Source organism: Rhizobium sp. Leaf311 (assembly GCF_001423445.1).
Classification (GTDB): domain Bacteria; phylum Pseudomonadota; class Alphaproteobacteria; order Rhizobiales; family Rhizobiaceae; genus Agrobacterium.
Genome location: NZ_LMNZ01000024.1, coordinates 5,221 through 46,269 on the forward strand (window position 1 = coordinate 5,221; position 41,049 = coordinate 46,269).

The window sequence follows — 41,049 nt, forward strand, 5'->3', positions numbered from 1 at the left end:
CTCTGCTAGACTCGAAATCCGGTGTAGAATGGGCATCCGGCCGCACCCAGCTTAAAACGCGCTTCGTCAACCATCTGCGGCGGCGTGCCGGACACTAGGGATTCGGGGGAGGGGAAGGGCGAGAAGCACTGCCCGAGGCAGAAACTGCAGAAAAAACCGCGCTCGCTCGAGAGGGAAGGGCCGCTCATCGTGGCATTGATAGCCGCAACGATCCCGCCGGCCCTCACCGAGATCTGCCTGAAAGGCCGGCAAGCCGGGCGTTTCCGCTCGTCCAAGACGACCGAAAGTCGGATTTGTGGCTGCAAATCAACTGCCATCGATAAGGTGTAGTTACAAAATTCAATGTTGTTTTGCATTAGAGAAAAGAAATATTGTCAAGCTTTCGCATCTTTTCATCCCACAACCCCTGCGCAAAGGCAGTTATTGAATGTTGCTCGCGAACCTTCTCATCTAGACGTCCAACTGATATCCCGAGATTACCAAACAAAACGATCCCGACTGAGATCAAGGCTGAGCCATTCATAATTTCAAGCTTCCTTAAGACATCTATACCGCGCTCCTCAAATATTCTGATGCCTCTGAACGAGACATTTGGAACATCATAAAATGCTTCAATTTCACTTAGAGACCCTTCCCTGTACCTTAATATTGGCTTTTGTACCGCACGAAATTCCGAAAAAGCACCACTACGGATGCCCTTCCTTGTATTATCTGGCGGTCCTAAAATGGCACTCGTTTCATGTGGCTGCATACCAAAACGCAACGGTCCCATTCCTACAAAAGATTCAATTTCCCATTCCATATCTATGTCCTCATTTGCCGGGCAACCAGCCGTTTGCTACCAGGCACTTATAATACTTGAGAAGCTCTCTGACACCTTCATTGTATTTTCTTAGATCTCCGTTCTCAGCTGCTAGTCGCCGAACGTCCCGTATATCCATCGCCAATGCATCCCTGTACCTTCCCTCACTGATTAATTCTTGCTGAAGTTCCCTCCACTCCTGTGCTTCGAAACTCGAGCCGGTGGACATAGCTTTTCGGTGATCAATTTTGTCCATCTGCATGGACGGACTTGGAAGTTCGCCTAAGGGCGAGACTGACTTTGGAGGCATATGGTTCGACTCCATGTCAAGAGCACCAACGCCCTTCGTTCCGCCGTAAGAGCCTCCACGATAGGGTCCTGTCCCCGACGCATCCCCCTTCGCCAAGTGCAGGCATGGATTCCGAACGCCTCTGCGTGTGCTCCTTGTACCCCCGTCTCCATTTTCTGTCGCTTTGGCGGCCTCTTCCTCAGCCTTCTTTGCCTCTCTAGCTTTCCGTGCGGCTTCCTCTGCCTCTTTGGCGCGACGTTCTGCTTTCGTGACATCTTCAAGCGCTTCTATTGCTTCGCCAGCAGTTTTTGCTTTTCTGAACGGGTTTATTACACCAACGGCAACGGCGGCTAAGTGGCCTCCCGCCTGTGGCACGCCCCCTTTATCGTAGGCGTCGGTTACACCGGTCCACAAACCCTTAAGCGCATCTCCGGTCCACGTAGCAACATTTTCCGCAGACTGCCCGGGGTTATTCCAAACATAGTCTGCGGTATTGGCAACTCCTTGACCAACGTTTTTTCCAAAGGACGTGACATCGTCGACTGATGGTCTGGAATCCCAGGCCGACTGTAAATCAGAGCCGATCCGCGATGGGTCATTCCAATATTCTTCGCCTTTTTTAAGGGCTCCGCCTGCTAGCTGGGCTTCGTCAGAGTTATTATAGAACCCGTCCCAGGCCCTCCCAAAACCGCCACGGTTCTGCTCATCATTTCCATCTGGTGGAGAATGAACTTCCGTAGACTTCACATGAACATATTCACCGGGGCAATTGCCATTATTGAGCGTGCATTTGTCAGCATGACGCTGCACCGGGATACCATTAGCGCGCACTATCGCGGACGACGAAACCGGCTCGACAACATCCTCGACAGTACCGGACTTTACACCTTTGCCCACTCCCGGTTCATCGCCATAGCAACGGAAAAATTTTGAATCTTGCCGTTTGATGACAAGACCATTCGATCGAACGTTAGGCGAGTAATTGGTTTTGTCGTCGGCCTTTCCCCAAGCCATATACGGAATTGGCTTTTCTGGAGAGCGGCAAACGTCTGGTGATGTGGCGATAGCAAACGTTTCACCATCATCAGGCACAAGTTCAGGTGGATGTGGATCAGCTGTTGTCGGTGGTGGCTGCGTTGACTTTAACTCTTCCTCCTCACGAAGCTTCTTTTCCAATTCAGCGTCATTGAATTCATGGACGGAATCGTAATCCAAAGGGTCTTTGAACTGATAGAAATAGTTGCCGCCGCGATTCCATATGACCGGCTGGTCCGCAACAAGACCGTTGCGTTCAATAGCTCCGGTGCTAAAGGCCTGCTGCGTTACATTTTGATGGGTTCGTGAATTTGCACTGACCGTGATTTCAACCATCAGACCGTTTCCACTCGATCTACAAACGATAAGCGAGGTAGACCTCTTCTGGCTGGCCAAGGAAAGGCCGTTCGCCACGTAAGGAACACTCGCCCTACGCTTGGTCTCATATCGAAATGAACACCATCGAGCACCATTTGAGCGACTTGAACACCGTTGCCTTGATCAATGTCGACTTTCAGAGCTACTTTAGGCAGAGAGCCTTTGAGGTTTTCAAATTGGGGCAAGAGCCTGTTGAGCTCAAAAGGCTCGTCGCCCGATAACCATGGATCAGAAATTTGATCTCGTGGGGCGGCCTGCCAGAAGGCAAAGTCAAAATCGGGTGGTAGAAGAGGGTGGCGGTTCTGAAGCCATTCATCATCGTATGTCCCCGCAAGCTCCGCACGTTCTTTCCAAAACGGAGAGATCGGAGCTATGCCGGCGGGTTTCGGTCTGTCGGTGACGGTACGGATTGGCTGGGCTTCATGTTCGATTTGCGGTGCAGGCCATTCATGCCGTTCTCTGAAGAGTGCTTCATCCACAAGGCCGACACCAATAGGATTTTCTTCGATGGCTTCGTCTTCCAGGTACCCCCCAAACGCCAGCCGCCAGTCTAGGGGCACATAGGACACTGGTTCGCCTACGGTCAGCTCCCAACCTTCTAAAGCATCTTCTTGTTGGCGATCTATCAGCCCCCGCCAAGTTTTACGCATTTTTGCACGCCAAAGGCGGGGGCCGTGAACACGCAGGCGTTTTTCGACGGGGCCAACCCGCAGGCCGCAGGTCCATGATGATGAGGGCTCGCCGTTCGGGGGGAAGGTAGCACCTACGAAGGTAACGTCGGTGCCGGGTTTGAAGGGTGCAAGGTCTGTACAAGCCATCTGCGGGGTCTGGTGAGGATCACCATCGTAAACATCGGACATGACAAGAGGTTGTTGCTTGTCTGCCAGTTGCAGAGGGCCGCCGTTGGTGAGTTTGAATGTCCCTCTCGCGACGACGACACCCATGAGGTCGCCGACCATATTGTATTGCCGGAACGCAAGTGCAGGGAACGGTGTACGATTGTCCACAGACATGACACGTCAACCCTTCGCCGATGAATCCGCAGACGTAGGACCGGCCTCGGAGAAACCGCCGCCCGGCTTGTTCAGATCAACCACGACGCCATTGATCTGCGTGGGACCTGAAGCAGTGAAGTTGAAATTCGTACCAAGGATGATGACCGTCCCATCTTTGCGCATGATAAATTTCGATGCACCGCATTCGATGACAAACTCTTCTCCAACTATCGTTTTTTTGAATTTTCCAATGTTCTCAAGCGAGGTTTGCCCAACGTTGGAAACCTTGCTGACGCCGATCTGCTCAGTTTGTGCGACCCCCACAGACGTCGATTGAAACGACCCGATGATCGTGTTCATGATGCCAGAAAGAGGGAAGAGACTGGAAGCATCGGTTCCAACACCCGTACCGGAATAAGCAAGCGCCGTGCCTGCATCGGAACGCGGGCTGGGGCCTGAGACCACACCCTCGCGTGACGACATGCCGCCAGCGCCGAGGAAGCCAAGTGCCGATGACGCGAGTGACGTGGCGAAGGCTGCCACGCCTGGACCTCCTCCACCAGCAATCTGGGCGGCTTGACTGAGAAACCCTGCCGTCTGACCAGATAGCGCCTGAACGCCTGCCATGGCCATCATGGCCATCGGGCCTGTCCCGCCGACCACGGTGTTTACCGATCCACCAATCTCATGCTTCTGGTTGCCTGAGACTTCGACGGCACGGTTGCCACCGACAGAGGCCACCTCATGGCGATCGATGCGCTTGGTACGGTCGTTCAGGACGCGAGTGGTCTGGTCCTTCTGGGCGTGGAAGAACTGGTTCTCCTTGCCCGCTTCGTCCTCGAAGGTAATTTCGTTGAAGCCGTCGCCCTTGTGCGTATTGGAACGCAGAACCATGCGGGTCTTGTTGGCAGGGAGATCGTAGGGGACCGAATTTTTCGGGTTGTTGACGACACCTGTCACCAAAGGTCGGTCAGGATCGCCGTCCACAAAGGCAACCATCACCTCCATGCCGATGCGTGGAATGACCTGCGCACCCCACGTACCGCCGCCCCATGCCTGACTAACTCGCACCCAGCATGTATCCGTCCCATCTTTCTTCGCCTTGCGGTCCCATGGAAACCACAGCTTGATGCGACCGTATTGATCCGGATGGATTTCTTCGCCCTCAGGACCGGCAACAATGGCCACCTGCGTGCCCTCGATTTTCGGGCGCTTGGTCGTGCGATGCGGAGTGAGGGGTACGCGGGCGGGAATGGCCTCGAATTGGTTGCGGTATTCTGGCTCGTTGCTGTTGGTCTCATAGGAGCGGTCCACAATGGTGTGGCTCGCCTTGATGATCACATGCTCTTCGTATTCATGTTCGGGATGTGCGACCTCGTAGGGCGTAAAGCGACGACCGGCTTCGAGAATACGAGAGGTCGATCCGCCAAAGACGCGGTCGTGGTCGGCCTCGATCGATTGCGCCCGCAGCTTCTGGGCGCGCTCGGCCTCTTCTACTGTCTTGATGCGGGCGGGATATTCGTAAAGCTCGCGCTTGGTCGCATCCGGCATCTGCACCAGTGACGGTGTCATATTGCCTGGCACCATGCCCGGTGTTTCGAAATTCCAGTCGGCACCAGCGCGCTGGCCCGGCACATAGGAAAAGCGACGGGCCCAGTCGTTAATGTGGTTTCGATCCGACGAGCCCTGTGCCAATCTCACTCTGCTTTCACCCTGTGCAGAAGGTGATGGTCCAAGCCAGCCATTGGCAGTATCGGCCACATGCAGCTTGTGGGAACCATCCTCGTGGCTGAACCAGTAGAACAACCCATCTTCCTCTAAACGTCTGAGAAGATAGGATAAATCGGTCTCGTTGTATTGGACACTGTAGCTTTGTGCAGGCGGAGCTTTGATCACGCCTGACGTATCCGGTGCTGGGATGCCGTGTTCGGAAAACAGCGTTTCAACGATATCCACCGAGGTCTTGTCCATCCAGATACGGCAATCGGAACGACGCGATAGCAACCACATTTGCGGGCGGATGATCATGGCGTAGGAACGCAAGCCTCGAGTGATCGGCGACCCCTCAAGAAGGTCTGTCACCAGGCCATTAAAGGGGCGGCGAATGCCGCTTCCACCATCACCCTGTTGCACTTCGATCGACACATCCAGCAATCGACCGATCAGTTCTTCCGCCTTCACCGCTTCCTTCTTGGCGCGGACACTCAACTGTATCTCGAAAAGGTGTGATACGCCCTCGGTGATGACCATCCGTTCCGGCAGCAATTGGTCCTCGCCGAGCGGCGACTTGACCTTGAGAACACGGCTGGCCTGGATGAAATCGGCGGACGATGGCTGGTCGGTCATGGGGAACCCCGGTGATCGGATCGATTAAATATCAATCAGCTGTCAAAATCTGCATGGAATGCAATCAATCATTGTGGCAAAAGCAAGGAGCCACGGCCATATTTGCAACCGGGAGCCTATAATGTTCGCGTGGCATCCCAAACTCGCCGTAATCTGCCGACTAATCTGCGGGAGAGGTTGAGGTCAGGGACACGGTGATGGCGCTGGTGGATATGGGCAGTGGGGCAGGGAGTAGCCGCAGGAAGGCACACAGCCCGCAGACGAAGCACGATGCAGATAACTATGGACTGAAACGCGAGGATGCCAATGAGCGTCGCGGTGCTGGCTGGTGGGTCAGCCTGAGACGACGCGGCCACAGAATTGTGCGCCTGTTCAAGGACAGTGTTTACGGCTGCGATGAAGCTGCCTACGAGGCGGCCCGTGCCTATCGCGATTCCATCATCGAAGCCATACCGCCCGCCACCAATCACGAGCAGGCCGTTCTCCTGCGCAAGAACAACCAGAGTGGCATTTCCGGGGTACGCCGGATCGAGACCCGCGAGGGCGACGCCTGGCAGGCCACACTCATGACCAATGACGGCCAGAAGCGCGAGAACTTTACCGTGTCGAAGTTCGGTGAGCTGGCAGCCAAATCCATGGCTATCGCCCAGCGGCGCAAGTGGCTTGCGGCTCTGCCCGTGACGCATCTTGCCTACGCCCAACATGCGGCGGAAGTGGCGCACGAGCATTTTGCTGACGATCTCATCCCAGTCAGCGACGTGATGCCCGAAACCCATCTCACAGCTGACGAAATTGAAGCCCGCATCCAGGCGATCAACGATCAATTCGATAAAGCCCGTCCAAAGCGGTTACGGGTCCGCGTTAAATATTACCACGGTAGCAGGCTCTCGGTGTTCGTTTCCGATGCAGGCAAGCCTGCCAAACGGAAGCTCGTGCAGATCAACACAAGAAGGCTGGAAAAGCGCGACGTTCTAACCGAGGCGAAAGCAAAGGTCGAAGCTGCTGTTGCGGAGTTCTACGATCACGACACCGCGAAGTGGTTTATGGACGCGCATGGCAATGCGTTGCTAGCTGAAGACGGGTTTCATGTCCGGGAAGGATTCAACGTGCTCGTGATGGTCGAAGCGGCAAAAGATCTACGGTCTACCTGATCGCACCGGTCGAGTGAGGAATCGATGGCTTGAGCTTTTCCTCACGGAATTCTCGCCGCACGTCCACTCCGTCGTGCAGCGTTAGTGCAGCAACTCGACGCCTGATGCACCGAGCGATGGCGCTCCAAGCTTAGTTTGTCCTATCCTCATGTGTACTAGCATGCGTCACCTGAGAAACTTCCGAGTTTTGCCCGAAATGTTAGCCTGACTACGGGGCCTGCAAAAGGGAGGCGACGCATCACCCGCCCTCAGGTTTGCTGGTAGACGGTGACGACACGCTCGAACGCCCGGTCTTGAAGATCCTTGTCACGGATCAGGAAATAGACCGTACCCTCACCACTGTCCTGCATCCAGCCGGGCACATCGATCTGCAGCAGAAGCAGCCAGTCATCTGCCTTTTCCAATACCGTGTCCCTGTGCTTCGCCCAGTCGTCATGGGAGACAGACTGCGCGTTGTAGTCGCTGACAACGACTGCGTCGTAACGGGGATCGTCCTGCTCAGGCACCGGCACGCCGAGGAGCAGACTCTCCTGCTCAGCACCATGGGAAACGTCGTCATAGGCCTGGCTAAATGCCTGGGTGCCGCCGATCACCGCCCGATCAGCGGAATAGGTCGTGGCCAGCTGGCCGGACGCCTGGAATTCGAGGCAGGAAAAGGAGGGCAGTTGCAGCGCAACCTTCAGCGCCATCGGTCGGACCGGACCGCCATAGGGTGTGCCCGGGAAAGGCGCACCGGCCGGGCGAGCGTCCTTCTGTATGCCGTATTGCCGGTTGCTGTCGTCGATCATCGTGCGATAAGCAGAAGCGGCGGTGACAAGACTATCCGGCATGGCGGCATGCGCAAGCTCCTCGGCCGGGCTGCGGTCCCAGATCACCTTGGCCGACTGTACCCCCGTGTCGAAGGGGCCCGCGATCAAATCGTAAAAGAACAACAGTCGGCCAGCGTCGGGCAGGGGCTTTGCCACATCTCCCAGACCCGCCGCCTCCGTCAGATTGACCTGCGCGATGAAGGCATAGGGCAGGCCCGCGGCAAGATGCTGGCGCAAATCTGCGTCCAAAGGCTCGCCTGCGCGTTGAGCAATCTCATCGATATTGTTAGGAACCGGTCGTTGCGGCCACTCGATCACCTTGGGCAGATCCGGCGTACCGCCGATCCGGCTGCCACCGAGCTTGTCGTCACTTTTCGCTGAAAACACCATAGCCGGTCGCAGCGCGCCTGCCACTATCTCGACCATATTGGCGGCAAAGCTCTCCTCGATGACTTGATGGGCTTGCGCCAGCGTATCGAACATCTCTTACCCCCTCTTGTTCTTACCCCGTTCAACAAACGTGCTCTAGCGCGTTAAAATTATGCTTGGAAAAAAGAAACTGTCTACAGCGACGCTTTCATGCAGCCAAATCCTGTTGTTCGGTCTGATTCCAATCGGTTCGTTGAAGGAAAAAGTCTTTCTTTCTGAAATGCCTGACCAGATTTCAACCATGGTACACCTTGAACCAACCGGCCGCCATGGGAGCAAGTATCGCTGATACGAGATATTTTTCGACCGTTGATCCTGAAAATAGAAGAACCGCAAATATGCTGTATGAGGTTGTCGGCACGCCCGTGCAGAGGCATTTATCCCCCACGGTAGCAACCGAGACACCGTTCACCTCTCCATCACTATGTGTTCGTCTACGGTCCTGTCAGCAAAGCTTTTGTGAAGTGCCTGCATGGGGAAACAGGCATAGCTGCTGCTGTTCGAAAAAGGAAAGGCGGCGAGGACCGAACTCAACCTGGGGGAAAAGATGCTGAAGTTTCGGGCTCAAAACGGAGTGAATTCTCCCTGCTGATACTTTGATGCAAAGCCGCGATGGCAGGTGCCGCATCGTCGCTTAACGTGTCATTTCGCCCCCAGCCGGAACTGACCTCAAAAAGCGCCTCGAATTTGGAATAGATCGAAGTCAGAATCTGTCGACTACGCTCCCACCCGCTCCAACGGCCACTTTACGTTTCCCACCAAGCTTCCATTTAGCATTTTTCTCAAAACTGCCCTCATCCACGGAGGCCTCAATGAAACAGACCGGGTTGTCCTGCCCCACGTAATCATACCCCGCCTCCGGCAGAGGCAGCAATTGCGAGCGGTCCGTTCCTGAAAGATGCGTCATAGCAAAGTATAACATCAACCGCTATCTTCAGGAATCGACGAGGAGTTTTCATACCGGAGAACTGCATGGGACATTTTAAGCTTGTTTATCAGAGCTATCCGCTCGACCTTAAAGTCCAGGAACCGCGCATCACCTTACGAGCCACAAGTGGATCTTGGCCTGGTCAGAAACTGGAGGAGGACTACGTCGGCCTGAATTTAGAAGTGAAATCTCCGAAATTCTTCTTCGATCCCAACAATGAACCCGAGGATGACGTCTCGCAGTGGTTGAACCCGGGTTTGGATACACAGTGGCTAAAAATTCCGCTGAAGCGCTTTGAGAATCGTGATTATCGCAGTCTCCAAGAAATTGGGGTAGACTTCCAAGGCGAAGGAACTCCAAACGCTTTGACTGGGGAGGATTGGTGGGAAGCCCCCGGCCTTATCTCCACTTACAGCGACGAGTTCTTCGCTCGTGCGGAAATCTCCATGCGTCACCATGGTGGCGGCACGTTTTTGGTTCAGCTTTCAGGCACCACCCAGTTCAACACGGCCTTTGACATAGCCTTCAGTGCTCCCCTGACTGTCAAGCTGGTCGGCTATCGCAACTCGTCGACCACAGATGATCTTTTAGGCTGGTTCGACCGCTTTCTCAGAAAAGACGACTTCACTTTCACGCGGCTGCAACGAGGTGAAGATCTCTATCTCGATGGTGCGGTCAAGTAACAGCCGCGCCAATCGTGCTGAGCGCTTCGAGTTCGAGGATGATCGGCGCAGATCCACAGACCATATGACGGTCGAATCGGGATTATTAGGCCGCATGAAGTTTCGGACGCTCTGCCCAATTAAAGCGACACTTGTCTTCCTGACGTTTGCAACGTCGCAGGATAGAGAAATTTTTCGCCAGCCGCGATGTCCGGTGTTGGCGCAAAATTGATTGGCCATCACTGGGGTGTAATGGGTTTGTTCTCAAAGCGAATTCTAAAGTTGCGTCGTTGGAAATCTTCTCTGAAACAGACGAAAATCAGTTCGAGATCTTCCAAGGCGTCTTTCCGTCCCAGAAGACTTAACGAAGCTACGATGACGCCGTTGTAGCCGCGAGTGATACGAAACGCTGCATTGCGCATCGCGATGGCATCAGGATCTCCACGATCCTCTCGACGGTCATAGACAACCCAAAACCGGGCTGCTTGCCATGTCACTTCGAGCATTTCTCTCACTTTTGCGAGAAACTCTTCAGCACTCATCGAGGGTCCCCATGACAAAGGCGTCTCGCTATCATCGTCCGCAACACTGAAATAGCCGTCGTATTCGCGGCCGGTGTTCAGCGCTGCCTCGATCTTTGCAAATGCCTGATCTTCAGTGATCGTGGTTTTGAACAAGATTGTCATGTGCTAAGTTCCGAGCCTCTCCATCACAGCATTCTTGCAGCGCGACCGCTGCGCCGCGTGGCATTGTTATAGTAGCTGGAAGCTTGCTGAACCGAGCGATGGCGTGATTGCTCCATCGCTTCGGGGAGGGGAATGCCACGGTTCGCTGCCTCTGTCAGATATCCAGATCGCAGGCCGTGTGCGGAAAACTCCCCCGGCTCCAGCCCGGCCATAACCACACGCTGTTTCAGGATCGCGTTGATGGCGCTGGGCTCCAGAGCGTGTTTCGACAGATTTCCCCAGCGATCGATCTTGCGGAAAATGCTTCCGCTATCGATGCGCGCGGCCGTCATCCATGCATTCAATGCATCGACTGGTCGACCCGTTAGATAAACAACGTCATCGTTTTCACTTCCGGACGTTTTTGTCCGGTCGAGATGGATCGAAAGCGAGGGGAGGGGAGGGGCGTTGTCGACAGCAATCGGGCCCTCGACGGTCAATTGGTCTTTGCGCAGTCCAGCGATTTCGCTGCGCCGACGACCACCGGAGGCAAACGCCACCATCAAAATTGCCCGGTCACGGACGTCACGCAGGCTATCGGTGCTACAGGTCGCAAGGAGCTTTGCGAGGACGTCACCGGTCACGGCCTTGGCGCTTTTGCGTTTTCGTGGACGCGGCGTGGCTCTGACCGCCAGCCGGATCGCCTGCTTGAGGGCAGGGGAAGAGAATACCCCTTGATGGCCGCGCCATTTCGTCAGTGTCGACCACGAGGCAAGCCTGCGCCTTACCGTGTCGGGCGCGTGGGGACCAATCGATTTGAGAAACCCCTGGTCCCGCAAGAGCCGGTCAACGTTCTGTGGCATGCCATGACCCATATCACTGATACGCTTTTCGGGATTCCACAGATGATGGGCGACGAATTTGAGCAGGAGAGCTTCAGGTGCCGGCCAGGGGAGGGAGGCGCCGGTTGCTGCAATGGACCAGGCCTGCAGATAGGCAAGGTCTGATGTCAACGCGCGCAGCGTATTGGGCCCCATGCCCTCGTTGACCAGATGTCGAAGCGTTTCGATATCTTGATCGGTCAAAAGCTCCGCAAGTTCGTCCCGGCGTTCGAGCGGCAAGACCGCTGCAATCGTGTCGAGCTCACGCAAGCGGCGATCAAGACCACTCATATCGGCAATCCATGCTCATCATAAAAGTCGTCGTGGTTGGATGTGGCCCCGACTGGAACGTTCTTGCGACCTTCAGCTGCAAGAGCCAGGAACCTGTCCATCGCCTTTTCTTTTTCATCGATCGGGGCCAAGGAGGCAGTCGGCGTCCCGTCTCTACAGATCACGATCTCATCTCCAAGGCGCGCCCGCTCAATCAGATCCTCAAGCCGTTCAGCCGCCTCTGCTATCCCGACAAACACTTTCATCAATGCCTCACCAGATCCGTTCGTGAAGCACGGTGTCGAACACGACATCGGTTGAGATCAGCACGCAATGTTCCAGTCTCGTCTGTGCTGCAAGAATGCGATCCCAGGGATCGCGATGGTCCCAGTCAAAGCTTGCTGCCAGTTCGGCGTGCATATCGGTTATGGCAAGAGTTTGCAGGCCACTGCCTGTCACGGCTGCTCGCAACTCCTGTGGCTTCAGGTCGAGCTTCTTCAGCCGCATCTTGTTATCCAGCTCATAGAACGAAACGGCACTGACCAGAACGACATTCGTCTTGTCCTCGATCAGTGCGCGTGCCCGTGCAGAAAGCCTTTTGCTACCGATTGCCCACCAATAGATCGCATGACTATCGAGCAGAACCTTCATTGCCCGGTCTCGCCAGGCTTGCCCTGCCAGACACCGGCCTCGTCGTTCCAGTCGCCCGCATCGATCGCAGCCTGCTCGGCCTCAACAGTATCGAACAGGTCGTCGGGAAGGCCACGATGGCGCAAAAGGCCAAAAGGACGTTTATTGCCATCGATAGCGGGTCCAATCCGGGCATAGACCTCGTTGCCGCGCATAATGACAATTTCCTCGCCCTGATTGGCGCGATCGAGGACTTCCGCAAAATTCTTGCGAGCCTCACTGATTTTGTAGCTGGTCTGGGGCATTGTGAGCTCCGAGTTCATGATGGGAGCGACTATATCATGGGATATCAAAGCGTACAATCAGAACGTACGCATAAGACTTGATAAGAGGTACTTATCGATGGTTATAAACCCAACCGAAAATCGTACCATGTGAGGAACTGTAATATACATCTAGAGTTCCTATAGGAAATCATTTACCATAATTTCAATGGCTTACGATCTCACAAAAATCGGCATGAGAGCCCTGATGGAACCGGCATTCCGCGCCGGTATCGCCCTTACCCGTCTCGACGAGCGCATTGCACGCTCGCCGGTCGGCGCCGGCTTCCTCGAGCGACAAAATTTCGCCGATGCCTGCGCCTCGCTGTGGATCGACGGCGAACTTGTCCATCTCGAAGACCTCGTCCTCCACGACGCCTTTCGCGACACCCGCACACCCACCCACGAACTCACCATCGCCCGCGACGTGTTGCGCACCCGCCGACGCATCGCCGCCCAACTTCCCGGCTGGGCACTGTCGGCCGACGGCATTCGAACGCTTCGGCAGACGGAGCCAGTGACGTCGATCGGCGCCGATGAAGCAGAGGCGGGCGGTGCCACCCGGCGGGCGGTCGCGATCGATCCGGTAGGGGAGGGGGAAGAGGCAGACGGCGGCGAAAACCTTCCCGGCGTCGACTATGTTGCCATTGATGCGGTGCTTGCTAGATCGGAGGCGGCGATCGCGAACGCCACACGGCTCGACCGCGGCGGCGGGGCCGAAAAAGATCCGCTCGTCTATGATCTCGACTGGGACGAAGACGCGCGGCTCGACGAATGGCGCGGCGTGCTAAGGCAGGCAGAAAACCTGCCTGCGGTGCTGCAGGCGATCATCGCCCTCGATGCCTGGAACGAACTTTCGGTCCTTCAGCACGCGCCCTGGCTCGGTCGGCTGCTGGCCGCGTCGATATTGCGCCAGGCCGGCGTTACCACCGGTGCCCATCTCGCCGCCGTCAATACCGGCCTCAGAAGCATCCCGGTGGATCGGCGCCGACATCGCGATCGCGAGACCCGGCTGCTCGCCGTTGCCCATGGTCTAATCGCGGCCGCCGAGATCGGCATGAAAGAACATGACCGGCTGATGCTGGCTCGGCAGATGATGGAACGTAAACTGGCGGGGAGACGAACGTCTTCGAAACTGCCGGAGCTGGTTGAGTTAGCGATGGCGAAGCCATTGGTGTCGGCCGGTATGGTGGCGAAGACGCTCGAGGTCACGCCGCAAGCGGCGCGGCGGATCGTTTTGGAACTCGGGCTGAGAGAGATGACGGGGAGGGGGAGGTTTCGGGCGTGGGGCGTTCTTTAGCTTCGGATGAAGGAGGATTGAAAATCCGCGTGTCGGTGGTTAAAATCCGCCTCAGGGCACCATTTTTCTTCAGTAAGATCAAGGTGTTGCAGCAATAATGCCTTTTGCTATTTCAATGCCGAACGCGCTTGTGTGCCATTCTGGGTGTCAAGTGCTTGGGTACGGTTACTGGTGGTACAGAGAGTATCGCTTGGCAGCTTCTCTTGGTGAGCGGCTAACATCCTTCCACCTTGCAGTTTGTAAGATCGGCCGATGAGCTGAGAGTTATCGGGTTAGGTCGATAACAACGACATTGATTCTAGCCTTCAACTCGGTCGGCATATTGTCTAGAACCTTCTGTAGAAGCTCGTTTGCAGACTTAACGTCATGTTTTTTTACTCCTGCAACGTCTGTATCCGTTCCAAACCAGTAAACCAGATAGATACCCTGTCGGGAAGCGCTTGGATGAATTGAATAGCGTGCGTCCAATTGCTCTGCTGCCGCAGTGTAGAGTTCTCTGTGCCATTGCCCTTTCGCTTCGATTACCAGCAAAGCGTTTTGCCCGGCAATATTGGAAAGAATGCCGATATCCGTGCGATTGCTATCGCGTTGATGCAGCTCAATGGTCACGTTCAAGCCCAACGTTTCGCAGCGCTGCTTGAGGCGGTCAGCAATGATTTTTGTCGTGCCGTTTTCGTCCTTTCGGATGAAAGTGCTGTCGCTCTGTTTGTCGTAGAACAGATTCACCGGATCAGTTTCTGAACCATTCAACCAGCCTTGAATTTCCTCAAATATTTCGATCAGTAACGCTCTCATATCCTCAACAGAAGCAATTTTCTGATTGTCGAGCATTTGCGTAATGTCTTCCGGCGTGGGAGGTTCGAAACCCTCCAACGCTTGCTTTTTCAGCGCACTTGCCTTGGTTGCCTTCAGGGAGATTGTGAAATCGGCAAAGCGTGTATCAGCAAGAAGGTTTTTGAGCACAGGGATTGCCTTGATCGGTTTATCACGACCGATAGCCCACACAATGTCCGTTAGGAATCGATAGGCAGTTTGCTCTGGAGGATCGCCGGTGCCCCAGTGGTTTGGAAGGTGAACCTTGGGCCAAAGATCAATGAAAGTAGTCAAAATGACCCCGATTTTTTTTGCGGATAGTTCCTTCCAACAAGAATGCTCATCGCCATTTAAGCGGCTTGCTACGCTTTCCAACGCGAGAAGTCTTTCTTTACTCTCTGATAGCCAAGTGAGGGTGGCTTCGTCAGGCGTTTCGCAGATAAAGAATTTTCGAAGCCGCCAGAAGTCATGGGCGACTGTCCAGCGTTCGGCCTGCTTATCGTCACTGCTTGCGTTATCTAGGTCAGCGAGACGTTCGTCGATATACCCGTCGAGCCACCTGTTATCACAGCTGATAGATACGAAGTCGAATAGACTTCTCATATTGTTCAGATGCATACGCGGATAGCTCTGCATCCAAGCTAAGCATAACTTCTCGCGTAGAGGCTCGAATTGCGGTTTGTGCAGGAGCCAATAAACATTGGAATGCTCTAACTCAGGGCTGGCGATCTGCGGTTCAAGATAACGTCGGGCGAAGTTTTCAACATCCTCGGGAGTGGTCCAGATTTCTGATTCTAGCTCATCACGGAAAGTCGAGATATCCTCATCATTACTGCCACTGTAGGACACGTCAGCATTGGTCCTCACTGTTTCAAGAATTGATCGATCAATCCCACGCAGCGTTCCATTCTGGCGATAATATGCTAGGCAGGCAGCATGAGCGACGGTAACAATTGTGAATGTACCGCGTTCGGTCGCGATTTTTTCGAGTGGAGGTATGTGCGGCTTTAAGAAATCAAAGCTGTTGCAGAGCGCTCGGATATGAAATTCGTCGTCGCCCATATCGGGCAAGCGATCTATTTTGTCGAATAGATAGCTTCGCGCAAATAGCTCAAGCCATCCCCAATGACGCCCTGATGCAATTTCAGATCGGTTTTCTTCAAAATGGTTCTGGTTCTTTTGGCGGATTTCGTTCTGCACCCGATCCCGCTTACGTATTCGGGCCGACCGTCGCCAAAAGCGAGGTCTTGATTGAGCGGATTGCTCATTCGATGCCCGCAGCGACAGCGTCCATCGTCTTAAGAAGGCAGGTTTTTCCAAAGCCTGTTTCCGCATATGAGCGCGATAAGAATTCTGGAAATTTTCCTTTTCGTATAGGCGATGGTGTTCAATGAAACACGACCACAGAAGATCGTCGTCATGCTCAAAGGCAAAGTCAGTAAGAGCCTCATGATCGATCCTTTTAAATGAAAGGCCTGAGTGACCCGGACCGGAGAACATCCCGAATTTCATATCAAATATCGAATCTCGATCACCGAGATGCTGGAATGCAAGCCGATGAACGGCTTGGCGAAGTTCATCATCAGCTTGCAGCTCCGCAACCGAAACGCTATCCCTCCCGGAACGCCCATAGGGATATCGAACATTTTGAAGCCAACGCCAGAGTTGTTCCGCGCTCGGCCTTTGCCCGCCAAGTTCGAATAGGCGATCCAACAACTTTCCGATCAGATAGCTTCGGCCATATCGGCAGTAACAATTATGAAGCTCGTGTTTATCGCAGTTGCATGTCAGGCCATCGCTCAGCTTATCGAGTAGCGAAACCAATGCATCAGCACCAAAGAGACCAATGAGGGAAATAATGAAATATCGAGACGTTTGCTCATCATAGCTGTCTGGACCATTTTGAAAGCAGTTTATCGAAATCGACTGGAGCAATCGATTTCCGTCGTCCAAAGAAAGGTGTTTCGCGTAGCAAAACTCGAACAGCTCAGATGCAAGTTCCAGCGCCTGATGCGATGCTTCTGCTAATAGCGCTTCAAACGCTGTAACGCTTTCAAAGTTCGAATTTTCCAATAGCACTCGTAATGCGCGTTTGCGCTGGTATCGGCCCTCGTTTCTATCGAGCAAAATCGTAGCCAGAAGATCAGTTAGTTTCTCTGCTGCAGGTGTTCCTTTCAGAAGTTCTAGCAATAGGGAGCTTAGGGCATCAGATGTCGGTTTTTCCTTCAGAATTTTTTCGACATCGGCACCAATGTCATCGGTGAAAAAGCCGCTTGCGCTGAACTCGCGCCACGCATCGGCTCCTCTGAAATGAGGATTGATGTCGGCCACTTCAGCAAGCTTTTTAAGCAGGTGGGATTTCGATGATGCACAAAGGAAAGATGGATCACCATTCGAGATGATTGCGTATGGATCAATGTCGATCACGGCACGCTCGACCGAAACTCCGCCTTCTGTGGCCATCCAAGCCAGCAACCCACGAAGCTCATCACGCGCTACGTCGTTAGGTGCGATCACCGACATCACGCGCCTAAGTGACAGTCGGTCTGATGGAGTTTCAATTCGTCGCGTTAGATAGCGCGCAGCGGCATGTTCGACAATGATACGGTGAATTGGTTCATGCTGCTCCTCAGCGTCCGCCGGTTTGAACAATCCGGTGTTTACGATTTCAGGTACAGCTCCACCAGCGCTAAGCAAAGCCGAGACGAACGGGAAGTCGCGGTCGGCGTTTCGTTCTGTCAAGGTGACGCCTGACGCACCGCTCAGAAGCAGTTTGGCAAATAATTCTTCTGCATGTTCTATCAACTTTAGGGTGGGGGTTCTGTCCGACTGAACGACTTCTTGGTTGTGTTCACTCGCGAGCTGCTTAATAGCGTCTGCGAATACCTGCCGCCTTGTTCCGAAATTTCCTCCGTTTTGAGTATAAGCATCCGCGAATATCTTCAGCATTTGGGGGTTGCCAAGCAGAGGACCGACATCCAAGCTGGCTAAGCGGTCGTTGAATTTCGCGTAGCTATCATGCGGTTTGTATGTCTCGAAGAGTTTACGCTGTTCATCTTGGTTTAGGGGCTTCAAATACGCTATTCGCGGCTCGACGCCGAAAGCTTGCTTAACAGCCAACGTCCGCGCGCTTTCCCACTGTGCTGACCTACTGGCAAAAAATACTCTATCAGGGTTTAGTTCTTCCGCCTTGATAATTAGCTGATCAACAGCGGACTGATCGATCTTGGCGACCTCATCAACACCATCGATTATTAGAACAGGATTATCTGGGAATTTGGTTTTATGGCGGAATTGACTGGCGCGAATACGTTGTACACCAAAATGCGCGGCCAGCGATTTCATGAGTTCGGTTTTACCTGCACCGGGTTCAGCGAGCAAAATGGTGACTCTATCACCATCCTGTAAAAGCTGATCGCTTTCCAGCTTATCTCCGATTTGAACAAGGCGCTCTATGTACGTCATTTTGTCGGTGATCGCTGTGTTTAATGACTCTCTTAAATAACTTTAGTATACACTCAGGGTCGGGTAGGCACCATGTTGCATGCCAATGCCCACAACTTTTAAGTTACTTATTTGAAAGCAACTCCCTCGTTTTCGTCGGCATGACGGTTCTTTGACGCACTACCGCAGTTCGTGCGGCGTGATTTTCAGCGCGTTATAAAACGCCCCGGCTATTCATCTTTTTGCATACATCGAAAATCGATTTTCCGACTTCGTTCATGTTCATTACTCGATTAACTTCATAAAATATGTCACCGCTTCTGGCAGTCATGTGTCTGATACGCTCCATCGTCTTCCACAGATTCCCTTCTTTGAACGCAAGATAATGCAACTGGTCGACGCTTAGCCACCACGTAGACATAGCAAAATCAAAAAGACCACGTTCGTTTGCTGGTGCATATGAGGACACAATTTCGTTGAGCGCACGGTTTACGAATTTAAGTCTTTTATTGACATCTGTAAGGATCTTTTGTGCTTCAGGTACGCTCGAAGTCATGTAAGTATTGGACAAGGCCTCAATGAAACTCATCGTCATATCGCGGTTCTGTAGTGATCCATGATCGAAAAGGTTTAATGCTACCTTCTCCACGGAACGTCCCCCTAAACGGACCACTTGGCCGTCTTCGAATTCGATCATTCCCACTTTTCGAAGGTGTGCCTCATGCTGAGCGAGTTGTTGAAGTAATTTCAGGAAACTGCCGCTAAAGTCCCGAAGCCCATCTAGCGTATGTCCGCTCCGTGCGCGGTTAGTTAGAGGCTTCTTTGTGCACTCGACTAAAAAAATTTTCTCACCAGTTTCGAAAACTAGATCAGCTTCTAATATCTCGTTCCTTATGGCATTCCGATATTTTTTGCCGCTAACAGATACCGGCATTCCTGCGTTTTCAAAAATTTTAAGAGCCAAACGCTCTAACGCTCGACCCATAATATTTTCAAGATCGGGGACCTGAGCTTTTCGCATTTCTGAGTAGATGCACTCCACAAAAGCTCGGCCGACAACAGCCCGGGGCTGAATTAGGAGGCGATTGTCTGATGCACGTAAGATTGGAAAGTTTGTAGCCGAACGATGCTGAGTATCTGAGGGGGTTTTATATGATTGATTGACCCCGGAAGCAGGTGACGAGATAGCTTTGAGAAGCGCTTTTGAATCTTCCTTAGATGATTGTGCTGTCTTCAATATCCGCTCATCTGCGATGGATAATCTGTATTCCGAAGCGCATTTCAGAACCTGCTTGCCTAAGAATTTCCAGTGTGCAGCGCTAGCAATCGGAAACTCGCAACCTTCAGCCTCTAATGAATCAATCCAAAGCGTTAACAGTGATGCGCTTATCTTTGGTTGCCACTGAGGAATGGCGAACAACTCATCGTAGATTACTGTCTCAAACATAAATCCAGTTAAGGACATTCGAGATAGGCTTAAGTTTTCGTATGACGAGTGTGGCTCTACATCTAATGTCGCAGACATCGCAACCGCCAGCGCTTCCATGGCTTCCAACACGGGTTCAGGATTGCTTGCGGTTGGCGGTGAGGCCAAATGTTTTACGGCCAGCGAATAAATATAATGCCATGGTGTGCCTGATCTCTTTTTACCGTACACGGTCGTAGGCATCCGAGCATGTAGAAGAGTGCCATCCTCAATGCGCCCTGCTTTTTTCATCAGGTTTAACATAGCGTTAGCTACATGTTCTCCGCCAGCGCGTTTGATTTTCTTTTCGATTAGATTGCAAATAGCGTTGTAAGAACGTTCAGTTAGGCTCGCACCTCTCCCGTCAATTCGAAATGGAAAGCCCTTACGTGAAAGCGCAATTAAGGCTTCGCCCAGGAATCTCTCCCTATCAGAAACTCTCACACCATGACGAAAACTGCTTCCCTGCATGTAGATTATAATCTGATCGAACGCTTGCGACCATTGCTTCGTATCCGACAATTCAATAACGCTTTCGCTCGCCCGAACAGCTTCCCATAACTCCGATAAAATCAGAATTTGATCCTCGTGAAGTCTTTTTGCGCAGAATGCAGCTTCAGCGATTTTCAAGAGTCGAAACAAAGCGTCTATTGGCCAACCTTGGTCAAATTCGCAATAAAGTAGATTTTTTACGTTATCACGTGCGGTTTGTGCTTCGTCATTCCCAGTAATTGGCAAACTTCTGTCTACTGGCGGCAATTTTCCAATATACGGCCTCGTCAGAATATCAATTTTGCTAAAGGCTTCAATCGGTAGGGTGCGAAACAACTTGCGACTTTCTCTGACTTTGTAGGCCCTAAAACCCTCCGCAGATGATTTTGGACGACTAATAAAGAATAACATTAGAGAAGTAACAAGAGCAACTCTGCCGTGATAAATGCACGACAGAGAAATTTAGCTTAAACAATATTCAAAGCGTCAGGCTATTTATTGGGTGGGGTCTGAATAAACAGTTCCCTTGCATCCTTCTCTCCTGCTGACCCCTTAACCCATTGCCACGGTGATTTAGGTTTGTGGGACTTTGCTAACTCGGGATACTTCTTCTGATCACGGAAAGCATCGCGAAGACGTTCCCGCGCTTCCTTTGGATCGATTTTCAGTTCTGCGCAAAGGGCTTTGAGAGTGATGATTTCAGGTGCTTTGTCGGTCATTGATCGTCTCCTTCAGTTTAAGACGATCTATCTATTAAGATGACGACAAAGAGCGTGTCAGGGAAAATCTTGCACTCTTTCGAGTTTTTCAAACTCGGCAAGCAGCCTATCGAGCAATGCTGTCGGGCTTTCGTCCATGGCCTTGGCTAGCTTCGCAAATTCGACTACGTCGATACACAGTTCAGCACTTTCCACTTTCGCCACATAGGACTGCGGCTTGCCGGTTGGCAAGCTGCTGTTGCGTCAGTTTAGCCTCCCGCCGCGTTTCTATGAGAAGTTCGACAAGACGTCTATACTCATGTGTGTGGGCGGATTTCGTTGTTGGTTTCCGCACAGAACTGAGCCGGTTAGGCAGATAATTTCCATTGAGATCTGAGCCATGCGAACCTTCCCAAAAGCGGTGAGCGACGGGGGCAACGGATTGATCCACATGGGACATCATCCGTCGGATGGCGTTGCGAGAGAAGCAGTCGTCCGTGAGATCAGCCGACGCACCGGGCTGTCGCGCAACACGATCGCAAAGTGTTTCAACGCGGGTACAATCGAGCCGACGTTCACGGTACCGGAACGACCAAGCAAGCTTGATCCCTCTTCCGACAATCTCGCGGCCCGGCTGAAAACAGAGACCGGAAAGCCGCGAAAGCCAATAACAGTCGCGGTTCCTTTGACCGACGGCACAAAGCTATCACCTTGCGCGGATCCGACACGGGTGGATATCGAGAATTATTTCCGCAAGTAACCAGAGGGGCGGTTGATGTTATAGGTACACGCGGACGCTCTAAGAGGAAATCTTGCTGTTCGAACTACTCCCGGTGAGCCCATCAAGATTTCGCTGTGACATTGAAGATGTAGGCGGCAAGTCCGCCCAAGAGAGTATGTTCCTGATAGAAACAGCGACCAAATCTTGGCGAAAATCGATGGACGACCACCTGCAAGAAGACGGCTAACGGTGTGGAGCTCTTTGCTGGCCTCATGCTGTAGGCGACCTTTCGAACAACTCTCTGATAATACGTCAAATCTTCGGGTCTCACTAACTTTCGATTACGGGTCCTGCGTTCACATCCCTTCAAGGCGTGCACGTTTCATAGCTTCAGCCAGAACCATACATTCGCGAAGGCAGGAAAACTTCGACGCAGAGCGCTTACGGAACGGCAACTCTACAGCCCTGCCGACTAATCAACTTTTGGCGGTGGTCGCATTAAGATCAGCGTCTAAATGCAGGCGAGACGCGTTCGGAAAATTTACATGATATCCATGCAACTAAATTCGCCTATAGCACGAAAAAATCGAAAATGATTAAATTTTTTATCAACCAGTTCAGCATCTTGAAATGCGGTGCCCTTAGTTGTTCAGGTTCAAAATGACACAACTAGGAAAACCTTATGTTTCAAGATTGGATATCTGTATTTCAGCTCGGTGCGGCGCTCAGCTTTGTGTTGGGCGGATTTGCCAATCACCGGCAACCACGTGAAGACAAGCTGGAAAGGTGGGAGAAGGAAGCCGTTGATCAAATTGCACAACTCCGCCGATCGGAGGGCCGAGAGGTGCCGCGCTTAGTGGAGAAGGGAGTAATGCTTGATACTGTCCACTGGTCGAAAATGTCTACAACAGACCTTAATGACTATCGCAGAGACGTAACGCGTCGTTACTACGCCCGGATCGAAAGATACAAATCCAACGATCGAATTCGCCAAGCGCTTCTGTGGATCAACGGCTTGGTTTGCTCTACCGCACTTATTTATGGTTCAGCGAACGGCGAGCAACAAATTTCTGCAGTGTTAGCAGTTGTGATCGCCCTCGTCATACTTGGCATTCCGGTTGCGGCAATGGTTAGCGTTTGGATTGAAGATAACTATCTAGTTCGCGAAGGTAGCCCGAGTGACCGTAATGGTGCGCGGGAGAATGGACGAACGGCCCACGAACGTAGCAATCCAGCCCGAGGCCAAGCCTTCCATGTATTTACGGAAATTCGCCGCCGGGTGCGAGCGCTCAAAGATAAAGGCGATATCGACAGAGCTGCCTAGTCTATCACGTCCCTGTTAGAATTTGCCCAAAAGCGGAGTGCACGCGAGTCTTCGTGCACCCGATATCATTGACCAAAGCTCACCGCTAACCTGAAGAACACCGTTTCGAGGTGTACAAACGTACGCAAAGAACATCAGCAGGCGGCTTCCTGTAATTTAGCCTGAGTACGGTAGCAGTGCGTGAGCTTTTGGAACGTTGAGCGACTGCTCTATAGTCCAGTTTTCTAATTTAAGAGTTTGACATGACACTCAGCCACACAAGCAGTCGCGTCGCCAACGTCATCGAGCCAAGACTGCGAGATGCCGAGCGTCAGAAATCCAACCTGAACAGCTGGCGATTTTGCTACGAAGCATTTGGCGATCCGTCTTCGACGCCCGAAAGCTTGGCTCTCAACCTTGGCTTCTTCCTCGCCAGTTGGGGAATGATGCGGGGTTCTTCTTTTCTCAGGCAATATGATTTCACTGTACATCTCCCTATAGTGGATATCGTCCGCACCTCTGAAGCAAGGCGTTTGCGGCACTCAAACGCCGATGGACCTTCGGATATCAAAGAAGTATTCCGTGTGAGGGATGCTATTGCTGATAACTACAGGTCGCTCCCGCAACGAGGCAGGCTTATCAATGTAACCGACACACTTTCCAGCAAGATCATGTTGGCCACATTGGGGTGTGTCCCGGCGTACGACCGATATTTTGTCGCCGGTGCGCGAGCAGAAAAAATCCCCACTCGCTTCAACGAAAAATCCATCATTTCGCTTCAGCAGCACATCGCTGGCCGCGCTGACGAATATGAAGAAGCGCGCCGGATAACGGAGCAGCGGCTTGGTGCCCCGATTCCTCTAATGAGGGTCGTCGACATGTATTTCTTTACAGTTGGCAAACAGGACTAAACAATCCTTCGACTAACAGATGTGCCAACTGTAAAAGATGTGGTCACGGTCAAGAGCCGAGGCCAGTGCGGTTTTCACAGTCTTAAACCAGTCCCTCTTGATTATGGCAGCCCCCCGAGCAGTCGCGTTATTTCAGCCAAAGACCGTAATTGTCCGTCGTCATCCTCAGACTGCCCAAAAGCAGAGGGCCATTCATTGCCAATGTCAGACGCTCTAGTTACGCCAACGAGCCGCTGCACTTCCCGGATAGCGGGTATCATGCGTTCGTTGTCAAATTCTAGAACCGGATCGACCTCACTTTCCCACGGAGAGTTGACATCGAAATCTATTCCAAGTCCTCGTCCGATGGCCGAGCGCTCATCTTCGTGGAGATTTAAAGCGGCGAATGCCGCCCCCGGTTCGACTTCAATCCCGAACAACCATGCAATTCTGGCCGCCGCCAAACCCGAACCCGGGGCCATCAAAACCAGCGTCGAACCGTTGTAGCGTTTCCCGATAAGAAGAAAGTCGCCTTCGCGCGCCGTCGCGGTCACCGTATTGTTGTAATAGTAAAGCCTGAATTCAGAACGCGTCGGATGCCGGGCCCGGGCGTCGTACCAAGTGAGCATCCCGGTTTCAGTCAGTATCCCGCCGTCGTCTGAAAGCCTGACGAAGTCTGTTGGTATCTTCTGCGGGTGTTCCTTCCCGAACAGGCTCATCAGTGGCTTCGACCCGTTGAACTCATGTTGGTTGGACCGCGTAATGTCCGTCTCGACTGCGCTTAAGCGTTTAAACACAGCACCACTGAACGACGGTGATAGTACCCCGCTTGTCATGGATGATTACGAGAGATTTCAGGGACATCGGTGGAAATCGGCGGCAACGACGAAGCTTTCAGGCTGTCCCAGCATTCGTCCTTTTTGGCCCACTCCGATACCTGTCGGGCACCCGCATCGTCCCTTAGAATATCATTCACGCGTGCGGCCAGCTTAATGATGTAACCGGAAAGCTCCGATGACAGCCCCTGCTTTTGCCAGATGCTATCCAAGGACAACCGGCTGCCCGCAACTTCAGACAACGCGGCGACAGTGTAAGCGGCGATGTTTGCCTGGTACGCCTGAAATCCCCCGGCCCGGACAATCTTCTGGACTGTTCGGAACAAGATAGTCTGCGCGATCGCCTGCTTGTAACGGGTGACGTCTGGGATCACTGCCGTGACAGTGTCATCATCAGACATAAAGCGATCAAAGTTCTTCTGGTTTCCGAGCGAAACGATCTGTGGTTTCCGGCTCCAGGCTTGAATGTATTTCGCCAAATCGGTCTTCGTGATCCTCCTACCGGGTGGAATAGCTTCCTTGAGCTGCCGCAGCCTCGCCTGCGTCGTCCCCTCACGCGCAAGCATTACGTTATAGCTTCCAGCCGCACGCTCATAGAACCACCTGCTCGTACCGTCCGGGCAATACGTCGAGAGTGCAAGTTTCTCCAGTTCGACATGAAAAGGCTTGTTTGCCGAAAGGTCCGAGACTTTCACTGCGTTCTGACTGTTTGCGTATCGCGAGATATCGCTAATCAGCATCTCCTCTGCGTCAGGGTTGTGGGAATGCAGAATGATAACCTTTGCCGGCACGCGTACGCGAGTGAGATCAATGTCAGGATGCTTACGCTTGGTGAAATAAATTGATGCTGTAGTCTGCCCTCCATTGACTATCTGCATACCCTTTAGCCAAGCGAGCCCCGTTGATCCGTCGGCAGCGCGCGCAAGGCTCGCCTCGTCAGCAATCAATACAATGCCATTATTGTAGGCCATGAAGCGTTCGGGTGCATCACGGAGCGTATCCCGGATGCCTTTGTTAACCTTGCCGGTCTGGCTGAGAAATGACCGCACGTTGGCTTCCAGTAGCCTGGCCCCGTAACGCTCATACAGCAGCCGCAGCGTCGCACCCGGAATTGCGGTGAGCGCGTAGTCGTATTCCTCGTTTTCGCCCGGGACATAGACACACGGCAGGGGAGAGCCACAGACTTCCTCGAAGCTGACCACAAGCTCGTCACGTGGTTTGCCTTCGGACCAGTGACGGTGGAGACGTTCGATATCCATAACCTCGAGCCGGACTGATTTCCCTGCGACATCTCGGGGCTTGAAGGCGCGCGTTTTCGCCTGGCGGTCCGTCAGAATGTAAACCCTGATCTGCTCGAGATCCTCGTAGCAATCCTTGATCGTAAGGCTGAACTCATAAGCGTCATCGGAGGGGTCGATCGCTGCCACGAGTTTACCGTCGGCAGATTTTCCCAGAAATTTGAGGCATTGTTCCGCGGCTCTCACGACGTCCGCGTCGGCAATAGGCTGAACAATATCGACTCCATCATAGAGGGTGACGAACAGATCTACCTGATCAGCGTCGTCCGAGACCGCGTATCCGTTGAGCTTCAGCTTAGAATTGGAGACAGTGCGCTCGATATGCAGGACCCGCGGATCGAACGTCATTCCGCATTCTGCCATATGCTGCATGACAACGTCAGTAAATGCGGCTTCATCCTTGAGATAGGTTCCAGCCACCATCCGGTCAGATACCATGGACCGCACCTCCGACTGTGTCTGAACAAGAAATTCCTCAAGTGTCATTCGCTGAAAACTCCATATTGCTGCAACGCGGCTTCAAGCGTCAGAGGGACGCAAGCGACGAGATCAAGATCAATTTCATACTCTGCAGCACGGATCTCCGGGGTTGTCCTGCTGCGTACCAGTGCGGGAAAAGTTTCGTTCACCTCGAAAAGACGCGTATCGATGGCGGAAAACCGGCGTTTATAGAGCTCCGCAACTTCATCCCCAAAACCGGACAGCATAAGCATCCGATTAAGTGTGGAGGCCACACCTCCGTCGGCAGCGAGTTTTCTCATTGCACCAATCAGCTCGGTAAGAGTCTCGCCCCCTTCATGCAGACTGAACCGGATGGCGGCAAGAAGAATGGCCCGTTCTCTCATTCCGTCCAGCTGTTCCAATGAGCTGATGTGTGCAGAAAAGCTGTTCGCCGACAACGTTGCCTTGACCTCGACACCGATCACAGCAGTCTGGAAATCCTGGAGGCTTCCTGAAGGACCGTTCCATGCATGAACCACATCTGCAACGGCTGCTCCGCCGGCGATTGCTTCCCGCATGAAAGTGAGCTCGCCAAACAGACCAAGCTCCTCTTCGGGACACAGGAGGTCGGTGCGTGGTTTACGCATAAATTCCTGCCATGCCCGGATCCTGGCCAGCATGAGGCTCAAAAGCCAGGGATCGGACTGTGTCGTGGCGCGAGAGAGTGCAGAAACGATATCGGCTGCCATCTGAACGAACAGATCACGACCGGCGCCGGATTGACGCGTCAGGCATAACCAGGTGTCGAAACCAGCCGAAAAAGTCTCTTTTGAGATTGCGACGCGGAAGCCGGTTCCTTCAGGAAGATCGGCCTTCCGGATTTCTGAACCAACGTTGAAACCTACAAGAAGAGTTTCCCCTCCCTCGGGGAAAACAATGCCACCCCTGAACCGCGGGCTGGAGTGACCGAGTGCTACGGTCAGCCAGCCCTTGTCGGCGGTTTGGCCCGCGAGCGCACGCCATGCAGTTTCCAGCTCATCAGTATCAGTCAGCACCGCCGTACTCCTGTGTCCATGCAACGTTGTTGACCTTGTACTCGACCTTCGCACCCGACTGACTGGACGGAAAGCTGATACCGAACGCCACCACAGGGGGGAGGAGCGGATCAATGTGGAGCCCGGCCTCTGCAGGGTCGAGGACATACAGAAGCAACAATCCTCGCTCGGGATGACCGTCCCCCCGAATTTTGCGGATTGACGGACCGGATGGCTCATCGGGTGCTTCCGTGGATTTTGGCCGGGCTGGGTCAGGCTTCCAGCTCTTCCTTGTAACATCAAGGGCTGCATCCCATTCTTCTCCGGACAGATCGATCGCCTCATCCCGCGGTGAAAGCAACCGCCCGATCGAATATCGGGTGCCAGGCCCCTCAGCCGTGCGCCTCGCCATCTGAATTTCAAAGTTCTCTGTCAAAGAGAGGGACTTTCCACGTCCGCCGCCGATTACTGCCACAGTCCAGCTGGTAAGCTCTCCGTCTATGTTCATCCGGGTGATAAACTCAGCAAGCAAGACGGCATTTACTTTGTAGGCGTCAGGATGAGTTTTGTATGAGCTAAGAAATTCGATGACCTGTGCTGCAGGAACATTATTCCATAGGCGGCCCTTCCATTGAGACGTGCTGTTGCCACGCTGTCGAATCGGGTCATCTTCGCCTTGACCGAGCTGGCGCACCAAGCTTGCTGTGGCGTCGAAATTTCGTTGCAAAACGCCCTTCTCGGAAAAAAGCGATACGGTTTCTGACACCTGCCCACTGAATGATAGCATGAGGCTTCGTGCTGATCGCATCTTGAGCCGTGATGTCACGAGAAGCACGGGATGGGACTGGACCTTCAGCCCGTAGTCCCGCGGTGTTGAGCCCGCTGCGGCCATCAGATCGAACTCCTCACGCAACTCTTCGGCCGCGTCTGCAATATGCCCGAACCAGTCAGCAAGTTCGTTAGTGGTGTACAGCCGGCACAGATCGATGTAACCCGGCCGATAACCGAACCATCTGCCCATCTGCATCAAAGTGTCATACATCTTGGAGGTCCGCAGGAAATAACTCGTGCAAAGGCCTTCGAGAGTGAGGCCTCGGGACAACTTGTCCCCGCCGATCGCGATGACCTTCATACCTTGGCCCTGGTGGTCGGCATAATCCAGCGCGTCCTTCGCCGTACCATTGATCATTCTGACGTCAACGTCGGCAATGATCTGGGTGATTGTCTCCAACACTTCTGACCACGCAGGCAGGTCAGCGTCGTCTGCGAAAATCGGAAATTCTGACTTCGCTGTGACGCTTGTCGGCACGAAATCCGTCACCCAAAGCTGCTCGAGGCGCGCAACAGCCTCCTCATGGCCTATCCGACGGTTAAGTTGCTGCTTCAGCCCGGAAACGTAATTTTCTACCCTCTCGTGGACGTACCTCTGCACAGAGGTAAATCGCGTCACATGGACGAGCATCGAGGAATGCGCATCGCCTTGGCCCCTCAGATCACGGACTGCACAGGCGATGAGAAACGAGTCAATTGCCTGTTCAAGTGTCAGTGGCAGGCCACTTTCGTTGCCTGTCAGAGGCACGTAGCCATTCTTGTGTGTGTGCGGCATCCAGCCGCCCTTGCCATCTTCGCCGGTGTGATCTGCGACAGGCCGGAACAGGGGCAGCCCCGGGGTCCGCCCTGACGTCGACTGCAATCCGAAGATCTGTGCTGGGCCGACATAACTGGAAGGGGCTGCGAGGTTCGCTATAAACGCCGACGGGAAAAGATCGGGACCTTCCTCTCTGGTCTGTCCTCTTTCGTGAATAAAAATATTAGCAAACGGGGTTGCAGTATATCCGACATAGGCTGATCGCGTAAAAGTATGAAGGATCTTGCGGGTAAGACTGTTGATGGCAGTCGGCTGATGATCCTCGTCGGGTACTCCATCCTCGCCGAAAACTTGCTCTCCCGTATCGACGGAAGCGTGGTCAGCTTCATCGTCAATCAGCAGAAGAGGAAGCCGCTGCACAATCCGGCGCCCGTTCTCATCCTGACCATCTGCGACGTGATGTCGAATCCAGGCGAGCAGGCGCTCCAGAACAGTCTTGTTTTTCTTGATGACGAACAACCAAGGGCGCTGTTCCGGCGATATTCCGAGCGTATTGGCCCGGGCCGTACTAAAGTCCCCGTTATTGGTTCGGTTTGTAACATAGTTCGGCCTGATGGACGGATCCCTGTCAATGAGGCCAACACCGATCTCACGGATATCATCAGCAATCGGTCGGGTCTCATAACCGAGAAAACCCTCATCGAGGCGCATCTGTGTCTGGGATCGGAGATTATTGTGGAGGCCGGCAAGGACGATAATGATCTTGTAACCTGCGTCGGCCGCCTTGCAGACGAGCCCGGTATAGTTTCCTGTCTTGCCTGACTGGACATGGCCAACCACAAGGCCGCGCCGATCCCACGGCCCGTCACGTGCAGGGTCTTCGAGCATGCCAAGTATGGTGTCTGTTGATCGGTCGAGCCCTTCCACTGCGACAACCGACATCTTACCTTCAAGATATTCCCGGTACCGTTGCCAGTAGCGCCAGTCGCCTTTACGACCTGCGTTGAGCCAGGCTTTGTGACCCTCGTCGTTCTGTATCGTGGAATCTGCGCCTACCCATATGCTGAAACGGCGCACCAGTTCATTGATGGCAGCGTCGCGATCCAGTCCATCCTTCCAAGCCGGTTTGAACATCAGAACCTGATCGATCTTTGTACTGATCAAAGCGGGGCTGATCGCGCTTCGCTCTTCTTCCATCAGAAGTTCCTGGGCAAACTTGACAACTTTTTCGTTGCTCAAAAAACTATTCCTTCGGTTTAAACGTGAGTGTTTCGACAAATGCGGACCAAGAATCGAACGGCTCGGTTACAGCCATTTGCCGCCGAGCCTGTTCCTCTGAAAGGCCCTTTCGGCTCACGAGATTATTGAATACCGTCTGCATGATGGATATCAGCTCTTCCGGCGGTGTCCCGTCGAAGCCGGTCTTCGGTGTGTCTTTTGCCTCCGCCGTATCAAGCCAGATCTGTTGAACCGGGACCGTTTCCTCTATAATCCGGAGCATTGCCAGGACGTCGGCCCGCATCGCCCCCCCCTGCTCGAGCACTGCGGCTACCGCGGTATGGTTCTCATCTATCCTGTATCGGATACCACCGGACAAACGATCTGCGCGCCACGCAGGTGCGACAGGCCCCCCCCTGGCGCTTCGATCCGGTTTGCCGCGGAACGCAAACACTTTGCGTGCCCGTTGGCGCACATCTTCGGCAAACAGGGACAGTCGGGGACGGGCCTCCAATGGAGGTCGTGCTGTCGACTTTCGGATGTCGATCTTCCAGTCTTCATCGGCGCTGTTCGGGATATCGAGCTTGATCCGTGCAAGACGAAAGGGCTCCTCCTTTGTCCAGGAACGGCCGCGACCAAGTCCAAGCCAGTGCCCTGCTACGAGGAGGCGTTCGTTCCGATAAACGTAAAAGCCTTGCTGCGATGTCCAGCCATCGGGGCCAGCCGCATCGGTCCAGGTTTTCTCCGGAAGACGATCCTTGTGCGGAAGAACAAACCCTTCAACCGCTATTTCGTAACCGTTGACAGAAAACCTGTCGCGGCCGGAGCGCCAGGTGTCCGCGCGGCTTTCGAGAAAAGGGTCCCATGCCTGAACGGGCTTGCTGTTGATACGGATCGCCAGCTTGCGTGAGGCGAGGTACCGATGAAAAACCATCGCCAGATGTTTCTCGATGACATCAATGACCTCAAGAAAATCCTGTGACCTTGCGCCGCGCGGAACAATGCGGTCCATATTCTCCCAAAGTACGAGCGTGCCATGATCGAGCAGTTCCAGGTTTTCGAGGAGCGACGCTGATCCATCCGCCGGTCCTTCTAAAAGGGACCAAGAGCCGCTTCTGTCGTCGCGTAGAACATCAAGGTCCCACCTGAGTGTGCTGGTAATATTGTCTCTTCGTGATGCCACGGTGAGGCGTCGTGCCTGCGAAAACGAGGCAGTTTTCAAGCCGAGGCCGAACCGGCCCAGATCGCTGCCACTGCGCTGTTCGAGAGGGCTTCTTTCACCGAGGCGCATCGCACGGTCGAGAAGAACATCATCCATTCCATCGCCATTGTCGAGAATGGAAATGGCACTCGATGTGCCATTCCAGACGAACGTGAGGTCGACCGTCGTGGCATGGGCTGCAATACTGTTATCAATGATGTCAGCAAGCGCTGTGGCTGCAGAGTAGCCCAAGCCACGCAGCGCCTCGATCATGGCACTGGCGCGCGGCGGCGCATTGCGCGTTCCTCTGATTGGTTCACTCAAAGGAACGCCTCCAGCTTCTTTGACCTGTTAGGGTGCCGGAGCACGCGTAAGCCCTTTGCCTCGATCTGCCGGATGCGTTCTCGGGTCACGTCGAATTTTTCTCCTACCTCTTCGAGCGTGTGCTCCTCAACGCCTCCCATTCCGAAACGGAGGCGAAGCACCCGCTCCGTCCGCGCTGGCAACTGCAGAAGCATTTCGCTCGTCAATGCACGCAAGTTTGACAAATCATGACGGCGATCGGGGGAAGGGATGCTGTCGTCAATTCGCGATCGCGAAATGGGCGGGAAGGGGGAACCCGGGATAGCGAGGACATTCTTGATCTTTAAGGGAGAAACCTCCAGTTCGCCCGCAATCTCTTCGATCCCCGCCTCGCGGCCGAGCGCGGCTCGTGTTCGTTGCCGGATGCGTTCCGTTTTCCGTACAAACTCACCAATATGAACCGGTACGCGTATGAGGCGAGACTGGTCTTCGATAGCCCGCAACATGGCCTGCCGTATCCACCAAACCGCATATGACCCGAACCTGCTGCCTTTGATGCTGTCAAACTTTTCCACCGCCCGCATCAGCCCGATGTTACCCTCTTGGATGAGGTCTTCGACGGGTAATCCTCTTCTGCGGTACCGGTACGCCAGCCAAGGCACCAGCTTCAGTCCTCCTTCCATGCCCCGATCTCTGGCTCTCCGGTAGTTATCGAGTGCCAGTCTGAGATTTCTAAGGTCGTCCGCGTCCGAATACTTTTGCTCGAGCTCATTAGAAAGCTTAATAAAATCTCGGAGGAAAAGCTCAGGTGCCGAGGGTTCGCCGGCATTCGTTTCGGAACTCTCATCATCTCCGGTCTTCAGAATATCGCTGTCTTCATCAGCCTCGTCCGTAAAGTCGTCCGCACCCTCTTGGGTTAGCAGAAGATTGTTCTGTTGGGCCAAAGGGTTTACATTCAGAAGCCTGGTGAACGCATCCACGAGCCGCGTCCGGGCATCAGCGAGCTTTCCGAAAATTCTGGCCTCGCGATCGGGGCTGAACGGTCCGAAGTCGGCAATCTCAATTTTGTACTTGTCAGCAGTATTCAACGAGCTGGCGCACGTTTCTCGCAGATTGTCGAAAATCTCTTGGCAGAGCTGGAGATCCCGGCTTACGGGTTCCACTTTACTGATGGATTGGAAAGGATTCCCGGGTCGGGCAGGAAAAACCCTCACGTTCGCCGCCGCGAGTAACTGACGCAATTGACGGATATGCTCGGGACTGGCTCGTGTCCATGCAGCACTAAGATCATCGTCAGTAAGCCATCCAGCGGCGAGACCGCTCGCAATCAATGCGTGAACCTTCTGCGGGATTGCGGCTATGGGTCTTTCAGTGCCGCTGGTTGGCAGGAATATATCGGCTAGTTCCCACTCGTCACGCTCACGGGTCACCCGATGTGATGCAATGGCAACCTGCAACGCAATGACATCCACATCGGCCACACGACTGTCAAAGGGCGCGTGAAACTCTTCCTCGGCCTCCCAGCCTTCAAGGTAAGATCCGCCCTCATCAGTGGCTGAAGCTGTGTCAGAGACCGCAGGCGGCGGCAAGCCAACCTTGGCCTGAAGACTTGAAGCGATAGAATGATGGCCATATCTCTTGGCGAGGTCGATCGCAGTGCAACCCTCAGCATCGCTAAGGTATACATCAGCGCCCTCGAGGAGAAGCAAGTCGCAAATGTCAGACCGGCCGCTTGTCGCAGCTATCATTAATGGGGTTCTGCCGTGACCGTCCCTTCCGTTCACCGGAGCGTTTCGACGCAGATGAAGCAGAACGGATGCTTCCTCGCCTTTTATCAACGCAAGGCGAAACAACGGAGAAATACCAGTGAACAAGGATGATGGTTCGAGAACACGAGTACTCACCGTAGGCGTCCAACAATTCCCGTCGAGACCTTTGCTTCCACGTGATTCCCCCTGCTGACCCGTCCCCTTTCACATCTCTACATTGTCTAAATTAAAAAACAATTCCCGTAATTCGATCTGTCTTATTACTGTTGTGCCTGTCGACTTCTGACCAGACCAATGAAGTCCTTCACGCTTATAAGCCAATCACGCTGTGCTCGCCGAAAGGACATCTGGATACTCTTGGGAATGACCAATTGTATTTGCTTCGCTTGCATCTCCGCGGTCTGATTTTCCGAAAGGCCAGGCTCAAGCGTCAGCAGATGCTTTTCGGGAACTCGCTGTGCTTCAGAAAGCACTTGGCGCCAGCGATCCTTTAGCGTCGATTTTGATCCAAGCATCGTCAACCGCTCTGAAGGAAAATTAACGTCGTGATATTCAGTCTGGCCCGGGAAAAGAAAATCCGGCTTGTTCCGATTCTCGGTTTCAGCCCCCCTTGCGTAAGAAATTCCATGATCAGTGAAGACTGCCTCAAGATGGTTTTCAAGGGCTGAGCCGGCGCGGGATTTACGGCGATTCTGAACACTGAGAGAAAAACTGAGGAAGCCATCGACATCAGCGCCATCGGCTGCCTGAAAACCGCTGCCGATCCGCTCTGCGACGATCCGCCTTTCCAGCCTGCGGAACAGCTGTTCCTCACGATCCATCCACGCTACCAAAGCACCGTCAGCATCATCGCGCGCCGAGACTTCTGGAAGTGATGTCCGGGCAAGACGCGAAAACTCTCTCGTTCCGGGAAATTTTAGGCCGAAGGGCTCGATTAACGTGTCGAGCCTGTCAGCTTCTGGCTCTTCAACATCAAGCCCAAGCTCGTCGAGAATATAGCGAGCTGCAAAGTCAAGCTCCGCGTCATTGTTGCCTTTCACCTGCTGGAATGCGAACTGGAACTCTGGCTGTTCGTAAAGGCCGAACAGCCAGGCAAGCTGGTTCTGGATGGTCGTGTCTGACGGGGTCACAATAACTAGTGCCGATCCATCCCGACATATGGCCAGAAAGAAGACGTCACCAGAAGACATCATACTGGTGATTTCATTTCCGTAGTAGTAAAGGCGGTACTCGGTACGTGTTGGGTGGCTTCTCCTTGCGTCATACCAGCTGATCATGCCCTCTACGGTAATGGCTTCCTGCTCTTCACCCAGCCAGATAAAGCGTGTGGGGATGTTTTTACGATCGTCATCACCCAGGAGGTGTCGAAGCGAAGCAGAGCCGTTGAATTCATGCTGATTGGAGTTTGCAGGAGTTGTCTCAACTGCGCTGAGCCGTTTGACGACGATCCCTTGAAAATAGTCTGAAAGAAATCCCCTTTTCATGCGCTCCGCCCCCGGATTTCCAGTTTCGGCGCATCAGCCCTGAGCCAGAGTGCGCACTCGGCAATGAGATCCTCAAGAGGAAGCCTAGTTCTTCCCTTTATGGCGCACTCCCAGACTATGCATTGGCGCCATCCATTCTGTGCGAGAACGACTTGCGAGCGGTCGTCAACTTCTCTGTTCCGATTGATTTTGGCGAACCAGAACTCCGGCCGACTTGAAGGCCACTTGAAGAGATGACAATCATGACCGTGCCAGAAACAGCCGTGCACAAATATCACTGCCCGGTATCTGGGGAACACAAGATCCGGCTTCCCGGGAAGACGATTGTCGTGCAGACGGAAACGGAACCCGAGACCGTGAAGTCCTCGTCTCACGATCATTTCCGGTTTTGTGTTTTTGCCCCGGATACCGGACATCATCCGACTTCTGGTCTCGGGAGAAACAATATCAGCCATTCGCAGTCATCGACACCCTTTGTGGTCTGGTCACAGAACGAATTGCCGAGATGAGCACTGGCTCATGCTCGGCCTTTCGAAGTGCCGCCATGATGTGCCTTTCCATGGCCTGCGCAACAAATTCCACAACAGGCACCACGACAGCGTTTCCAAACTGCCTGTAAGCCTGGGTGTCAGAAACAGCAATCTTGAAACGCCGGTCGCCCCGATCAAAACCCATCAGGCGAGCACATTCGAGTGGGGTCAGGCGCCGCGGTCTTTTGCCCGGCTGCTCGACCAGAACTTCGGAACCATCTTTGTAGTAACGCGCGGACAACGTCCGGGTAACGTCATTGGGACCGAAGAGGCTGAAGCCAAAGCCGTTGCCCTTGGACTGGTGTTTGGCCTTATAGTTCTGAAGATACTCCCAGAGTCGTGGCGTCAGGGTATATTTCGGATCGACTTCCTCGTGCGGCTCAAGAATGCTGCCCAGCTTGGGGCCATTCTTTGGGTCCGGAACAATAAGCGACTTGAAATCGAAATCTGTCGGCTCTCTGAAGCCAACAATAAAAACCCGCTCTCGCTTTTGTGGCACCCATGGTTCGGAGCTTATCACCCTGTGTTGAACATGGTAGCCCAGCTCATTTGCAAGAACATTCATAATAGTAGCAAACGTGCGCCCACCATCGTGACGTTCCAGATTTTTCACATTTTCCAGCACGAATGCGGCAGGTCGGTGATGCGCGATTATCTGAGCCGTATCGAAAAATAGTGTTCCCTGGGTATCGCAAAGGAAGCCGTGGGGACGTCCCAGCGCATTTTTCTTGGAAACACCGGCGATCGAAAATGGCTGACACGGAAAGCCAGCGAGCAAGACGTCATGCTCAGGAATTTTTCCGGGATCAGTTGAGAACTCGCGAATATCGCCGCCGATCTGGTGATTGTCACGATAGTTGAGGGCGTAAGTTTTCTGGCTGTATGGATCCCATTCTGATGTAAAGGCACAGTAGCCACCAATGCTTTCGAAACCCAGACGCAGACCACCGATCCCGGCAAACAGGTCGATGAACCGAAACTGCGTCGGCGGTTCCGTGGATCCCTGCTGCACGATCCTTTCGAGCGCCTTTATCTCAAGTCGCCTAGGCTGGCTCTCACCATCTTCATATCGCCTGGCAGTCCTCAATGAGACATCCAGTAATTCAGCCGCCTGCGCTAAGGTCATTCCCGCCTTCTCCCGAAGAGCTGTAAATTCTGAGCGGGTATTGTGGCGCATGATGTCCTCGAATCGCTGCTGGGTCAATTTGTGACAAAATGACAGAAAGCTTCCTAGTTATCAATCTATGTTCTATATTTGTTCTTCAACAAAAGATCGTCGGTCCAACGTCATTTTTGGAGGGTACTCAAGCAACAATTTGGCTCGAAAACTGCGACACTGCCGCAGCGATATTAGCGTTCTGACGTTTTACGGTAAACGAAATCCGAAAAATGCGCGCGTTGCCGCCGGAAATGTGACGACCAAGGCGTCCTTTCGATAGCTGAAGTCATACAAAAGGACCGTAATATTGGCCGCCAATACAGCCTCCGTTATTTGATATTGAGGCGCGCGAGGAAGAAGCAGCACTTTGATTGCCCCTTTCACCCCGTTGATCATATGATCGTATAGATGAAGCTGTCCGACACCAGTGTAAATGTCCGATGCAAACGCAGTCGTTTTGATCTCTAGCAGAAATCGCAAATCATCGGTTTTCAACAGACCATCTACCTCATAACCTGCGGCATGGCTGGGCTTTGTAAGATCAGCTTTATTTTGATCAGCTATTTCCTTGAGTGCTTCCCAGACATAACCCTGCTTGCGCAGGACTTCCCGCTCGGCTCGATAAGCAGCCTTCTGCAGATATGATCCGGCGATTTCCGGAGCTCCGTATATTATGGAGCCGCTGACTTGCATCTCGTCGCCTGGGGACCGTGCAATGGCGCACCGCTTTACAAACTCCAGAGTTCCAACAGGTAAATCTACGGATGATCTGTCCAGAAGCTCAACAGGGTACCAGCTACGCTTGGCAGCTTTAACCTCAACGGGCCTCAGGCTCGTGAGCTGGCAAAATTCCTTATCTATTCGGCCGCTCAACCGGTTCTTGTGCAAAACGCCCTGACGAAGCAGCCAACGCCGACCATCTTGATCAATCGCGACAGTGCCGAGGCGATCTTCCGTGCTGGCGTCCTTGGGTGGATTGATCTCAACAATCCAGTCCCTGCCTGACCTTCCAATACCGAACCGTGTTTTTGGAATGCTGCCATCCTCACTCTCCACGATCTGGACACGTATGTCCGCGGAGGGGAAGTAGTATCTGTCTTTGCCGATATCCTCTCCGGTTCGCAGCATCGAATGCCAAAGCATAAACCACTCCTGCCAGCCGCTTTCAACGATTGTCATTTGCAGGCGCTGGACATCAACGTCGTCACCAAACGTCAGAAACGCGTTCAGACTTTCCGCAGACCTGAAACCGGGAACTGAAATCTCAAGCCGTATCCTGCGCGTGCCATTGCCGGGAGAGTCCGTCTTGGCAACTTCTTCGCCGGTCACAACTTTTATGGATTTCTGCTCTCGCGAAATGTGCTTGCAAAGCTCATCAGTATCAAGCCGAGCGAGGTCCAGTTCAGAAGTCTCCGGAAGCAGGAGTTGATGCCGGAACATCAACCCCGCATTGACGGCCTTCCTTGCAGGACCGCTGTCAAGGTGAACTTGCCTCATCGTTACGTCGACCGAGGCTAGGCGGTGCAGGAGAACCTTAAGACCGGGAATATAGTCCGGGTTTCGTGCTTCATCACCCGTGCCGCCCCGGGAATGGAACGTGATGACAAAATTTTCATCTTCACCTTCGATATCAAAGCTCGCTCGCAGATCGTGTCCGTTATCTCTTATCATTTCTTTCCGGAATCTAGTTTGGGCGTCCGAGGACACGGATGGCGAATCTCACAGCTGATCGTCAAACACTTTGCGGGAAATGTTCGATATCAGCCAGCGAGCGCAAACAGGCATCAGCTACCTTTTCTATCGCCGACATGGCGATGAGGGTTGCGCGGCCGTCGGCTATTTTCACCCAGACATCAACATCTGTTTCCCAATCCCTCGCAAGGGGACAGAGAGCGTTCTCGGCTCCTAAACTTTGCCACCAGGGCCAGTCCTCTCCGGCGCCGCCGTGGCTGGCACCAAGGATACTGTTCATCGCACGGTGCAGATTGCTGCCTGGGAATTTAGCGCCCTGCCTCTTTTCAATACCGATTGCTAGTGAGTTAAAGTTCGCACGATCAAACATGAAGCTGACAACAACAGGCGACCGCTCATCGAAATCGACCCTGATCGCGGAATACCTCGCTGGCGTGAATCCGGCAGTAAACTTCCAGCCCTTTGCCTTTATTACCTCACCCAGCTGCTGCTCGAGTACCCTGGCGAGCCGAGTCTTCAAAGCGAGAGCAGTATTGGCAATTAGCAGGGACGCTTCCACTGACTTTGGAGTTGCGGCCATCACGTCAGTAATATGTTCCTGATCCGACATATCGGAAACCCCTTGAAATTTTTTGCGGATAGCTCTGGAGACTTCGTCAAGAAATACCGTGACCCGGTCTGCCCTGCAGATTGCCCTGCAGGCGGATAACCATTCCAGCATCGTCGCGTTATAGGAGACAAGATGCAGGTGGGCGCTTTTGACGCGAGCTTCGGCGGTTTTCAACGTGATGCTCTTTTCATTCGGAGCCGTGCCGTTTGGTGTAAGATACAGGAGCCTATAGTCCCGAAGGCTTAACCCATCCAGATACTGAAGGTAGCGCTGTAGTTGATATGGCTGATCGTCAGCATCGGGCTTGTTCTCTATCGCAAGCACGCGGCCATTTGATCTCACCATGATGTCAATGCGACCGTCCCCTGTTACATGCTCGAGGTAAACCTTGGCCGATGAACATTCCTCCGGTGACCATTCTCCTCCTGTGAGGGCCAGCAACTTCTGTAGGAATGCCCCACCCTGTCCGTGTGAACCATGCGGCCGAAGGAGCCATGCGATGACCCGGGACAGGTTCAACTCATCAATTTTCATGAAGTCCAGCGGATTGAAGTCTGGAGCGAGCCTCTCGCTGTACAGCGATTTAGCCCGGAGCAGTGCTGCGTGGTGCGCTGACACCTCCACCAGTAGGCTGCCAACGGCGCCGACGGCGTCTGGCGAATTCTGAAGTGTCATGAAGTTGCCCTTGGGAAGGAAGAAAAAAGTTAATGTGGGACATTTTCAGCCTTAAACCCTTAACAATCGTAAATTGTGGTCGAAGCCAGGCTCAAAAATTTCTTGTGAGCACAGGTTGAGCGGCCTTCTCTACTCACATCAATCATATCTGGAGCGATATCGGTCCTCTGGTGCTTGCCAACTGTCGATGAAATCTAACGGATCAACGCTTCCCATCATCTGACGAGCGAGCGCCAGTCTTTCCTTAAGTCGCTGCTTTCGCTCTTCTGCCGCGCCCGCCAGCCGCTGCTCCGCATCCGCAAAGAAACGCTCAACGACCATCGCCCTCCCCCAGCTGTCGATGATGTCGGCAAGTTGCTTCTGACTGGCGTTGAGAGCCTGCTCAACCTGCCTGGCATCCTCACGGCGGCGATAGCGTTCCCATTCCTCTTCCTGCTCCTTCCTGCGCTTAGCCTCAGCTTCATCTTCAGCCAGCATCATTGCGAGCAGCTTTTCTTTGGCCACCCTTAATGCCTGAACAATTTCCGGTATCTTACCGGACACTTCTTCCGATGCTGAATCCTGCCACTGCTGCGTCCAGTCCACACCGCGTTTCGGGGAGTAGGCAACAATTCTGAACCGTCCTGAGGGTAAATCCTGTTCCGTCGTCCACGAGTGCGTTAACTGCCAGCTCTTCAGCGACCTGACGAGCTTGCTGTCCTCTCGATGATAGTCTCCACTGACGTACCTCATCGTGACGCGTTCGGTCATCTCCGTGATGGTCAAGCCGATAGGCACGTTGTCGATGACTACTACGGTCGGCCTGTCCGGAGCCCAGATCATACCAAAACAGTAACGCCCGTACTTACGGTCTTTACGCTCGAACTCGCGTTCCTCGATCTGAATTCTCGAAAAATTTTCTGCAGCTCCAGCGATCTGAACGTTCAACCCGACTTCGCTGAAGGCCAGGTAAAGCTTGTTTGCGATCACAAGGGCTCGGGGCAGCGCTTCCGGTGATGATATTATATCCGGCAACAGCCTCTTCCACGGACGCAGAAACTCATTCTTTTCGGCACCCCGGGTTTTCCGAAAGTGTTCCTCCGCTCCGAAAAGCAACGAATGATGTGCGGACCGACGATGCTTCGGACCTGTTTTGACCTTTGTTGGCGGTTCGCCCTCTGACTTGGGCGCCCGCGGCTTTCGCGCGACAACCAGGCGCGTTGCGATCTCGATTGCGTCATCCGGACCCTCTGGAAGGATAGGGAGATCAGGGGCAAGGCCCAACGATTTCCGTGTCCAATATCCTGACCCCGGATAAGGAATCTTGTGTTGCTTGCAAATCGCGGCCAGAGCTACACCTGTTGTCTCCAGTTCCGGCCCGAGTTTACTGAGTGGCAATTCACATACCTTCCTGAACAGCTCCGAACGCGTTAGTTTCATCAGCACCTCCATCCCTACAGGTGACAGCCTATCATCATGACCTAAGAGAGAGAGAGAGAGAGAGAGAGAGAGA

At 53.5% G+C, this 41,049-nt stretch carries 32 protein-coding genes; 6 read left to right on the forward strand and 26 right to left on the reverse strand.

Translation table 11 applies throughout. The features are described from left to right. Positions 1 to 355: 355 nt before the first annotated feature. Genes ASF69_RS21390 through tssI form a run of 4 tightly spaced genes read right to left on the reverse strand, consistent with a single transcriptional unit; the run spans position 356 to position 5,845 of the window. Complete coding sequence (locus ASF69_RS21390; RefSeq protein WP_062590474.1) at positions 356 to 802, reverse strand: hypothetical protein; 447 nt, start codon at positions 800 to 802, stop codon at positions 356 to 358. Positions 803 to 812: 10 nt separating this feature from the next. After that, entirely contained in the window at positions 813 to 2,462 is a 1,650-nt protein-coding gene (locus tag ASF69_RS21395; RefSeq protein ID WP_062590476.1) for a DUF4150 domain-containing protein, read from the reverse strand. Beyond that, positions 2,462 to 3,517 carry a DUF2169 domain-containing protein gene (locus ASF69_RS21400; RefSeq protein ID WP_062590478.1) on the reverse strand — a complete coding sequence of 352 codons (1,056 nt, stop codon included), beginning with the start codon at positions 3,515 to 3,517 and terminating at the stop codon, positions 2,462 to 2,464. Before ASF69_RS21400 ends, ASF69_RS21395 begins: the two co-directional genes overlap by 1 nt. A gap of 6 nt (positions 3,518 to 3,523) precedes the next feature. Continuing rightward, positions 3,524 to 5,845: a type VI secretion system tip protein TssI/VgrG gene (tssI, locus tag ASF69_RS21405; RefSeq protein ID WP_062590480.1), complete on the reverse strand. Its 2,322-nt coding sequence runs from the start codon at positions 5,843 to 5,845 to the stop codon at positions 3,524 to 3,526. A 197-nt stretch (positions 5,846 to 6,042) separates the two neighbouring features. Between tssI and ASF69_RS21410 the strand changes: the two genes are divergently transcribed. After that, complete coding sequence (locus tag ASF69_RS21410; protein WP_244475548.1) at positions 6,043 to 6,996, forward strand: hypothetical protein; 954 nt, start codon at positions 6,043 to 6,045, stop codon at positions 6,994 to 6,996. A gap of 248 nt (positions 6,997 to 7,244) precedes the next feature. Here the strand turns inward: ASF69_RS21410 and ASF69_RS21415 are convergent, their stop codons facing one another. Next, positions 7,245 to 8,288 (reverse strand): DUF1963 domain-containing protein, encoded by a 1,044-nt coding sequence (locus tag ASF69_RS21415; protein ID WP_062590482.1) that lies wholly within the window; start codon positions 8,286 to 8,288, stop codon positions 7,245 to 7,247. 918 nt (positions 8,289 to 9,206) lie between these two features. On the opposite strand from ASF69_RS21415, the gene ASF69_RS21425 reads away from it, so the two are divergent. Then, positions 9,207 to 9,845, forward strand: a complete 639-nt coding sequence (locus tag ASF69_RS21425) for a hypothetical protein (RefSeq protein WP_062590487.1) — start codon at positions 9,207 to 9,209, stop codon at positions 9,843 to 9,845. A gap of 218 nt (positions 9,846 to 10,063) precedes the next feature. Here the strand turns inward: ASF69_RS21425 and ASF69_RS21430 are convergent, their stop codons facing one another. The 5 genes from ASF69_RS21430 to ASF69_RS21450 are packed head-to-tail and all read right to left on the reverse strand — an operon-like array spanning position 10,064 to position 12,575. Next, positions 10,064 to 10,510 carry a hypothetical protein gene (locus tag ASF69_RS21430; protein WP_062590490.1) on the reverse strand — a complete coding sequence of 149 codons (447 nt, stop codon included), beginning with the start codon at positions 10,508 to 10,510 and terminating at the stop codon, positions 10,064 to 10,066. Between the two features lie 23 nt (positions 10,511 to 10,533). Then, on the reverse strand, positions 10,534 to 11,661 hold the full coding sequence (locus tag ASF69_RS21435; RefSeq protein ID WP_062590493.1) for a tyrosine-type recombinase/integrase: 1,128 nt from the start codon (positions 11,659 to 11,661) through the stop codon (positions 10,534 to 10,536). After that, positions 11,658 to 11,906, reverse strand: coding sequence for a type II toxin-antitoxin system prevent-host-death family antitoxin (locus tag ASF69_RS21440; protein WP_062590494.1), 249 nt, complete (start codon positions 11,904 to 11,906; stop codon positions 11,658 to 11,660). The genes ASF69_RS21435 and ASF69_RS21440 overlap by 4 nt, the downstream gene beginning before the upstream one ends. 7 nt (positions 11,907 to 11,913) lie before the next feature. After that, a complete protein-coding gene (locus ASF69_RS21445) occupies positions 11,914 to 12,291 on the reverse strand; it encodes a type II toxin-antitoxin system VapC family toxin (RefSeq protein WP_062590496.1) in 378 nt (125 codons plus the stop codon). Next, complete coding sequence (locus ASF69_RS21450) at positions 12,288 to 12,575, reverse strand: type II toxin-antitoxin system prevent-host-death family antitoxin (RefSeq protein WP_062590499.1); 288 nt, start codon at positions 12,573 to 12,575, stop codon at positions 12,288 to 12,290. Before ASF69_RS21450 ends, ASF69_RS21445 begins: the two co-directional genes overlap by 4 nt. A 187-nt stretch (positions 12,576 to 12,762) precedes the next feature. Between ASF69_RS21450 and ASF69_RS21455 the strand changes: the two genes are divergently transcribed. Further along, on the forward strand, positions 12,763 to 13,893 hold the full coding sequence (locus ASF69_RS21455) for an RHE_PE00001 family protein (RefSeq protein ID WP_062590501.1): 1,131 nt from the start codon (positions 12,763 to 12,765) through the stop codon (positions 13,891 to 13,893). A gap of 264 nt (positions 13,894 to 14,157) precedes the next feature. Here the strand turns inward: ASF69_RS21455 and ASF69_RS21460 are convergent, their stop codons facing one another. The 4 genes from ASF69_RS21460 to ASF69_RS23210 all read right to left on the reverse strand — a co-directional run bounded on the left by ASF69_RS21460 (position 14,158) and on the right by ASF69_RS23210 (position 21,030). Beyond that, positions 14,158 to 18,171, reverse strand: coding sequence for a hypothetical protein (locus ASF69_RS21460; RefSeq protein WP_062590503.1), 4,014 nt, complete (start codon positions 18,169 to 18,171; stop codon positions 14,158 to 14,160). Between the two features lie 193 nt (positions 18,172 to 18,364). Beyond that, on the reverse strand, positions 18,365 to 20,443 hold the full coding sequence (locus ASF69_RS21465; RefSeq protein ID WP_156462149.1) for a hypothetical protein: 2,079 nt from the start codon (positions 20,441 to 20,443) through the stop codon (positions 18,365 to 18,367). Between the two features lie 155 nt (positions 20,444 to 20,598). Continuing rightward, positions 20,599 to 20,826, reverse strand: coding sequence for a hypothetical protein (locus ASF69_RS21470; RefSeq protein WP_062590507.1), 228 nt, complete (start codon positions 20,824 to 20,826; stop codon positions 20,599 to 20,601). A 57-nt stretch (positions 20,827 to 20,883) separates the two neighbouring features. After that, positions 20,884 to 21,030, reverse strand: coding sequence for a hypothetical protein (locus tag ASF69_RS23210; RefSeq protein ID WP_156462150.1), 147 nt, complete (start codon positions 21,028 to 21,030; stop codon positions 20,884 to 20,886). Positions 21,031 to 21,256: 226 nt separating this feature from the next. On the opposite strand from ASF69_RS23210, the gene ASF69_RS23665 reads away from it, so the two are divergent. The 3 genes from ASF69_RS23665 to ASF69_RS21485 all read left to right on the forward strand — a co-directional run bounded on the left by ASF69_RS23665 (position 21,257) and on the right by ASF69_RS21485 (position 23,740). After that, complete coding sequence (locus ASF69_RS23665; protein WP_244475549.1) at positions 21,257 to 21,565, forward strand: hypothetical protein; 309 nt, start codon at positions 21,257 to 21,259, stop codon at positions 21,563 to 21,565. Between the two features lie 643 nt (positions 21,566 to 22,208). Continuing rightward, positions 22,209 to 22,850 carry a hypothetical protein gene (locus ASF69_RS21480; RefSeq protein ID WP_062590510.1) on the forward strand — a complete coding sequence of 214 codons (642 nt, stop codon included), beginning with the start codon at positions 22,209 to 22,211 and terminating at the stop codon, positions 22,848 to 22,850. A gap of 242 nt (positions 22,851 to 23,092) precedes the next feature. Next, positions 23,093 to 23,740 (forward strand): hypothetical protein, encoded by a 648-nt coding sequence (locus ASF69_RS21485; protein ID WP_062590512.1) that lies wholly within the window; start codon positions 23,093 to 23,095, stop codon positions 23,738 to 23,740. Positions 23,741 to 23,841: 101 nt separating this feature from the next. Here ASF69_RS21485 and ASF69_RS21490 read toward each other — a convergent pair whose 3' ends face one another. The 12 genes from ASF69_RS21490 to ASF69_RS21545 all read right to left on the reverse strand — a co-directional run. Beyond that, positions 23,842 to 24,438 carry a hypothetical protein gene (locus tag ASF69_RS21490; protein WP_156462151.1) on the reverse strand — a complete coding sequence of 199 codons (597 nt, stop codon included), beginning with the start codon at positions 24,436 to 24,438 and terminating at the stop codon, positions 23,842 to 23,844. Positions 24,439 to 24,551: 113 nt separating this feature from the next. Further along, entirely contained in the window at positions 24,552 to 26,339 is a 1,788-nt protein-coding gene (locus ASF69_RS21495; protein WP_062590515.1) for an AIPR family protein, read from the reverse strand. After that, positions 26,336 to 27,373, reverse strand: a complete 1,038-nt coding sequence (locus tag ASF69_RS21500; protein ID WP_162238105.1) for a PD-(D/E)XK motif protein — start codon at positions 27,371 to 27,373, stop codon at positions 26,336 to 26,338. The genes ASF69_RS21495 and ASF69_RS21500 overlap by 4 nt, the downstream gene beginning before the upstream one ends. Beyond that, on the reverse strand, positions 27,339 to 30,113 hold the full coding sequence (locus tag ASF69_RS21505; protein WP_244475550.1) for a Z1 domain-containing protein: 2,775 nt from the start codon (positions 30,111 to 30,113) through the stop codon (positions 27,339 to 27,341). The genes ASF69_RS21500 and ASF69_RS21505 overlap by 35 nt, the downstream gene beginning before the upstream one ends. A gap of 46 nt (positions 30,114 to 30,159) precedes the next feature. Next, on the reverse strand, positions 30,160 to 31,659 hold the full coding sequence (locus tag ASF69_RS21510; RefSeq protein ID WP_244475551.1) for an ATP-binding protein: 1,500 nt from the start codon (positions 31,657 to 31,659) through the stop codon (positions 30,160 to 30,162). Beyond that, complete coding sequence (locus tag ASF69_RS21515; protein WP_082469822.1) at positions 31,656 to 33,542, reverse strand: sigma-70 family RNA polymerase sigma factor; 1,887 nt, start codon at positions 33,540 to 33,542, stop codon at positions 31,656 to 31,658. The genes ASF69_RS21510 and ASF69_RS21515 overlap by 4 nt, the downstream gene beginning before the upstream one ends. 125 nt (positions 33,543 to 33,667) lie before the next feature. Further along, the gene (locus tag ASF69_RS21520; RefSeq protein ID WP_062590523.1) at positions 33,668 to 34,891 is read right to left on the reverse strand and encodes a type II restriction endonuclease; all 1,224 of its coding nucleotides are present in this window, start codon (positions 34,889 to 34,891) and stop codon (positions 33,668 to 33,670) included. Next, positions 34,888 to 35,346 carry a very short patch repair endonuclease gene (locus ASF69_RS21525; RefSeq protein WP_062590524.1) on the reverse strand — a complete coding sequence of 153 codons (459 nt, stop codon included), beginning with the start codon at positions 35,344 to 35,346 and terminating at the stop codon, positions 34,888 to 34,890. Before ASF69_RS21525 ends, ASF69_RS21520 begins: the two co-directional genes overlap by 4 nt. Next, positions 35,339 to 36,598, reverse strand: coding sequence for a DNA (cytosine-5-)-methyltransferase (gene dcm, locus ASF69_RS21530; protein ID WP_082469843.1), 1,260 nt, complete (start codon positions 36,596 to 36,598; stop codon positions 35,339 to 35,341). The genes ASF69_RS21525 and dcm overlap by 8 nt, the downstream gene beginning before the upstream one ends. Positions 36,599 to 36,787: 189 nt before the next feature. Further along, positions 36,788 to 38,251, reverse strand: coding sequence for a hypothetical protein (locus ASF69_RS21535; protein ID WP_062590527.1), 1,464 nt, complete (start codon positions 38,249 to 38,251; stop codon positions 36,788 to 36,790). Between the two features lie 61 nt (positions 38,252 to 38,312). Further along, positions 38,313 to 39,557, reverse strand: a complete 1,245-nt coding sequence (locus ASF69_RS21540; RefSeq protein WP_062590529.1) for a PD-(D/E)XK nuclease family protein — start codon at positions 39,555 to 39,557, stop codon at positions 38,313 to 38,315. Positions 39,558 to 39,695: 138 nt separating this feature from the next. After that, the coding region (locus ASF69_RS21545; protein ID WP_244475552.1) for a hypothetical protein at positions 39,696 to 41,049 on the reverse strand (1,354 nt) is incomplete at its 5' end.

Bases quoted from the DNA above. Each gene is read 5' to 3' on its own strand.
- ASF69_RS21390 (WP_062590474.1), bottom strand. From the start codon at position 802: ATGGAATGGGAAATTGAATCTTTTGTAGGAATGGGACCGTTGCGTTTT.
- ASF69_RS21395 (WP_062590476.1), bottom strand. From the start codon at position 2,462: ATGGTTGAAATCACGGTCAGTGCAAATTCACGAACCCATCAAAATGTA.
- ASF69_RS21400 (WP_062590478.1), bottom strand. From the start codon at position 3,517: ATGTCTGTGGACAATCGTACACCGTTCCCTGCACTTGCGTTCCGGCAA.
- tssI (WP_062590480.1), bottom strand. From the start codon at position 5,845: ATGACCGACCAGCCATCGTCCGCCGATTTCATCCAGGCCAGCCGTGTT.
- ASF69_RS21410 (WP_244475548.1), top strand. From the start codon at position 6,043: ATGGCGCTGGTGGATATGGGCAGTGGGGCAGGGAGTAGCCGCAGGAAG.
- ASF69_RS21415 (WP_062590482.1), bottom strand. From the start codon at position 8,288: ATGTTCGATACGCTGGCGCAAGCCCATCAAGTCATCGAGGAGAGCTTT.
- ASF69_RS21425 (WP_062590487.1), top strand. From the start codon at position 9,207: ATGGGACATTTTAAGCTTGTTTATCAGAGCTATCCGCTCGACCTTAAA.
- ASF69_RS21430 (WP_062590490.1), bottom strand. From the start codon at position 10,510: ATGACAATCTTGTTCAAAACCACGATCACTGAAGATCAGGCATTTGCA.
- ASF69_RS21435 (WP_062590493.1), bottom strand. From the start codon at position 11,661: ATGAGTGGTCTTGATCGCCGCTTGCGTGAGCTCGACACGATTGCAGCG.
- ASF69_RS21440 (WP_062590494.1), bottom strand. From the start codon at position 11,906: ATGAAAGTGTTTGTCGGGATAGCAGAGGCGGCTGAACGGCTTGAGGAT.
- ASF69_RS21445 (WP_062590496.1), bottom strand. From the start codon at position 12,291: ATGAAGGTTCTGCTCGATAGTCATGCGATCTATTGGTGGGCAATCGGT.
- ASF69_RS21450 (WP_062590499.1), bottom strand. From the start codon at position 12,575: ATGCCCCAGACCAGCTACAAAATCAGTGAGGCTCGCAAGAATTTTGCG.
- ASF69_RS21455 (WP_062590501.1), top strand. From the start codon at position 12,763: ATGGCTTACGATCTCACAAAAATCGGCATGAGAGCCCTGATGGAACCG.
- ASF69_RS21460 (WP_062590503.1), bottom strand. From the start codon at position 18,171: ATGACGTACATAGAGCGCCTTGTTCAAATCGGAGATAAGCTGGAAAGC.
- ASF69_RS21470 (WP_062590507.1), bottom strand. From the start codon at position 20,826: ATGACCGACAAAGCACCTGAAATCATCACTCTCAAAGCCCTTTGCGCA.
- ASF69_RS23665 (WP_244475549.1), top strand. From the start codon at position 21,257: ATGGGACATCATCCGTCGGATGGCGTTGCGAGAGAAGCAGTCGTCCGT.
- ASF69_RS21480 (WP_062590510.1), top strand. From the start codon at position 22,209: ATGTTTCAAGATTGGATATCTGTATTTCAGCTCGGTGCGGCGCTCAGC.
- ASF69_RS21485 (WP_062590512.1), top strand. From the start codon at position 23,093: ATGACACTCAGCCACACAAGCAGTCGCGTCGCCAACGTCATCGAGCCA.
- ASF69_RS21490 (WP_156462151.1), bottom strand. From the start codon at position 24,438: ATGAGCCTGTTCGGGAAGGAACACCCGCAGAAGATACCAACAGACTTC.
- ASF69_RS21495 (WP_062590515.1), bottom strand. From the start codon at position 26,339: ATGACACTTGAGGAATTTCTTGTTCAGACACAGTCGGAGGTGCGGTCC.
- ASF69_RS21505 (WP_244475550.1), bottom strand. From the start codon at position 30,113: ATGGAAGAAGAGCGAAGCGCGATCAGCCCCGCTTTGATCAGTACAAAG.
- ASF69_RS21520 (WP_062590523.1), bottom strand. From the start codon at position 34,891: ATGAAAAGGGGATTTCTTTCAGACTATTTTCAAGGGATCGTCGTCAAA.
- ASF69_RS21525 (WP_062590524.1), bottom strand. From the start codon at position 35,346: ATGGCTGATATTGTTTCTCCCGAGACCAGAAGTCGGATGATGTCCGGT.
- dcm (WP_082469843.1), bottom strand. From the start codon at position 36,598: ATGCGCCACAATACCCGCTCAGAATTTACAGCTCTTCGGGAGAAGGCG.
- ASF69_RS21535 (WP_062590527.1), bottom strand. From the start codon at position 38,251: ATGATAAGAGATAACGGACACGATCTGCGAGCGAGCTTTGATATCGAA.
- ASF69_RS21540 (WP_062590529.1), bottom strand. From the start codon at position 39,557: ATGACACTTCAGAATTCGCCAGACGCCGTCGGCGCCGTTGGCAGCCTA.